The organism is Paenibacillus puldeungensis (assembly GCF_042678945.1).
GTDB lineage: Bacteria > Bacillota > Bacilli > Paenibacillales > Paenibacillaceae > Fontibacillus > Fontibacillus puldeungensis.
Window position 1 is genome coordinate 1 of the sequence record NZ_JBHTLM010000008.1, and the last position, 56,819, is coordinate 56,819.

The following is a 56,819-nucleotide window of genomic DNA, read 5'->3' on the forward strand; positions in this document are numbered from 1 at the left end:
CCTGCACCAACTTTCGCCGGTACCGAGTCAAGTCGCGTAAATCCCGAATATGCTCCGGCGGTATCATACTTCCTTTAATCAAGCCGCACCGGTGCAAACTTGCCAACCATTGCGCATCCTTCATATCCGTCTTGCGTCCAGGCATGTTCTTCACATGACGGGCGTTAGCTACGACTAGTTCGCAGGTCGACTCCAATACATTCCAAATGGGCTTCCATAACACCCCGGTACTTTCCATGACGACTTCCTTGCATTCGTGGTCGGCCAACCAGTCCTGCAGTTTACATAATTCTTTGGTTGTGGTCCCAAATTCCGCAAAGATGGGGATTGGTTTTTTGTCGAGCGCTCCTTTGAACAAACAGGCTACGACTGTTTCCTGATGAACGTCCAACCCACAACAATTTTCTCGTATGGCATCCATGATCTCAACCTGCTTTCTCGTCATCTGACAAATCATTGCACCCTCTTTAGTGAATCTTTATACTCGCACTCGGCGTACATTTGGCGGTTCTCGCAGGGTGCAACGGGACGGTTTGTACAACAGGGTTAATCCCCACTAAATGCACCGTCCTCGGATTCGTCAGTTTCAGTATCGACAGGTATTCTTTATTTAGGCTTGTAGGTTTTAAGGTTTAAGTTTTGAAAAACAGGTGCGAGTACACAATTATTTTCATCCGCGGCGGTCGGAATGGCACATTACGGGATTGTTTGTACAGCTATTTTTCCGCCATCTGCCGGGTGGTTAAATTTAAATGCAGAAAGTGCATCTAAATCGGGCTGTTCAGAAGAGTACATCGAAATGATGGCATTTTAGATGTAGGAAATGCAGCTAGATAGGGAAAAACGCGAAATTGGCACTAAATAGATGTACTTTTTGCATTTAGCCTAAGTGTATTCTGGAGATTTACTAACGGAACATTTGTCGGAGGATGTGGCTCCATATAGCAAGTCCTATGCCAACGCCGTAAGGATGACCGCTACGCCATTAAACGTACCATGGATGATCATCGCGGGGAAGATAGAGCCTGTCTTCTCATAGGTCCACGCAAAGACGGCTCCGGTAATGAAATTCACCGGCAGCGTATTATAGGTAGGGATATGGGCAGCCGTAAAAATCGCGGAACTGATCAAAATCCCAGCGGAGACTCCCCAGTTTATGCGCATCCACTTATAAAGAAAGCCGCGATAAAAGATTTCCTCATAAACCGGTGAGACAACTGCCGAGGATACGAAGCCAATCAGAAATGTAACCCAGGTCATGTCCGTTTTTATAGACTTGGTTTTGGCGTTTTCCCATGAAATGTTCAGCAGATCCATCACCGTAAGAATAACCCCACTCGCTACGATTAAAGCTAAGGTCCACATTACAATACGTGTCCAATATCCCCTTGAAAATGCGCGTATCCCGACCTCCTTCCAACCTAAACGATGCGGCTTTATTGCTAAAAAATAAACGGCTAAGGTAAATACGATCGCCATCGCAAGTCCCGTGGAGGTGCCTGCGTATAAGCTGTCCTGGAATCTGCTGAATAGCAAGGCGTGCAGCTGCGTCTCAATAAATATTGGGACGACCACAAACGCGACCAGCAAGAGCAGCAGCAGCTCCTTCCAGGACCATGACATCGTTTTGAAAGCTTCTTTTTTCATCATCATTTAGCAATTCCTCCTATAATTCAGTTATGTTAGAATCAAGTGTAAATGGTGACGTTACGTCACCTGCAAGCTCTAGTTTTAGGAGGACAAAAGTTGACCTATTATTCTACCGGGGAAGTATCAAAGAAACTTAAAATGTCCCTGCGTACGCTGCGCTATTATGACCAGATCGGGTTGGTGGTCCCCTCCGTGAGAGAGGATAACGGCAGACGTTATTATTCGGATGAGGATATGCTGCTCCTTCAGAAAATCGCGTTATTAAAATCTACCTCCATGTCGCTGCAGGATATGAAGAAAATCATTAACCAAGTGACTATTGACAGGGTATTGTCCGTACATAAAGAACAGCTTGAAACTAACATTAAACAGTTAAAGGAAGCTTTACAGCATACCAATACTCTGCTCAATATACTGAAGCTGGATGGAGAGCTTTACTGGGATCAGTTAACTCCGCTAGTACTCGATGAGGAACGCAGCAGAAGTCGAGAGAATGCTAAGAGGCAGTGGGAGTCCTTGTTTAACGAGGAGGAAATTTCGATTCTATCGAAGCAGCTTCCAAAGCTGGAGGACGATCAGGGACAGACGATTAAATGGATCGATTTGGTCAAACGGATCGAGTGTTGTTTGGAGGATGGGAAAACTCCGAGTTCGAAGGAAGGCCAGTTAATCGCGGAGGATATTCAGCTGCTCACGAGGGAAACGTTTGGAGACCACCCCGAGATGGTTGAAAAGTTTTGGGAGGCTCGAAAATCGGAAACTGCTTCGGTGGCCCTACATCTATATCCGATCAAGAGGGAAGTGCTCACCTTCATCGAGAAGGCCATAGAGCATTTTGAAGAAAGCGATATGTAGAAATGCTGCCATGTTAACCGAAAGGCCAAGAGTGCTACAAAAAAAGGAATAATATACCGATATCCCTTATATACTTTATTCCCATCAGGAGGGCAAAAATGGACATCGTTGAAGCGTTGGTTCTGGCAGCACCCTATTTTAAAAAAATTCACTCTCAGGACATTATGATCGGAGTTACAGATAAAGAGGTATTTCATTATTACGCCCCTAGCAGGACACTCGACCTCGGGCTGGATAAGGGAAGCCCCATTCCCTCGAATGATGCAACACTGATGAATGCCTTGGCCGGACAAAGAACGATTAACCGACTTCCGGCAGAGGTGTACGGAAATCCGGTTATTTCGGCCGGTATACCGATTTATGGTCCGGATCAAACCGTGGTCGGAGCGCTTGCTCTGGCCTATACATTAGAAAACGAAGAGAAGCTTGAGTCACTGACGAAGGAAGTTAACGGAATCACCAATCATTTGGTCGACATGGTTCAGAATGTGGCAGCTCATGCGGAGGAACTGTCAGCGACGACCACCCATATTTTGGATAACACCCGTAAAACCGTAGAGGATTCCCAGGAAGTCAATAAGGTGACCAGTCTTATCCGCGAAATTTCCGAACAGACAAATCTGCTAGGCTTGAACGCTTCTATTGAGGCGGCTCGGGTTGGGGAGCTTGGAGCAGGATTTGGTGTTGTTGCGACAGAGGTCCGCAAGCTGGCGGTAAACTCGAAAGAAGCGACGCATGACATCGAGAAATCCCTGAGCACTGTTCAGCTGTCCATCAAACAGATGGAAAGAGAGATCCAATCGATTGCGGAATCTTCTACGGTGCAGGCAGAGCTTGTCACTGAATTTAGCGATGTGATTGAAAGACTGAATAAGGCTAGCAATGAAATGGCTGTATTCATTCAATCCTTCACGAGATGAGCAGATGAACATCTAACATTATGAATATTATAGAAAGGCTCCTCGGCGAGAGGAGCCTTTCTATTTGGGAAAGAACCGGCATTACATTCCCGGCATGCCAGCCATGCCGCCGATGATTAAAGGATTGACCATTCCGAAAATCATAGCCACGTGAGCTACCACGAGAAAGCCGCTGACGAAGAGAAAGTGCAGCTTCATCTTTCCTTCCTCAGTTTGCTTCCGGCCAATCAGGCCAAGCTCGAGGAGGGCAAGAGGGAGCAGGAAGAAGACGCCGCCTAGGTAGAAGGATACCGCAACTACGTCCACCCAGGTGTGCCATCCGCCATTTACGGTTAGCGGAACAAAGGCGGTTGGGAACAGGTACAGGAAGATCCCTGTAAAGTAGAAGCCTGCCAAGATGCTGCAAATTTTATTGAAGGTTCTTAGGCCGCTATGCAGACTTTTGTTAAACAGAATAAAAAACTCTGTGACCGTAATCGTTTCGGCAAAGATTACGGGTATCGCCATGAAAATGATGAGATTCCAAGGCTGATTATCCGCAAGCAAGGACATATAATGCGTCATGCTCATATTGTTTTCCTCCATAAGTGTTTTGTTTTCATGGCTTGATTGTATGCAATAAATATGGAGAAAGTATGTGGTCGGTGAATTTTTCGCGTATCGGTGTGACTGTTCTAGTGAAACGTATATGCGGTGATATATTTGGAAAACCTAAAAAAAGAATATATACGGAAGGAGCAAAGCTAATGGATGCTACTCTTGGAGCAGATGAGGTTGTCCGCCGAATCAAGCAGCTGCAAATGGATGGGAGTTCGATCAGCAAGAAGCAGGTCAAACAGAATGATCCGGAGTTGATGCGTAACGCTTTGTTTTATTTCCCTAGCTGGGAACACGCCGTAAAGAATGCGGAAACTTTGTCGTAGCAATTGAAGGTACTACAGAAAGCCAAGTCGGGTGGGCTGTCCCACGCCGGCTTGGCTTTTTTTGTAAGCAAACAAGTTGTTTATTTTCTTACGCTCGGCCGATATGATGGAGATACCTATCCTTTCAGCAGAGAAAGCCGGGATCCCTATGAAAAAATACATTCCTTTTACCTATAAAATGCTGATTCCTTATCTGATTCTTGTCTTACTCACCGATGTGATTATCGGCTATACCTCGTACACAATGCTTATTAAATCCAGAACAGAGATGGCGGAGTCGAACATCCGAACTGGCATGGAGCAGGCTAGAAACAATATCCGATATCAAATGGACGAGATTCAGCGGATGTCGGATACATTGTTCAGCAGTCTGTCATTTCAACGAGCGCTCCAAACAAAAGGGGAGCCTTATGATATCTATCTAACGATGCTGGATCAGATCGTGCCACAAATTACGGACCCGCTAAAGCTGTTTGGAAATCATATTCGACTGATGCTTTATACGATGAATTCGGACTTGAACATCGTGTCCGGCGATAATCTGGAGGAACCTATCAAGGACAGCGACTATTACATTCTACCTTTTGAAGACATCAAGGATAGCGTCTGGTATAAAGAGTTTAAAGATTCGGAGCGGGATAATATCTGGCTGCAGATCGACACGGACCAGCGCTTGGGAAATATATCGCACATTCGCAGACTGGTTTCGTATAGCGGCAACATGACCGTGATTGGGTATGTCCGCATTACGGCATCGCTGGATGATTTGTTCGGTGACTTCTCCACGTTTCCGGTCGAAGAAGGAATTACGCTGCGCCTGGTCGATACGACGCCGTCAGGAGGCTTATTGTATCAACGGGGGACTGGCAAGCAAGAGAAAGAGCCATCGGAGAATCTCGTTTTGCACGAGCCCATTCCGGGTACGAATTTTATCATCGAAACGACGGTGCCTAAAGCTTATTTGACCAAAGATGCCGGCCGGCTGAAGGAAGTCATCATGGCCGTGTGTGCGATTAGTTTTGTGGGGATGGCTTTCATCGGCTACATCGTGGCCCGTTTGTCCGGAAGGAAGATGTCCCGCATCGTTTACCTGGTGAGATCGTTCCGGGACGGAAACTTCCAGAAGCGAATCCGCTTCTCGGGAAATGATGAATTTGTTCATATAGCCGATGCGTTTAACGACATGGCCACTAATATTCAGGGACTAATTAATAGGGTTTACGTGCAGGGAATTCAGAAGAAGCAGGCGGAGCTCGAGGCGCTCCAGGCACAGATCAATCCTCATTTTCTCTACAATACATTATCAACAATTAGCAGTCTGGCCAATTTGGGTGAGACCGGGAAGGTAACCGATATGGTTCAAGGGCTTTCCCGGTTTTATCGCTTAACCCTGAATCAGGGGAATGTGTTCACCGCGCTGGAAAATGAACTTAAACAGGTAGAGACGTATTTGGATATTCAGAGGGTTAAGTACGCGGGGGCTCTATCGGTTTATTATGATGTGGACCCCGATATCATGCAGGTTCAGGTCATGAAGCTCATTTTACAGCCATTCGTCGAAAACAGCTTCAAGCACGCCTGGTTTGGGGAGACCATCGCAATTTGTATCACGGGAAAACGGCTTGGCGATCAAATTGAGCTTAAAGTGATCGATACCGGGATCGGCATGAGGCCGGAAACAGTAGACCGGTTGTTGGTAGGACCTAGCCAAACCGGCGGATACGGAGTGAAAAATGTAAATGAACGAATCAAGCTCAGATACGGTGAAAAATACGGCATCCACATCGCTAGCATTTTTGGCGGGGGAACGACGGTAAGAATCCTTCTGCCGGTGACTACTGAAGAGAATGACGATGCCGAATAGCTCAATTCGGTGAAATAGTATAGGTTTTCGTTGCAAAGCGCGATGTTCATGGCGGAATTTGGTAAGTATGCTCGTGGTAGGAAGTAATTACACCCGGAGGATGACAAACATGAGTATAAATGTTTTACTGGTTGACGATGAAGCGATTGATCTGGAGTGGCTTCGTCGTAGGGTGCTGGCAAGCGGAATCCATTTTGGTGAAGTGTCTACGGCTAACAATGGATTTAACGCACTGAAGGCGATGGAGCAGGAACGGGTCGACCTTATTTTGTCCGATATCCGCATGCCGATTATGTCGGGCATCGAATTTGCCCGGAACGCCAAGGAAATCAACCCGCAGGTAAAGATCGTGTTTATTAGCGGGCACGAGGATTTTGAATATGCGAAGGAAGCGATAAAGATCAGCGCCTCCGGTTATCTGCTGAAACCGGTAGAGGATCAGGAGCTGCTGAAGATGCTCAGTGAGCTAAGCGACGCCATTGAGCGGGAACGCGACAAGAATCGAACGCTCGCCGAGGCGCTGACGCTTGTAAATGAAGAGCTGCTGCTGCGCTGGTTGAACGATATTTCACCGGAACAGGTAGAAAGTCATATTCGAGGTTTTCTTGATTTACTCCTGAAAAAGGGTACGGCGGTAGCCCTGGTCGAAATTGATGACTTGGAATGGAAAACCGGCGATATGGATGAGGAACAGCGGCGCCGGGAGATTCAGAAGGTGATGTCTTTTGTAAAACAACTTACCATGGAAAAGAAGCTGGGTACGTTCATCACCAATCATCAGACAAGGTTTGTGATTTTATCCGGCGTGACTGAGACCGCTTTTCTGGACATGCTCGAAGAGCTGATTCAAGCTGTTCGGCAGAGCTCACCCTTCTCCCTTACGGTCGGTGTAGGAGGATTCGCCGAGACTGAGGAGCAGCTTCGGGAGTCTTACCGTCAGGCCCAGGCGGCCCTTAGCGCAAAGTGGCTGGTTGGCAAGGATAGATTGATTCGAGAGACACGCGTCTTGTCCTCAGAAAACCGGTCTGCGGAAAGACGTACGGATGAAGCCCTTGAGCGCATGCAAACGGCGATTTTAAACTATGACCTGGTCACGATTGACGATTGTTTGCTTGAACTCTTTTATAAAGGGACTGCGTTACCCCAGAAAAATGACGTTTATGATCTGATTATCCGGATCACCACAAAGCTTCATGCCGATCTACGGGAAATAAACGAAAATCTGTATGAGCTGCTAAAGTGGGATTCGCATCAGCCTGCGCTGCTGTTTCAGTTTGAGACGGTGCACGATATCATATCCTGGCTCAGGAAACGCTTCTTTGAGCTTTCGGAGCTGCTGTATGTGAAGAAGCAAAAGCAAAAGCGCAAGCTCATCCAGGAAATTATGCACTATGTAGAAAACAATCTGGAGCAGAAGATAACACTGAAGGAAGTCGCCGCCCATTTCGACTTTACCCCCAATTATTTGGGCTACCTGTTTAAGGAAGAGACGAACGTTCATTTCAGCGATTATTTGAATGAACTTAAGATGAAGCGCATCTGCGAGCTCCTGACGGACCCGAGGCTGAAAATCTATGAAATCGCGGAAAGGATGGGGTATAAGAATATCATCTATTTTAACCGTCAATTCAAGCAGGCGGTCGGGATGACGCCGGGGGAATATCGCAAATCCAACAAAATCTGATCTGCCTAAGACCTGTGCAGCCTGCTGGAAAGCTGCCAGGTCTTTTATAAACTTTAATTTTTGATCATCGTGGAATTTGTATTAGTTTTAGTTGTTTCGCTGAATCCCCTTACAAAATACTTCTCTTTATACTAAGCATATAGACATTAGACACACAACAAGAGGGGAGTAGAAATGAAATGAAGGGACGCGGCTTTTGGAGCGATGTCAAAAAGTACAAGGTTTTGCTGCTTATGTTGACGCCAGCCGTTCTATTTTTTCTATTATTCGCTTATGTGCCGATGGCGGGAATCGTGTTGGCTTTTAAGCAATTCAACTATACCGGCGGTGTCTTCGGTAGCCCATGGAACGGACTCGATAACTTCCGCTTCTTCTTTGATTCGGGAGATGCCTGGAGGGTCACCAGAAATACGGCTTTATACAATATTGCATTCATCGTCGTCAACAACGTTCTGCAAATTTTTGCAGCGATTCTGTTGTTCGAGGTCGCCGGGAAATGGTTCCGGAAAATCACCCAGACGATGTTGTTTCTCCCGTATTTTATTTCGTGGGTCGTGGTAGGGGCGATCGCCTACAATTTGTTCAACTTCGATTACGGTACGATCAATGTAATCCTGAACGCGATCGGGCTTGAATCAATCGATATTTACAACACAGCTGCCTATTGGCCGGTGATCCTGATCGTTGTTTCGGCCTGGAAAACGCTTGGATATGGGACGATCATGTATTTGGCGGCGATTACGAGCATCGATACGGAAATGTACGAAGCGGCAGAAATCGACGGAGCCAACATCTTTCAGCGGATTCTTAAAATTACCATTCCTAATTTGCTTCCAACCGTAATTATCCTGGTGCTTCTGGCGATCGGTAACATCTTCCGCGGCGACTTTGGGATGTTCTACAACATGGTTGGCAACAACGGTCTATTGTTCTCGTCGACCGACGTCATCGACACCTTCGTATTCCGTTCGCTGACGACTTCCAACGAGATCGGGATGTCTGCGGCAGCCGGCTTCTATCAGTCCATACTCGGTTTTGCGACGATCATGCTTGCCAACTATGCGGTACGTAAATACGACAAGGAACGGGCTTTGTTCTAGAACGCCTTGAGTCTTAAGCAGTTCCAAGTACCGATAGCTGATACGCAAACACGATATGAATTGGGGGTAATTTTCATGAGTACTATGGCTACAAAATATAGCAACCCGGCAGTGGGGCCGGGAACTAAACGGGGCATGCAAGCAGACCGTTTGGCACTGCAAATCATCGGTTACACGGCACTCACCTTGCTTGCGCTGTTTTGTATCTTTCCGTTTCTCCTGGTGATTTCCTCTTCGTTAACGGAGGAGAGCACCATCATTAAGGAGGGGTTTCAGCTGTTCCCGACCGATTTCTCGGTCGAAGCCTACAGCCTCCTGTTCAAATATCCAACGGAGATGCTCAAGGCGTACGGAATCACGATTTCGGTTACGCTGCTTGGCACCTTATCAGGTCTATTCCTGACAGCCATGACCGCTTATGTATTGTCGAGAAAAGATTTTAAATGGCGGAGCCAGTTCTCCTTCTTCTTCTTCTTCACGACATTGTTCAGCGGCGGCCTAGTCCCTTGGTATTTGCTCATTGTGAATTATTTGAACCTGAAGGATACGCTGGTTGTCTTGATTTTGCCGATGCTGATGAACGTGTTCTACATCATCGTGATGAAATCATTTATGAGCAGCATTCCGGAGGCGATTATTGAATCGGCCAAAATTGACGGAGCGGGAGACTTCCAAATCTTTGTCCGGTTTATTCTACCACTTTCGAAGCCGGCCTTGGCAACCATCGGTTTGTTCATAGCCTTGGCATACTGGAACGACTGGTACAACGCGCTCTTGTTCATCTCGAAATCTGATTTGATGCCGTTGCAGTATTACCTGTACCGTCTGCTTGGAAATATGGATGGAATGCGTAAAGCGATGATGGAATCTGGAGCCGTAGTAACCACGGACATTCCTTCGGAAAGCCTGAAGATGGCCATGACGATTGTAGCAACCGGCCCGATCCTGCTCGCCTACCCGTTCATTCAGCGTTATTTTGTTCAAGGACTTACGATTGGTGCTGTGAAAGGATAATCCCGGGGCAACCCGGTTTATCAATATACTTATAAAATTTGAATTTAGGGGGAACTGAATTCATGAAACAGATGAAGAAGAAAGCGGCGTTTTTGCTAGTAATGGTGTTGACTCTGGCCACTCTTCTAAGCGCTTGTGGAGGCGACAAGGCAAATAGCGGCAATGCCGGTACGGAGACAAATAAAAATGCGGCGACTGCCAGTAATGGGCAAGTAGACATGTCCCAGGAAGTGAAGCTCAAAATGCTGCTGGTCGGAGGCAAGCCGGCTGATTATGATGAAGTGTTTGGCGAACTGAATAAGCTGTTGAAGGAGAAAATCAACACGACGGTCGAAGCCGAATTTTTGGATTGGTCCGACTGGACCCAGAAATATCCGCTAAAATTTGCTGCAAACGAAGATTTTGACATCGCTTACACAGCGAACTGGGCTTTTTATAACGATCAAGTGTTAAAAGGCGGCTTTAAAGAGATCACCGACGACATGCTGCAAAAGTATGCGCCAAAAACCTGGGAAGCGATGCCAAAAACTTCTTGGGAGCAAGCAAAAGTTGGCGGCAAGCTGTACATGGTGCCGAACAACAACCAGGAAGTAACCGACAAAGTTGTATTCATTCGCGAGGATCTGCTTAAGAAGTATAACCTTCAGCCGGTGAACAGTCCGGAAACATACGCTGCTTATTTAAAGGCAGTTGGCGCAAACGAGAAGGGCATGAGCGCATTTGGCGCAAAACCGGCCGACGGCTGGAAATGGCATGAGCTGGACCAAATCCTGCTGGAGCAGCAAAACGAATGGAACCTGGTGGATTACAATTTCCCTCTAGCCTACAAATTAGACGATGCGACCGGCAAAGTATTTAACGTTTACGACACGCCGGAATTTAAGCAGTTGATTACGTACTACAAAGATTTGGCTGACAACAAGGCTTGGTCCAAAAATATCGTCAGCAATAAAAATGACGTATGGCAGGATATCAAAGCCGGCAAAGCCAGTTCGTACGCACATAACCTGGGGACGATTTCGACCAATGTAGGCGAATTGCGCCGCGACAAACCGGAGATGGTAGGGGCTATCGCCGATCTTACGCCGGACAAGAAAAAAATCGGGGCGATTTCTACCCAGAACGGTATGGCCATTCACGCGACTTCTAAAAACTTAGAACGCTCGCTGATGCTGATTGACCTGCTGCAAAACGACAAACAAATCCATGACCTGACGATGTACGGGATTTCCGGCAAGCATTACGTACCGGTGGGCGACGATAAGTACAATCCGGGTCCAAACGCCACCAATTACACTGGATTTTCCAACTGGGGCTGGAATTCCTTGCTGAACCGTACCGACGCTTCCTACCCGGAAGAAGGCAATAAAATGCTCGCGGATTGGCAGTCTAAGGTATATCACTTCCCACTAGAAACGTTCGTGTTTGATGACGCGAAAGTGAAGAACGAAGTGGCTAACGTTGGAAACGTCATGCTGCGCTATGCAATTCCGCTCGAATACGGTTTGATCAAAGACCTGGACAAAGGCCAAGCAGATCTGGTGAAACAATTGAAAGCTGCCGGGCTTGATAAGATTCAGCAAGAACTGCAAAGCCAAATCGATGCTTTCCTGGCTGCGCAAGCGAAATAAGTTCGATTCAAAGGAGGGGACGCCCGTCCCCTCCTTTTTGCTATAGGATAGGCCTAGATATCTATAATGGATGAAACGGAGTGAGGATGCGATGACGACAAAATATCCGCCGATCAGCAGCAAGCTGCCGGTGTTTATGCATGGCGCTGACTATAACCCTGAGCAGTGGCTGCATGATCCGAAGGTGTTTGAAGAAGATATTCGCCTCATGAAGCTGGCGCATTGCAATGTTATGTCTGTAGGGATTTTTTCTTGGACCATGCTGGAGCCGGAAGAAGGAGTTTACCGTTTTGAATGGCTGGACCGCGTGCTGGACACCTTTGCCAAGAACGGAATTTATGCTTGGCTTGCGACGCCGAGTGGCGCTCGTCCGGCCTGGATGTCGGAAAAATATCCGGAGGTGCTGCGCGTCGAAGCTAACCGTCAGCGCAACCTCCACGGCTTGCGGCACAACCATTGCTTTACCTCGCCGGTATATCGTGAGAAGGTGCGGCTGATGAATACCGAGCTGGCTGAACGCTACTCGAACCATCCGGCGGTTGTCGGCTGGCACGTATCCAACGAATATGGCGGAGAGTGTCACTGCGATTACTGCCAGGAGGCTTTTCGCGAGTGGCTGAAGCGCAAGTACGGAACGCTCGACGCGCTCAATCAAGCCTGGTGGACCACATTTTGGAGCCATACGTATACCTCCTGGTCCCAGGTCGAATCGCCGGCCCCGCATGGTGAAATGATGGTCCATGGGCAAAATCTCGACTGGCGACGTTTTGTATCCGACCAGACGATCGATTTTTACAAGCATGAAATACAGCCTTTGAAGTTGGCCAATCCAGATCTGCCGTGCACGGTAAACATGATGGATCTGTTCTATGGCCTGGATTACCGTGAATTTGCCAAGGAGGTAGACGTCATTTCCTGGGATGCTTACCCTACTTGGCATGAAGCGGCATCGGAAGGGAACATCGCTTCCTGGTTCGCCTTTAACCATGATCTGTTCCGTTCGCTCAAGAAGAAGCCGTTTATGCTGATGGAGAGCACGCCAAGCCTTACCAACTGGCAGCCGGTCAGCAAGCTGAAGCGTCCGGGAATGCACCGACTATCTTCGCTGCAAGCTGTGGCGCACGGGTCCGATACGGTGCAATATTTTCAGTGGCGGAAAAGCCGCGGGTCAAGCGAGAAGTTCCATGGTGCGGTGATCGATCATGCAGGTCATGAGCATACCCGGGTATTCAGTGATGTCGCCGAGCTGGGGCAGACGTTATCCGGGCTGACTGAGGTGGTAGGGACTACCGTTCCGGCCGAGACCGCGATCCTGTTTGATTGGGATAACCGCTGGGCGATTAATGATGCCCAAGGACCGCGGAACAAGGAACTTCATTATGAACAAACTGTGGTACAGCAGTACCGCGCGCTGTGGGAGCTGGGCGTACCTACCGATATCATCGGTTCGTTTGATGATTTCTCCGGCTACAAGCTGCTTGTCGTACCGATGGCTTATCTGCTTCGGGAGGAAACCGGACGAAAGATCGAGCAATTCGTAAAGGACGGCGGGACCTTGCTCACAACCTATTGGTCTGGCATCGTGAATGAGAACGACCTCTGTCATCTAGGCGGGTTCCCGGGACCTCTGCGGAAAACGCTAGGGATCTGGGCCGAGGAAATTGATGGGCTTCATGACCATGACCAGAACGCATTGATTATGCAGAGCGGTCATGAGCTCGGCATAGCGGGCACGTTCGCCATTCATGAGCTGTGCGAGCATATTCATACCGAAGGCGCGAGAGTGCTAGGGGTTTATGAGCATGATTTTTACGCCGGGAAGCCGGCATTTACCGTGAACCAATTCGGGCAGGGCAAGGCGTACTACTTGGCGGCTCGGGTGAGCGACCCGGCATTTTATGAGGCACTGTACGGCAAGCTGGTTGAAGAGGCGGGGGTACATCGTGCACTCGATACCGTGCTTCCGACAGGTGTAACGGCGCAGATTCGTACGGATGGAGTTCATGATTACGTATTTGTGCAAAACTTCTCCGGACAGGCGGCGAAAGTCGAGCTGGATCAGCAAAGCTATGTCAACGCAGAAACTGGAGATCCAGTTTCGGGGCTTCTGGAGCTGCCGGTGAATGGGATTGTTATTCTGAAGCGCAAAGGACTGTAACGGTTAACATAGAAGGATAGGTTGGGCCCTGTTTCTACGCGAAAGCGAAAGGAGCAGGGCCCATACTGGCTAGAACAAAATTTATACCGTAGAACTTACTAAATGCATTTTGTGCAGTTAAACAACGTCCTATTGGTAACTTTGAACCGGAAATAGCTGCACTATTTACATTAACTCTTATTCGTAATAAATGCATAGAATTAATACTCTCTAAAATTGAATATAACTTTACAAGCGAGGAGGATTATATCCTTGCTTTTTTATTTATTGACGATTTATCGATGGTGCGGTAACGTTAATCCATGTGCTTCTCCTCTTGTTGAGAGTAATGGACAACGTGCCTACTTCTCTGCAATAGGAGAATTTTTATAACTCTGCGATACAGCTTTCTTATTCCATAAACAGTTAATTTTATCTTGTTGAATTTTAGTGTACAATTTTATGCAACGCTAGTGCATAGAAATGTATAATATTTATTACGGCCTAAACGAGGGTGGGAAAGTAACTGTTACACAGAAAATAAATGATAATCACTTGAAGTTATCAAGAAGGGGAGGACATATGAAAGCAACCAAGATCTCATTTTTTCTACTATCGCTGCTCCTCCTGGTGGCCGGATTATCCGGTTGGACGGGGAACGCTGCTGCGGAATCCGGTTCAGACAAAACGTACGTCATTGCTACCGACACTACGTTTGCTCCGTTTGAATTTCAGGATGTAAACGGCAATTTCGTCGGTATCGACATGGAGCTGATGGAGGCCATTGCCAAGGATCAGAATTTTAAGTACGTCATTAAACCGCTAGGGTTTAACGCAGCCGTTCAGGCGCTGGAAGCGAACCAGGTGGACGGCGTCATCGCAGGGATGAGCATCACCGACGAGCGGAAGCAAAAATTCGATTTTTCAGAAGCTTATTTCCAGTCCGGCGTAGTTATGGGCGTGAGCGAAAAGAATGACACGATCAAAAGCTACGAGGATTTAAAAGGGGAAAAGGTTGCCGTAAAAACCGGGACGGAAGGCTACAGCTTCGCCGAATCAATCTCGTCCAAATATGGGTTCACGATCGTCCCGTTCGACGATTCCTCCCAGATGTACGACGACGTTAAAACCGGGAACTCGGTCGCCTGCTTTGAAGATTATCCTGTACTGGCCTATGGGGTCACCCAGAATAACGGGCTGAAGATTGTGACCGATAAGGAAGAAGGCGCCTCATACGGCTTTGCGGTAACCAAAGGGAAAAACCAAGAGCTTTTGGCCAAGTTTAACGCTGGATTAGCCAACCTGCATTCCAATGGTGAATATGACCGCATTCGTGAAAAATATCTCGGCGAAGCAGGGCAGCCTGAAAAACAACTTAGCCGCTGGGAGCTCATTCAAAAGTCGCTTCCCGCTCTATTTACAGGGCTCGGCAAGACGCTGATGTACACGATTGTTTCGTTGATTTTTGCCTTCATTTTAGGACTTGTTTTTGGGTTTATGAAAGTGGGACGGAATCGCTTCTTGAGGGGCGTTGCGACGGTGTTCGTCGATGTCTTTCGCGGCATTCCGCTAATCGTTCTGGCCTTCTTCATCTACTTCGGTATTCCGCAGGCCCTGGGCTTTAAGATGCCGTTGTTCCTGGCTGCCATTCTGACGCTCAGCTTGAATGCGGGAGCTTATATCACGGAAATTATCCGTGGCGGGATTCAGTCGATTGACCGCGGCCAAATGGAAGCCGCTCGTTCGCTTGGCCTGCCTTACCGCAAAGCGATGATGAAGATTGTCATCCCGCAAGCGATACGCGTCATGATTCCAGCCTTTATCAACCAGTTGGTCATTACGCTCAAGGATACATCGATTCTGTCGGCCATCGGTCTCGTCGAGCTGACGCAATCCGGTAAAATTATTATCGCCAGAACGTTCGCCTCGTTTGATATCTGGCTGGTCGTTGCCATCATGTATTTAGTTGTCATTACGGTGTTAACGAAGATTTCCGGCTATCTGGAGGGGAGGGTGCGTCGTGGGTAAAATTCGGGTTAAAGGATTGAAGAAAAACTATGGCACCCAACAGGTGCTGAAAGGAATTGACTTGGAGGTTCAGGAAGGAGAGGTCGTCTGCATGATCGGCCCTTCCGGCTCGGGGAAAAGCACGTTTTTGCGTTGCATTAACCGGCTGGAGGAAATTACGGCGGGACAAGTGATCGTCGATGACCGGGATCTGAATGATCCTAAGACGGACATCAACAAAGCACGCGAAAATATCGGGATGGTGTTCCAGCATTTCAACCTGTTCCCGCATTTCAATGTGCTGAAAAATATTATGTTTGCCCCGATGGAGCTCGGCAAAATGAAGGAGGGCGAGGCGCGCAGCACAGCGCTGCGTCTTCTGGATCGGGTAGGCTTGTCGGATAAAGCCGAGGCCTTCCCAAGCCAGCTGTCAGGTGGGCAGAAGCAACGGGTAGCCATCGCCCGGGCCCTTGCGATGAATCCCGACGTCATGCTGTTCGACGAACCGACCTCGGCGCTCGATCCCGAAATGGTCGGCGAAGTGCTTGGCGTCATGAAGGACCTGGCTCGCGAGGGAATGACGATGGTCATCGTCACGCATGAGATGGGCTTCGCCCGCGAGGTTGCGGACCGGGTCATCTTTATGGACGGCGGTTATATCGTAGAAGAGGGAACGCCGGAGGAAGTCTTTGGCAATCCTAAGAACGAGCGGACGATCAACTTTTTGGAAAAAGTGCTTTAAACCATACACTAGATATCAATACCATAGCAGCGGCGCATCAGGACTCTATTCAGACCTGGTTCGCCGTTGTTTTTATTTTCAGCGTTGCTGAAAAAAGTACATTTGAAAAGGGGAGGAGCCCCCTCGCTTGCCCGGTATGGGCCATTTTATCGGCAGGTTTTAGCAGGAAAACTTCCCGTTATTTTTGGTGAAAAAGGTAGATTGGGCTTAATTAACTGGAAAATCTCCCGTTAATTTTTCTAATATCGACTGTATTGGGGGAAATGCATCATATTAACAGGAGGATTTCCCTCTAATTTTTTCTAATCGGTCATCCGTGGTTAATTAGCGTGAGAATTTCCCTCTAAATTTCTCTTCAATTGGCTATCCGTTCAATTCGCGGGAGGTTGCATTATCGGAATGTGTCTGACAGCAGAGCCATATACTTCATTGGCACTTAAATACATGGGACGGAAAATAGGACGAAAGTAGACCTAAAATTATCCGACAGGATAGCAGGAACGAAATAACTTGCAGGGAATTATTAGAAGACCATAAAATAAAAGTAAGATGTTACCGCGACGGTGAAGGGGTTTTAACGTGCAATGAAAATCATTTATATTCTGATGTTCCTGTCTCTATGGTCACTAGGACTCTTTTTCCTATTTCACAGAACTAGAGGCAATATCTGGATTGCGCTGACGATATTGCTCGGTGGTTCGGCAAGCTATGCCTTCGCGATGCATCTGTCTATCATGCCGCACTTCGTTCATGCGCAGTGGCTCCCTGTCTCCATTAGTCATTTGCTATACCTGTCTACGGTAGTGGCGATGAACATCTACTTTTATGTACTTCCCACTGTATTTGCCATGGGAGGACTATGGCTTAATGACCACATGTCCTTGCGCCTAAAGTGGAACATATCGGGGGTGCTGCTGCTCGGGGCGGGAGCTCTGCTCACCGGCCACCTGTTGAATGAGTCCTTGAACTCCTTTGAGGTGGACCGTTTTCGTTTGTGGGATGGCTTGTACATCGCCTTGGGCTGCTTCTTCTATTATCTGGCGTATGCCCGTGAGCGCAATCCTTCACTTCGTCATCGAAGAAGACGCACTCTCCTGTTTCCGATGGTGATGCTGTGGGCTTATACCAGCGATTATGTGGGCTTTGAGAGGCTTAAGCTCGGCTGGTGGAGCTTCGAGTTGAAGAGCAACGGAATGTGGGAAGCCAACTTTATCGTTATATTAGGCACCGTGGCGATCATACTGTTCTATACAATCCGCTACGGATTTCTAGGTATTAAGCTGAGGATCGAACGCGAGCGGATTGACTACTCCATTCGGACGTTAACGATGGGCGTGTCCATTCTGAACCATTCGATCAAAAATGAAATTCAGAAAATCGACTATTTGGCCGAAAAAAGCAGGAAACAGCTGCAGGCGGGACATTCCGACAAAGCGTTTCGGACGATAGAACAGGTCCACTCCTTAACCGCTCACCTGCTGAACATGGTCAATCGCATCAAGGAGAAGGCGGAGGATATCGTCCTGGACGAGGGGGACTATGATATCCGTACATTGATCGATTCCGTCGTGCAGTCCGCCAGTACACTGGTTGAGAACAAGCCGGTCATTCTAACCGCACGGTATGAAGCAGAGGGACGCCTGGTATGCGATGCTGTTCATGTACGCGAAACGCTGTCGAACATGATCCGCAATGCGCTGGATGCGATGCCTTCGAGTGGCGGGAAAATTACGCTGCGAACGATGGCCACACGCAAGGAATTCCGCATCGAAATCAAGGATAACGGGGTCGGGATTCCGCAAGAGTATCTATCCAAAATATTTGAACCTTTTTTTACCACGAAAAAAAATGCGCTGAACTACGGTCTTGGGTTGTCCTACTGCACCAGCGTCATTACGAAGCATGGAGGCAGCTTGTCGGCGGACAGCGAACCGGGCATCGGAACGACGTTCGTGCTTCATTTTCCGGCCTTCAGGTTCAGAGCCAGCGCGCATAACATCAAGCTGACAAGGGAGCGCCACAGTCTGGACCACCTTAATCCATCTTGAAATTAGTCAATTTATTCTTAATGCTGCGAAGCTGGGTTTTGATCGTATTTGTTGATTTGTGGAGGTGCTCCGAGATTTCCCGTTTACTGAGTCCGGTTTTACGGAGGTCGAACACCTCACGCTCCATCGGCGTAAGCTCCATCAACTGCATCTCGTTGCGCATAATTTGGGCAGCATCGGAATGAATCGAGGAGCGTCCGTGCTGCGCTTCGCGAATAGCCTGCAAGATGTCTTCATAGCTGGATTTGTTTATATAATTTAAAGCCCCGAGGCGAAATGATTTCATGATGACTTCAGCTTCTGTAATCGAGGTTAACATGATGATCTTCACCGGCTTCAGATTGGGGAGACGCAAAATTTTCTCTACCGCCTCAAGTCCGTCCAGATTGTTCCCCGTTAAGTTAATATCCATCAGGATCACATCAATGTCCCGCTGGGAAGCGGCTTCGATCGCTTCCTCTTTCGTTGCGGCTACCGCAACAACTTCTATATCAGGCTCATCGGCCAAATCCGAACTAATATGATCCCGCCAGAATGGATCGTCCTCCACCAGCATAATACGGATCAACTCCATCCTTCAGCCTCCTCTTACAGATGTTTACAGTCAAGTCCAGTATATCAAATCTATCACTCATTGCGATAGGATGAATTCACTTCACCCCCCAGGTGAAAAAAATTCATCCTATTCGCGTTTTACGACCCCATCTATAATCCGAAATGCGGCCAAAAAATAGTTTGGCTTGACGATGAGACGGAAGCGAGGGATTCAATTCTAAGTTTAAGTTGTCTTGGTTGCTATGGTTTTGGAAGGTCGGCCGGAAGGAGTGGGTTTAATGTTTTTGGCCGAAGAGGTCAGCGGTTTGACGGAGATGATTATGACAAAATTTCCCGGGGTGACGGTTCACCGTTTCAAGGGCCCTGCGGAGCCTGCGGCGGGGGAGTTTATCGTCGAACTTAAGCAGGAAATTCGAAGAAGCGATTCGCGCAGCCACACCTTGGCGGAACGGCAGTATACGATCAGTTTCTTTGCAAATCATGCGGAAGAAGCGGTTCTTTCCATGGAAGCGCTAAGCCGCTACATCATGAATGAAATAACGGAAATAGGCAGTGTTCCCTCCGAAGGGGGCATGGCACTCCGGGCGGCTTCGTTTGCCATTGCCTCTTTGGAACAACTGGAGGGCGGATTGATGAAATGCGTCGGTACCGTTCTGATTAATTCACGGGAATCGGTGTCTCTCAAACCACACGAGAAAATAGGCAGAATTGAAATACGTACGATCAATCATTGAAAGGTGGCATGTAAACATGGGTGGAACTTGGGATCCAATCAGCTTGCCGGTACGTCCGGGGCTGTACATTAATTTTGTCGAGGCCGCAGCGGCCCAAATCAAGGGCGGAGCGCGCGGAACGGTAGCGCTGCCGTTATTTCAGTACAAGAACGCAGCGCCAAAGAGCTTTTTCACGATTGAAAAAGTAAAGGAAGCAGTTGATTTGTTCGGCGAGGAACATATCGATCCGATTCGGCTTGTGCTGCTGGGCGGTGCCAAAGAGGTACTCGTATATACGGTTCCTGTACCGGCGGAAGGTAAGGAACTGAGCACAGCGGATTATACCGCGATTCGGGACGTATACAGCACCCGTCAATTTAATGTATTCGTCTACCCGAGCGAGGTTCCGGCCGCAGAGCAAAAAGCAGCGATGGCTTGGTGCGTAGACAACCGCGAGGATGAGGGAAAACACTTCATTACTGTGTTTGGCGGTACGGCAGAAGAGGACCTTGATCCGGCCAAAGGGAACGCGCGAAGCGTCTCTGTGAAGGACGATTACACGGTCAACCTCATCACGGGGATAACTGTCGACGGAGCAACCTACAGCTCGGCTAAATTCGCGCCATATGTGGCGGGCCTGATCGCGGGAACCGGCATCAACAAGTCGGTGACTTACACGCCGGTATCCGCGAATGATGTGACTAAACGCTTGAAGAATAGCGAAGTTAACGCCGCGCTGGAGAAAGGCTCTCTGGTGCTGGTGCATGACGGAGAGAAAGTCAAAGTGGAGCAGGGCCTCGTGACCAGCGGGAAAAAGATCCGCGCCATGCGCGCGCGCCAAGCCATTTCTACGGATATTGCCAAGGCGGCGGCGGATTCCTACATCGGCAAGCTGGATAACAACGCTGACGGGCAAGCCGCGCTGATTTCGGCGGTGAAGGCTTATCTGGAGCGTTTGCAGCTGAACAACGTATTAACGGATATCGCCGTGACGCTCGACCCGGACCGCAAGTCCGAAAGAGATGAGGTTTACCTGCTGATCAGCTTTACGGAAGTCGATAGCATGGAACGGATTTTCCTGACCGTGAAGGTATAAATTCGCAGTCATCAATATTTTCTAGGAGGGGTTTTAAGTGCTGGATTCAACCCGCGTTATCAATGGAACTTTTGGATATGTATATCACGATGGGAAATGGCTGACGAACGTGAAATCGGCGGAAGCCAACGTAGAAATCACCAAGGAGGAAATCAAACGCTCCGGTACCCGCTGGACAGCGCATAAAGTGACAGGCCTTAACGGATCGGGAACGATTACAGGGTACAAGGTGACCTCTGAATTCGTGGAATTGATCGGGCAAATCGCTGAGGACAGCAAAGGGACATTCACGACGGAATTGATCCTGAAGCTGGAGGACCCGGAATCTTACGGGGCTTATCGAGTACGCCTCAAGGGTGTTACTTTTGACAAGATTCCGCTCATGCATTTTGAAGTCGGCTCGATCGTGGAGGAGGAGCTTCCGTTTAATTTTACCGGTTATGAACTGCTCGATAAACTGGTAGCGGAAGAAAGCTAGCCTTCTTCAGAAACGGCATGAACCCGGTATGCAAAAGGCGGTTTCTTCCGGGTTCCATGTCTTTTCTATCGCAGACAGGGCGTACATTTATATTTTTCAAATACGAGGAGATGAATGACGATGGCAATCACCACCGATAACCGACAAAGCAATGTTTTGCAGGCGCTGCTCAGCGCAGAAAGTAAACCGAAAAAAGATGTTCCGATGAAGCGGCTGGGCGTTGATTTTCAAATTCAGGCGCTCGACGGCAAAACCATCAACAAAATTCAGGAGCAATGCACACATTACACCGGCAAAGGCTCAAAGCGCGAAAAAGTAATGGACGAAGAGCAGTTCGGAGCGCTCGTCATTCAAAAGGCCTGCCTCATTCCCGATTGGTCCGCGAAGGAATTGATCGAAAAATACGGAACGCCGACGGAAGCGATTTTAGGTCTGTTGCTGGCCGGAGAAATCGCCAAGCTGTCTGCGGAAATTTTGGAAATCAGCGGCTTCGACAGCGATGAAGAAGACATAAAAAACTGATTAAAGCGGGCGGTGAAGCTTTCCTGGTGCATCTTATTTTTCAGCGCCATCATATTCCTCCGGATGAAGTATACAACAAGGACGAGAAGGTGAAGCGATTTATGTACGCTTCGATGATGCTCCAGCTGGAAGAGGAAGAAAAGGTGCGCAAGGAGCAGGAAAGGGCTGCCCGCAGGATGAGGTCTTAAGTTTGCCCGCAGGGGGTGGTGATTAGAAATGGATGTGAACAGCAGTGTTGCAGAGCTAGAGAAATTGTCGGCCCGCATACAAAAAGTGAAGGCCGATCTCACCAAGCTCGCCAAGGGCTCCATTCAGGCCATTGGGCTGCAACTGGAGTTCAAAATGACCAGTAAGAAAACGATAAAACAGCATTTTGACAATAAAGCCGCGGAAATTCGCAAAGAAACCCAGAAGGCTGCTAGGCTGGCGGCGGAGCAGGCAAGAGCTGTGGAAGAAGCCGCCGAAAAGGCAACGATGGCTTACCTGTCCACAGCCAAGGGGAAGAAAGCCAAGCAAAGTCTTAGGAAAATGCAGGCGGCCAAGGAAGCGCGGGAGCAAGCGGCAGAAGCGGTGAGGGCTGCAAAAGTGGCAGCCATTCAAACCGAAGCGGCGCAGAAGCGAGTCGGGCAGGGCAGCATTCGCTGGCGAATCCGGCAAAGGTTTGAGGAACCCGGGAGCAAGCTGGCAAGCGCGTATAAACGGATCAGACATCCGCTTGGCAATTTGGGCAAGGAACCTCTTCAGTACTGGTGGCTTAAGCCAAATGCTCCTGCCAAAGGCGGGGGCGCGAAAGCGGGAGGTACAGCCGCAGCTACCAGCCCCAGGGACCGGATCGCCAGCATCGCCAGCACGGCGGGGAATTGGCTCTCATCTCTCAAGGATCAATCTTTGGAAGCGGCCAAAACGTTCGATGCGGCATTTTCCGTGCTGCGCTCCACTTCAGGAGCTTCCGGACCGGATATGGAGAAGCTGCTCGGTTCCTTCCGCGCCGTGGGTCGGCAGGTACCGAACAACTTGAACGAAGTCGGAAAGGCGCTCGGAATTTTGAGCCGGGACACGACCCTGACGGGTGATAAGCTGGAGAAAATGACGCAGCTCGTGCTAACCGCCTCAAGAATAACCGGTTCCGATAGTGCCCAGGCTGCCGAATCCGCTGCAAGGGCCTTGACGGTATGGGGATATTCCGCCGAGGACGGAGCCAAGACAATGGATAAATTTTTTGCGGCGAGTCGGGCAGGGAAGGTCAATATGGGGGATCTCATGAAGAGAATGTCCCAGTTTGGTGTTCCTATGCGGCAAATGGGCCTCGGGTTTGAGCAGTCCATTGTGCTTATGGCGAAGTGGCAGAAGGAAGGGATCAATCCGATGGAGGATGCCCTGAAGAAAAAGCTGCCGGACGGGGGCTTTGCAGCGGTTGCTGAGGAAATCAAAAAAGCCGGCACATCCACCGAGGCCGCTAAAAAAGCGATGGAGTACTTCGGACCATTGGTGGGTGGAGATTTGGTTACAGCATTGCAGGGAGGAAAAGTCGAGTTTAACAACATGCTCAGTGCCATGAACCAGTCGAAGGACGGGATCATGAATCATGCCCAGGCGGCTCAGAGCTTCGGCGATCGCTTTGACGCGCTTAAGAACCGGATCACCATCGCCCTTGCGCCATTGGGAGAAGCTTTGCTCCCGTTCGGCGAAGGGATGGTTGCCGTTATCGAGTTCATTATGGAGTACGCGGACATTATGGGAGCAGCTCTTATAGGGATGAGCGCCGTGTTAATCGCGATCTTTGCTCCGGCGCTATGGGCATCTGTTACTGCACTCTGGGCCTCGGCCATGGCGGCATGGGCGCTTGTCCTTCCATTTTTACCGATTATCGCGATTGTAGCCTTGGTGGGGGCTGCCTTTGCCCTGCTGGCTTATCTGGTGAAATACCATATGGATGACATCCAAAATATTATTAACTTGATTACGGAAGGAATCGCGACTGCATTTAAGTTTGTCTCGGACTTAATTACTAACATTTTTAATGCCGCTTTGGATTATGTCGTTGGAAAATTGAATCAAGTTAAAGCGTTTATTAACAGTTTTTTAGGCGGCAGCAACCAAGCGTCCGTTAGCTTGAACACGAATACCACAAGTCAGGTTACGGCAAACGGCGGCCCGCCAACGAGCAAATACCACGGCCTTGATTACGTTCCCTACGACGGGATGATGGCCCGGCTGCATAAGGGGGAACGCATTATGCCAGCCAGCGAGAACAGGGAATTTTCCCAAGGCGGCGCTTCAGGGGCCATCTCGATTACCGGCAATACGTTCAACGTCCGCCAAGAGTCAGACATCGACGCGATCGCCAGAGCTTTGGCCCGTGAAATTAAAGCGGCGGGAGGGTTGATGGCCTAATGACGTCGCTGGAATTTTGGCTCAAGACGGTAGATGAGAAAGAGTGGCTGCAGCTCCCGGTCAATCCGGAGCAAATATCGGTCAAAACCTCGCATGGCTACGAAGACGTGCAGGTGACCCAACTTGGCGAGTATACCGTGATCGGGGAAGAGAAGCTGAAAGAATATTCGTTTTCTTCCTTTTTTCCGCGCGACTATCATCCCGGCTATTGCGAGTATGAGGATTTGCTCGAACCGTGGGCTGTTGTGGAAACAATCGAAACCTGGATGAAAAAGCGCAAGCCTGTTCGCCTGGATATCACCGGTTCTCCGATCAAAGGGCTCGTGACGATCCGTTCCTTCCAATACAGCGAGCGAGCCGGAAACCCGGGAGACGTATTTTTTGAGCTGGAGCTTAAGGAATACAAGGAAGTGCAGTTTCGCCAGGTCGAGACCTCGGGGTCGGGCAAGGCGATGGTCATTACAGGAGAGCACCGTCCCGACATGAAGGAGCCACCCGCTTTTTCCATCGTGGTCCCTCGGGATACGCTTTGGAAAATTGCGCAGCGCACACTTGGCAACGGCGACAGATGGAAGGAAATTTATGCAGCCAACCAGGCGGTGATCGGTAAAAATCCGAACCATATCGTTCCCGGCCAGAAGCTGGTGATTCCTTCATGAACTGGAGCGTGACTTATAAAGATGCAAAGCAAAACGTGTTCCTTGACCCGATCGTTAAATCGATCAATTGGTCCGGGGACATCAAGCAAGCGGCCCGCAAACTCGTCGTCGAACTGTCCAACACGGGCGACCTTCGCGACCTGTACATGTTGTTCGAGAAGGGCGCGGAACTCCGGCTCATTCTGAATGAGAAGCAGGAGCTCTTCCGCGGCGTATTGTTTGCGGATCAGATCAATTCCCAAGGTCAAATGACGTTAACGGCCTACGACGAGAACATTTATTTAACCAAAAGCAAGGATACGAAAATATTTCGCAATCAGTCGGCATCGGCAATCATCAAGCGACTGTGCAATGAATTCTCCATCAACGTCGGTGAAATCCACGATACGGGATATGTTATTCCAAAAATGGTGTTCCGCGACAAAACGCTGTTCGAAATGATGATCATGGCGCTCACCGAAACGCAAAAGCAAAACGGGCAGCACTTTTTGATTACTTCCAAGGAAGGCAAGCTGCAGCTGCTGGCACGGAAAGAGCAAAAGGGCAAATGGGTGCTGGAAAATGGGGTCAATCTGCTGGACGCCAGCTACTCCCAATCGATTGAAGAAACCAAGACGCAGATCAAAGTCGTCGGCGAGGATGCCAAGAAGAAGGAAATTTCCGTCAGCGTCAAGGATGGGGAGCTTACTCAGCGTTATGGCGTCATGCAGCATTTGGAGAAGCCGGATCAGAACATGACCAAGTCTCAAATGGACCAGAGGGCGAAGCAGCTGCTGAAGGATTTGGGTACGATCGATGATCAGGCCCGAATCGAATGTCTAGGTATTCCCGATGTGATTTCGGGCTCCTGCGTATACGTCAAGGAATCGGTGACAGGAATTCTCGGCGGGTTTTATATATCGGCCGATGAGCATCGGTTCGAGAATGGAAGCCATACGATGTCGGTAACCTTATCGGCTACGGATGATATTCCGAAGATGGACTATAAGGAAGAGAAGGGGCGCTAAACAATGATACGTATTGAAGGTTCCGGAGCAAGTCAACTCGTGCAGTTGATCCGCGAGCTGGGATACAACTCGGAGGTTACGATGGAGCTGGCTACGGTTACGGCCGCGCCGCCCGAGTTGAAAATCAAGGTAGATCATATGAATCTCGAGCTGGAAAAGGATGACCTAATCGTTGCCCAGTCGCTCACGAAGCATAAGCGGAAGATCAATATGAAGAGCGAAGGGAAAACGAAAATTTCCGCAATGAACGTTAACCCAAAGGTTCCTCCGTTTAAGTTTGATCCGGGCGCTGTGTTCGTGGGGCAAGGGACGATATCCTTTACTGGGCTGACGGTGGACTCTGCCGACCAGACCATTAATGAAGCTGAGCTTGAATTCCTCGATGAACTGAAGGAAGGCGACCGCGTCATGGTTGTCGGAATCAATCAGGGTCAAACCTACATGATTCTCGACCGGGTGGTGACGTACTAATGCCTTTGTCCCCATTGCGAAGCCGGGAGGAGCGCTTTGAGGAAATAAAGCCGCTTCCGCTTCCTTCACGGACTTATTACCTTGACTTCGAGACAGGCCAAGTCGTCGAAAAGATCATCGACGGGAAAGAAGCGATCAAGCAATTTATCCGCAAAGCGATTCAGACGGCTCGTTACAGGTTTTTGATCTACAACAGCCAATACGGCTGTGAAATCGAAACCTTACTCGGTCAGGACATTTCGCCCCAGCTTTTGAATAGCGAAGTCAAAAGAGTGATTGTCGAAGCGTTGCGGGAAGATGATCGCATTCAGGGGGTAGAGCAATTTCAAATTATCCGTGAAAGCGACAAACTGTTCGTTGCGTTTACGGTACAGACCACCAAAGGGATTATCGAGCAGGAGGTGACGATTTAATCGTGTTTGAAAATCAGACGAAAGAGGCGATCCTGGAGCGAATGCGAAAGGCATCGCCGGAGGGCATCGACACCCGGCAGGGCTCCATCACTTTCGATCTGCTCTCGCCTGCAGCGATCGAGCTTGCCCATGCCTATATTCAATTGAACAACGTGCTGAAGTTCGGTTTTGCAAGTTCGGAGCAGCCCTCGGAATTTCTGGATTTGCGGGCAGCGGAATTCGGAGTTACCCGGCGCCCGAGCAGGAAAGCGGTGGGGGAGGTCGTTTTTACGGGTGACGATGACACGATCATTCCTAAAGGGACCTCCGTTTCTACAGATGAGGAAGAAGCGATCGTTTTTGTGACCACCGAGGAGGCTGTCATCAAGCAGAAAACAGCCAAAGTCAAGGCGGAAGCTGCCGTCGGCGGAATTCGGGGAAATGTGGATGCCGGGCGGATCAAGCTCATTATGGGCAACTTATCCGGTGTAATTTCCGTAACCAATCCGGTAGAGTTTACAAACGGGATGGAAACGGAATCCGACGAGTCGCTTCTGGGCCGATATTTTGACCGAGTCCGAAGACCTGCCACGAGCGGGAATATCTGGCACTACCGCCAATGGGCTTTAGAAGTGGCCGGTGTGGGGGATGTAAAAGTGTTTCCGACATGGAAGGGGGGCGGCACGGTCAAGCTTTCGATTTTGTCCGAAGATAAGCGGAGGCCTAAGGATGACATTATTTTGGATGTGGTGAATGCGGTAAAAGAACGTCGTCCTGTTGGGGCAGATGTTACCGTCAGTCCTGCGGAGGAAGTAAGCATCAACGTATCCGCTCGCTTGACGCTGGCTCCCAGCGCCTCGTTAGAAGAAATCAAGGCACTATTCAAAAATAAATTGGACGATTTTTTAGCCAGTATCGCCTTTAAAACGACGACCGTTTCCTACAACCGCATTTTTGGTCTCCTGCTGGACATAGAGCAAATTGCAGACTTTCAGGAATTGACCATGAACGGAGTGAAGGGAAATCTAAAAATCAAAGAAGACGAGGTAGCGGTAGCCGGGGCGGTGAATTTCATTGTCTAGCAAATTATTTGAGCTGGTGCGCGATATCGAAAGGGATTTGCCTGATTATTTGCCCAAGTATTATGATCTTGATGATTATGAAAGTAAGCCTAGTATCGCTGGGAATTTGATCAATCAGGAAAAGAAAGAGCTTATCGAGCTGAATCTGCAAGTTTTGGACGTTCTCAAGCAGTTTTTCATTGAATACGCTACCTGGGGACTTGCGAGATGGGAGAGCATCTGCGGCATTGTCGTCGACGAAAACAAGCCGTATGACCAGCGGCGTTCCGTGATTAAATCAAAGCTCAGAGGAGCAGGAACGGTAACGCTTGAGGTCATCAAAAATGTGGCTGATTCCTTTCAAAATGGAGAAATCAAAGTAGAGGAAAATTTTGCGAATTATCAGGTCGTCATCACGTTTATCGGCAAGCGGGGAATCCCGGCGAATGAGTTGGATATGCGCAGCGTCCTTCGCGAAATCATCCCTGCGCATCTTGAATTAGTGTTTAAATACACTTATTTGATTTGGGATGAGCTGGATGCAGCCAATTTGACCTGGGATAAATTGGATGCCCTGAACATGTCGTGGGATCAACTGGAAGTTTGGAAGCCTACCAAGTCTTAGAAGGGAGAGAAGATAGATGCCGAAACCACTGCCAACCGGGCTGAAAACGTTTGAGCCTTCGGATACGGTCCGAAGAACGGCCCAGAATGAAAATATAGAAGCAACTGATGCGCTTTTCCATGAATCCAGCGGGCATCATCATACGGGTAAGCCTGGAGACGCACCGCAAATCGGCAAGGATGGCATTGCCGGCGAAGCGGTTACGGCTGAGAAAATCGCCCAAAGCAGCATAGTCAGGAGGCATTTGCGTACCGGTCAGCTCAGTATAAATATTGCCAAGAATAAAGCGGTAACTGTTAGTGGAGGAGAGGTTGGCGGTGTACCAACCGCACCTTATTATGATTATTGGGGGGACAGAAACTACTGGTTGTTATTTGCTTCTTACGCTCCACTCCCTCAATCCATCACGATCAACCTGGAAAGAGAATATTACGATTTAGAGGGATTGAGTTTCGAAACTGCCGATGGACAGTACCCTTCCGAATTTTTTGTAGAGACCACAAGAGACGGCAAGACTTGGAAAAGGGTATATACTTTCATATCAACTGAAATTCCTCCCCTTGTGCAAAGACACTATTTTCAGCAGCTTGAAAGTGCAACTCATGTTCGAATAACGATCACTAAGGCCTCTGATCCGTACGCGAATGTTTTTTTGACACGCATTAGCGTTTACTCATCAAGGATATCTGGTTCGGAAGAGGAAGCCTTAAGCGACCGTAAAACTTGGGGCATAGTTGCAAGAACCCAAGGGTTAATGATTATGCCGATGGGAAGTATCATCGACTATGGTTTGGCTTCAGGAGGAAGCATCCGAATAAACGATCACATTCTCATTATGAATCCTGCTTCGGGAACTTATTTTTATGTTGAAGCTGGAACTTACGTCTTAACGGATTGGAGTTATTTATATGTTGACATTCCCCTTTATTTCGGTGACAAACAGATCATTAAGCCGCAAGTCAAGGTTTGGGACAATAATGTGGAAAAACCCCGGCTCTATGACCACCCGCACCGGATTGTTTTAGCGCAACGATGCGGGAAAGTCTTTTTTAACTCGGCTTTAACCTCAAACGTTGCCAGTTTTTCACCGAATGCAGATAAGGTGAACGGAATTCAATTTATGATGAATAATGGAAGTTTGCAATACAACGATGGATCGGGGTGGAAAGGCGTGGGGATTAAAAGCGTACAGCGCGGGGCAACGAATATATCTTACTTTTATCCGAACGGAAACGGGTCGCTCGTTAGGGATGTTACGATTAATCCGGTGAATCCGGCAAAGTCGTTCGTGAATTTCTCCACCTCCGGGCTATCTCATTGGTTTCAAACCTCTCCGATGATGGACGGATCGGTTTGTGGAAGGCTGGTTGGCAACAATACCGTCCGGTTTAATTTCTACGATGGTTTTTATGAAGCTTATGCGGAGATTGCCTGGGAGGTGATTGAATTTGCCTAAGTATTATGCGCAGTTGGATGAAGAAATGCGGGTATTCACAGTCAGTGAATTGGCTGGAGAGGTTGATTCTCCGGACATGATCCCTATTACCGAGGAGCAGTACCGGGATGGACGATTGCTATTAACACGGTATGTCGATGGACAATTTCAGGGCTGCTTCGCCAGTATGGAGTCGGATAAATCGTCGATTCAACCGGATGGGGAAGATGTAGTTACGGTGAAGGTATTCATAACCGACTGGCAGGGAGAGGTCATTAACGATTTCAATGATGAGGTGACGCTCGAACTGAACGGCATGCGACAGACGATTAAAGCATTGAACGGGATCGCGGAAATTACGATCAGTAGTGAAGAGCTTGGGGAATTTAAGTTAAAGACCGTAGGACTCGACCGAAACGCAGAGCTAAAGGTGGTGGTTGTCGATGGCGACTAAGAAACCTTTGTCCAAAGGGACGGCCCATTTCCATATCCCGGCGGACCCGCTTCGCCTGAAAGCCGAGGAAATCAAGGACCGCCACAGCAAACGGGGCGTTGCGAGTCTTAAATCCAAGGAAGTGACGCTGGAAATGCTGTATGAGTTGTTAGGTGATATTTTGGACCAGCAAGCAATCTTGGCGACGCGACTGGACAGCTTCGTCAAGGAAAAGCGTTAGTACAACTTCGGGTATTATATCCGGCATATTCGCCTCTATGCTAAGCCATCCATATCCTTTAAGGATCTGTGGATGGCTTATTGACATTTTATCAGTTTAGAACTAAACTGATGGTGTGAGAATGATCACAGTAAATGAGGTGATGGCTGGCATGAGCGATATGTACAAAAAGGATAAGGAGCAGGACCAGGACAAACGGCTTGGTCTGTTGATATGGTTCCGACTTTCCCGCATTTATAACCAAAGCCTTCGCGCGACGAATCAGCATTTGAAGGCGTGGAACCTGACGCCCGCCCAGTTTGATGTTCTGGCCCAGATTGGCACCTTTGCCGGTCTGACTCAGCAGGAGTTGGCCGAGAAGCTGTTTGTGACAAAGGGAAATATCACTCAGCTGCTTGCCAAGATGGAAGAGCTGGGCTTGATCCGGCGCGAGCAGGAGTGGAAGAAGAAATGTTTGTTTTTAACTGAGCAGGGGCAAGCGCTTTTTGACGAGGTAGTTTCTAAGCAGGAAAGCTTTCAGGCCTCGCATTTTGCAGGATTAAACCGGGAAGAGAAGAAACAGCTTCTCTCACTGCTCCGGAAAGCGCAAAAGCACGGATCATGAATCATTTTGGAGGGATATAATATGCAATTTAAAGGGATACATCACGTTTCAGCGCTCACCGCTTCGGCTGCGCGGAACTTTGATTTTTACACAAAAGTGATGGGGCTACGGCTCATTAAAAAAACGGTGAATCAGGATGACGTTTCCGTATATCATCTTTTTTATGGCGATGAGAAAGGGAATCCAGGGACAGAGCTGACGTTCTTCGAGATTCCGATGGCCGGGCGCAACCGGGACGGGAACAACAGCATTTCGGCGCTATCGCTTCGTGTTCCGAGTGACCGGGCTTTGGAATATTGGCGGGAACGCTTGGATGAGTTTAAGGTGGAACGCGAGGAGATTATAGAGCGGGCTGGAAGGGCTACACTGGCGTTTCGCGATTTTGAGGGGCAGCGTCTGATATTGGTTTCGGACGAACACAACGCGGGCGTAGCGGGAGGTCACCCTTGGGCAAAGAGCCCGGTCCCTGCGGAATACGCCATCTTAGGTCTTGGACCGGTCAGCCTCACCGTACCCGCGGCAGACGCAACCATTGCATTATTGACAGATATCATGGGCTTCCGCCGCAAAGGACAATATGCGTCTTCCGTGGAGGGGCAGCCGGATATCGTGGTCTATGAAACGGGCGAAGGCGGCACGGGAGCAGAAGTGCATGTCGAAGAGAGAACCGACCTGTCGCGTGAGCGTTTAGGGCGGGGTGGTGTGCATCATGTTGCCTTCCGCGTAGAAAATGAAGAAGAGCTACGCGCCTGGATCAACAAAGTGAAGGAGGCCGGATTTTCAAACTCCGGATTTGTCGACCGCTTCTATTTCCGGTCCCTGTACTTCCGCGAACCGAACGGCATTCTATTCGAAGTCGCTACCGATGGTCCCGGCTTTGATACGGACGAGGATCTTGAGCATCTGGGCGAGTCGCTGGCGCTTCCACCGTTTCTGGAGCCAAAACGTCAGCAAATCGAAGCTAATTTGAAGCCGCTTGATACGGTGCAATAAGCAAACCCTCCACTATAACACCAGACTTTTGATGTATGCTATGTATGGGAAAAAGACTGGAGTTGGTTTGGTACTATGAACACCTATAAAACTGCGGAAATTGCACACCGCATCGGAATTCATCCCAATACGGTGAGGCTTTACGAGGAACTCGGACTTATTCCAAGGGCTAAACGGGCATCGAACGGCTACCGTGTTTTCACCGATTTTCATCTGGAGCAAATCAAGTTTGCCAGAACGGCCATGGAAGTTGAAATTATTCAAAGCGGCCTGCGTAGGAAGGCGATTGAGATCATTAAGAGCTCCACTGCCGGCGACTTTGACAGAGCCTTGGCTCTGACAAACGATTACTTGCTGCAAATTGAAAAAGAGATAACCAGTGCGGAAGAAGCTATCTCCATCGTGGAGCGGTTGCTGTCGGGGAGGGAACTGGAGTTGCAGCCGAAAGCGAAAGCAGATCAGCTTTGCTTAACCCGACAAGAAACGGCAGACCGACTGCAAATCACTATGGATGCTTTAAGAAATTGGGAAATGAACGGGCTGCTGACGGTGAAACGCAAGCAAAACGGGTATCGCGTATATACCGCTGAGGACCTTCAAAGGCTGATCGTCATCCGATCACTGCGCTCCGCCAATTATTCCCTGGCCGCGATTTTACGGATGCTTCGCGCGCTCTACAGCGACCCTGAGGCTAACCTGCGAGAGGTGATTGATACGCCGGGAGAAGACGACGATATCGTATCCGTATGCGACAAGCTTCTTACCTCCTTGCAGGCGGCTGAAACAAACGCCCTTCAAATGCTCGTTCAATTGGGACAGATGAAAAAACGGTTCGGGTCGAACCCTACACTTTAACACCAGACTTTAGGTCTGGTGTTATTCTTTGGATACACCAAAGAAGAGGAGGGTTTTACCAGGATGGAAGCAACCATCGAAGTAACGCAGCTTAGCAAGTCCTATGCCGGGGTCGCGGCAGTCGAAAATGTCGATATTTCCATCGGCCGTGGCGAGGTGTTCGGCTTGCTTGGAGCCAATGGCGCTGGAAAGAGCACGTTGATTGAATGTATTTTAGGCACCAAAAGGCAGGACCAAGGGACGGTAACGATTTTGGGCATGAATCCGCAGACAAATCGTAAAAGCTTGTTTGAGCGAGTCGGCGTGCAATTTCAAGAATCCGGTTACCAGGATAAAATTACGGTAGGCGAGCTCTGCGAGGTGACGCAATCGCTGTACAGGAACTCATTAGACTACAACGCATTACTGAAGCAATTCGGCCTTTTGGATAAGTTGAAAAGCCCGGTAAACGAGCTTTCAGGAGGGCAAAAGCAGCGTTTGTTCATTGTCCTCGCGTTAGTACCGGATCCTGAGGTTGTATTTTTGGACGAGCTGACCACAGGACTAGATCCCAAAGCAAGGCGGGACGTATGGAAAAGCCTTTCCGAACTGAAAGCAAAAGGGTTGACCATATTTTTGGTCTCTCATTTTATGGACGAGGTGGAGATGCTTTGCGATAAAATCTGCATCTTAAAGCAGGGGAGAAGTATTTTTTACGGAACCGTACAAGAGGCGATCGCAGCCAGTCCCTATGAAAAATTCGAGGATGCCTATCTCTGGTACACGAACGAGGAGGAACAAGACGATGCACGCATTTAGCAAGCTGTTCAAAACCGAATTCAAATTGTCCCTGCGCGGGATGGATATGTTTATTTTTGCCATTTGCATGCCCGTTGTGATGGTAATCATTCTTGGCGTCATTTTCGGAAGCAAGCCAGCATTTGAGGGTGCGAATTACACGTTTCTTGAGCAATCGTTCGGAGCAGTTGCGACGATCGCTATCTGTGCAGGCGGCGTTATGGGACTCCCTTTAGTCGTATCCGATTACCGGCATCGAAAAATACTCAAACGTTTCAAGGTAACGCCTACCAGCCCGGTTCTCATTTTAGCGGTGCAGGTGGTAAACTATGCGCTTTATTCTATAGTCTCGCTGATCCTTGTTTATGCGACAGCTGCCGCTTTCTTCGGCTATCAATTAAACGGTTCCTGGCTTCGGTTTTTGGGCGGATACTTCCTGGTCATGTTGACGATGTTCAGCATCGGACTCTTGGTAGGCGGACTCGCCCCAAATAGCAAGGCCGCAGGAATCTACGCCAGCCTGCTGTACTTCCCCATGCTTATTTTCTCAGGAGCTACACTGCCGTACGAGATCATGCCTGTGGGTCTGCAAAAAGCAGCCGATCTACTGCCGCTGACCCAAGGCATTAAGCTGCTAAAGGCGGCTTCGCTTGGCCTGCCAAGCGACAGCGTCTTGCTTCCTGTCATTGTTATGATCGCCCTTGCGGTTATCTGTATCGGCGTCTCTGTACGCTTTTTCAGGTGGGAGTAACCGGTAGTTCACGCCACTTAGTGCCGAGGACAGGAGGGATGTAGTTGTTCATCTGATCTACCAGGTCTTGCGGGTTGGTAGCTACGAGGAGAAGCTGCATATTGGACTCTCTCATAAAGCCTTCATACACGGTGTTCTGCAGCAAGGACACGAGGGGGTCGAAAAAACCAGCCACATTAAGAGCCCCAATTGGCTTGTTATGGATCCCAAGCTGCGCCCAGCTAAGCGTCTCAAACAGCTCCTCGTACGTCCCGATCCCTCCCGGCAAGGCGATAAAACCGTCCGCTAAATCAGCCATCGTTTTTTTTCTTTCATGCATATCACGAACCTCGATGAAACGGGTGAGCCGTTCATGGACCAATTCTGTCGGGAAAAGACCTCTCGGCATAACTCCGGTGACTTTACCGCCGTTATCTAGGATATGATAGGCCATGGCCCCCATTAATCCCAACTTCGAACCTCCATATATCAACTCAATTTCGTGTTGTAGGAAGACTTGTCCCAGCCGGATGGCCAGTTCCTTATATTCCGGCCGATTTCCTGGATTGGAGCCGGAATATACACATATTTTTTTCATGACTCGAACCTCCCCAAAATGAACTAAAACGAAGCTATTGACGATAACCTGCACGATTATTATGATAGGGAAAGTGATATAAGTAAAATATGGATTTGTGATAGGAGATATACTGAAAATTTATATGTATATTAATTTAGAGCACTATAGAATTTTTTATATTACGGCAAAATCGGGAAGCTTCTCCAAGGCGGCGGCGGAACTGTTCACCTCGCAGCCTGCGATCAGCCAGTCTATTAAACAGCTTGAGGACAAGCTCGGAGGGCAGCTATTTTACAGGAATGCAAGAGGAGTTACTCTTACTGTAGAGGGGGAGGTCCTGTTTAAATACATCGAGCAGGGCTATGGGCTGATGCTGACTGCTGAACGAAAGTTTGCAGAATTAAAGCAAATGAATGCGGGGCAATTACGGATTTCCGTTTGTACCGCCGTATGCAAATATGACTTGCTGGAGTCAATTTGCGAGTACAATCGGATGTATCCAGGCATCAAGATTAACGTAAAAGATCAATCGAGCCCGGAAATAGCCAGACTATTAAGTGTTGGGGAAATCGACATCGGGATATTGAATGTCCGCAATCTGGATGAAAGCAGTATGGATGTCGTAAAAAACATCCAAATTCAGGATTGTTTTGTGGCGGGAACAGGGTATGAGCAGCTTAATGAGAATCCGATAAGTGTTCAGCAGCTTGCGGACAATTATCCGCTGATCATGCTGCAGCAAGGCGGCAGTACTAGAGAGTATATCGAGGAGTATTTCCGCTCCCATGAAGTCCGGCTCTCCCCCCAAATCGAATTGAGCCATTTGGATTTAATTGTGGAGTTTGCCATAAAAGGCATGGGAATCGCCTGCGTTACCAAGGACTATGTACAAAAGGAGCTGCGGGAAGGGCGGCTTTTTGAAGTGCCGACAAGTGAGCCGATTCCGGTGAGAAATCTCGCGGTGGTGACCAAAAAAGGCATGCCTGTTTCGACTGCCGCCCAAAGGTTTATTGATCTTTTTTGCAGTGCGTAACTGTTATGACAGTTTTACTTTTACAGCTTATATCGATCGGTAAATCTTTCTTTCGCCAGCTTCGAGTATTTCTGGACGAAGTTTGATTTTGCCGCGGTATAGCCGTCGCGATCATGCTCATATTTTCCGAGCAGATGTAGCTTTAGCTCCCCGTATTCAGCAGCGATGTCGGGGTGGACCATGAGGTAATCTCTAAAATAGAGTTCATCCCAATCGCCTATATTTCGTACGTGTAGATGGAACACTTTATCCGCAAAGCCATTCGGCGTGTAGCCTTTATTGAACACCAGATTTAGAGCAGGTTCAGTATGTTCAGACATCAGAATCCAGCCATTGTTCGCCAATGTATGTTTTAGGTTCAATATGCTGCAGCCTTCATGTACCTCCAATAAAATGTCTACCGTCGGCTTGGCGATCAGGTTTTTGACGGCTGTGCTCCCAATATGATTCATTCGAACGATATCTTCGGAATGGAGGCAGGCTTGAAGCTTTAGCTGCTCCTCCAAATACCACTCACTATAGGCAGGGTTATGCTCTTTCAAAATAATGGGGAACAGCTCCCATAGCTCCTCTAAAGTCATTTCCGATAACGGCTTTGGCACCTTTGGCACGATCCTCTCTCCTTAAAATGGTTGGTCCGAAAGCGACCGGGCGTTACTGGCCGCCTAGATACATATTACATATCGCTCTCGCTTCGGACATAACCCGCTCGCGAAGCTCTGCAGGCTCAAGCACCTCTATCTCCGGACCGCAAGCGAGAATTAACTCGCATGCCGATTCCAGCGTTTGAAATTCCATGTCCGCACGTACAAAGCCGTTGCCACCCGCATCCGGCTCAGCACGAAGCACCTTGGCATAACGCTCTCGTTGGAGTCGCCTTAGCCGGGATTCTGTGATTCTAACCTGTGCTGGATAGCGGGGAAGACGGGATTTGAAGCTGACGGTCGATTGCTCCCAATACTCGGCCAGATTGAACCCCTCCGGACGCTCAAACGGTTCCTCCAAAAGCCGTGCTTCCTCCAATTTCGAAATGCGATAGGTCCGAAGCTCCCCATTTCGCTCTGCCGCCACATACCAAACGTTGCGCTTGGCAATGAGTCCGAGCGGATTTATGATGCGTTCCGCCACCTCATGATCCTTTTTGTAGCGGATCCAAAGCTTTCGCTGCGTCCATACGGCCTCCTGCACGAGGGAAAGCCAGGGGAAAGTCTCCTCTGATGCGTGCCACCCGGCCCCATCGATATGTATTCGCTGACGAATCAATTCCGCGTCCTGGCGAATTGCAGCGGGAGAGGCGGCAAGCAGTTTTTGATAGGCCGATTGAAAATGCTCCTGAATCCCCAGGTCGCCCAGCAGACCGCTGTGATGAGTAAGCAACAGAGAAATAACCTCCTCCTTGCGCATCCCGGTCAAGTTTGTTCGATAGCTCTCCGCTAGCGCCCAGCCGCCCTGTGATCCCCGCTCCGCGTAGACCGGAATGCCGGCCGTGCTTAAGGCCTCCAAATCTCTTGTTATGGTCCTTTCAGATACCTCAAGCTGCTCCGCCAGATGGCGGGTGCTCATCTTTCCCTGATTTTGCAGGAGCAGCAATATAGATAACAGCCGATCCGCTCGCACCTAATGGCCATCCCCTAACTTTGGAGTTTGTCTATCTTTATTCTACCACAGATATAAGACAATAGATGTCATATATAGGTTGATAAAATGAATATGAAATGATCAAAACCATCCAAAATACGTTTGTGAGAAGGAGGCGCTATGATGAATAAGCAGGAGGAATTAAAGTCGTTACAGGGAAAAATCGCCGTTGTAGCAGGCGCAACCCGGGGGGCTGGCCGTGGTATCGCGGTCATGCTGGGGGAAGCCGGGGCGACGGTATACTGTACCGGGCGAAGTGTGCGGGGAGAGGCTTCAGATCTCGGACGTACGGAGACGATTGAGGAGACGGCGGAAATGGTTACGGCGCACGGCGGGGTAGGTATTTCTGTACGTACCGATCATACTTCACCGGAGCAGGTAGAGGCACTGTTTGAACGAGTCAAGCAGGAGCAGGATGGCCGTCTCGACATTCTCGTGAATGACATTTGGGGCGGGGAACGGCTGACACATTGGGGAACTCCGTTCTGGGAGCAGCCGCTAAGCGATGCACTGCTGATGCAGGAACGCGCGGTGAAAACACATCTGATAACGAGCTATTATGCTGCGCCGCTCATGGTGAAGCGCGGGACAGGACTGATCATCGAGATCACGGATGGTTCTACGTACAGCTATAGAGATAACTTATATTACAGTCTGGCAAAAATAGCTCCGATCCACCTGGCCACCGGCATGGCCGAGGAGCTCCGCCCGCATCACGTGACCGTTGTGGCCGTAACTCCGGGATTTCTGCGCTCCGAGCAGATGCTGGAGCACTTCGGAGTGGAGGAGCACAACTGGCGGGACGCCATTGTGCAGGAGCCACATTACAGCGAATCAGAGACGCCGTATTTCGTCGGCCGGGCGGTTGCGGCATTGGCCGCCGACCCCAAGGTGAGCGAAAAGTCCGGACAGGCGCTCACCAGTTGGGATTTATCGGACGAATACGGCTTTACTGACATTGACGGCCGCAGGCCGCATTGGGGAAATTACGCGCGAGAGCAGGGATTGCCGGTTCGGTGATGTTTGAGCTGGGTAACCAGGGTAGAGTGATTGGGTAGAGTAGAGTGGATTAGAAAAAGAAAGATTGGGATAGAGCAGAGTAAGCAGGTTAGAGTAGGAGTAGGCTGGTTAGGAGTAGAGTGAGCAGGATGGAGTAGAGTGAAGTAGATTAAGTAAGTTAGAGTAAAGTAGGACGAAGTTGAAGTAGAGTATAGTAGGTGGAGCGGAGTGCTCCGTATGTGTATTGGCTAGAGTTGATGAGAAGTATAGGACGGGGCACGGTGTACCATAAATCGGTATAAATGTGGTCGCCTAAATTCTAACGAATCTGAGCATCGCTATTTTGCCTAAATCGGCCAATTATTGACTCTAACGAATCCCAGAAACCTTATTTGGTATAAAAACAGCAGAATTGCCCCATTTTGAGACAAATAAGACGTGCTGGATTCGTTAGAGTACAAATTTCCGCATTTTGCATCAAATAAGGCTTACTGGATTCCTTAGCCGCCGAGCTGAAGTATGCGCCACGGCACGTCGGCGCACCGAGTTCATGAGCTGCCACGATCGGGCACATCAGAACTGCCGCCACCACGATTGCAGCCGCACTCGTACCCGGTCAACCACGATCCCGCGCAACAGCCAAACTGGCATAGTGGCCCTGCCGCTGATCCACGCCGGCCTGCCCTGCCCCGCCTCCGCGTTAATACCGGGCCTGTTCCGGGCTTCCGCCAGTGTTGCGCTCGAAGGCAACGATCCAGTCGCCTTGAATTGCGGCGTAACCGGTGTCTCCCTCCACTACGAGGCCATACAAATTTTTGACATCAAGATATTCTTGGCGTTCTCCGTTATCGAATTCGAGTGTGATGTAGTAGTACGTACGCGAAGATGTGGAGTTCATGTGGTTGTCTGAGTTCATGTGGCTATGTTGGTGAACATCCATCCGCTTGGATACGACCTTGGCAAAACGGCTATCACGCGGGGAGTTGGCATTTTTCATATAACGCGCGCCACTTCCAACCATTTTCACAATGATGATAACGAGCACAACAATGAATAAAATTGGAAATAACGTGCTAATAAGCTCAAACATCCCACCTCCGCTACCAATAGAGTACGGGGAACTAAATCCATTCATTTCAAAAACAGCCTCCTTTGCCGAATCGAACATCACTGTTTTTTATGTGCGAAGTAACCACCTAGTCAGCATGATGATCTTCCTAATTTACGAAGAAAATGGGATGTATGTTTCATTTTATCACGAACAGCCTCATAAGCCGCATAGATTGTGAATGAATATGATTTGTGCTAAACTGGAATAAATATGAAAAGAACGGAGGGTTCCCTGTGTTGTACATTAAATTCCGTTTTACCACTTTGCGCGGCTAATTGAATAGTGCTCAAAGGCTCTGCACCTGTGCGGAGCAAACGGGATAGGTGTGCTATGATAAAGGGAACTTCACCTTTTTCACAAAGGTAACTTTAGAATAGAATATGCCTTACGTGACTGCCTTTGCGGGACAGATTTGTTACCGCGGAAGGCTTCATTTTTGCGGTCCAATGCCGCTTTCCGTTTGCATATAGACACAGGTGTGATGCCTGTGTTTTTTATTTTTCTTATAAAGGGAGGCAGGCAACATTATGGAACAACTCATACAAAAAGCGATCCTGGTCGGCGTGAATCTGAACCATCAGGACGATTTCGATTATTCAATGGAAGAACTGGCGAATTTGGCGGAGGCTTGCGACATTGAAGTCGTTGGGGTGCTCACGCAAAACTTGGTTAAGGTGAATACCTCACATTATATTGGTACGGGCAAAATATCGGAGGTCATGGCGCTGCTGGAGGCGAATGACGGAAATCTGGTCATTTTTAACGATGAGCTGTCCCCGTCGCAAATTCGTAATCTAGAGTCGGATCTGCAGTGCAAGGTGATCGACCGGACTGTGCTCATCCTCGATATATTCGACCAGCGGGCCAAGACCCGGGAAGCGCAGCTTCAAGTAGAGGTAGCCCTACTGAAATATATGCTGCCGCGCTTGATCGGTCTGCGCGAATCGCTGGGCCGCCAAAGCGGCGGCGTCGGCACGAAGAACCGCGGCGCCGGGGAAACTCGGCTTGAACTGGATCGCCGGCGGATTGAGGAGAAGATTACCGCGCTCAGCAAAGAGCTTGAGCAGGTTGTCGCTCATCGACAGACTCAGCGGAAGCAGCGCAAGAAGAACGATGTTCCCGTCGTATCCTTGGTAGGCTACACGAATGCTGGGAAATCCACGATCATGAACGCCATGATGGAGATGTTCAATCCGTCCCAAGAGAAGCTGGTGCTCGAGAAGGATATGCTGTTTGCCACACTGGAAACGTCGGTGCGGAATATTTCGCTTCAGGACCATAAATCATTTTTGCTGACCGATACGGTCGGTTTTGTCAGCAAGCTGCCGCATCATCTGATCAAAGCGTTTCGCTCTACGTTGGAGGAAGTGGCGGAAGCCGATTTGCTCATTCATGTGGTCGATTTTTCGAACCCGGAGTATGAACGTCACATAGAGATCACCAACCAAACGCTAAAAGAGATCGGAATAACCGATATCCCGACGCTATATGCGTACAACAAATCCGATCTTACGGACCACGTAATCCCTGAGGTGCAAGGCGATATCGTTTACATGGCCGCTAAGCCTCGAATCGGGATGAATGAACTGGTTGAGCAAATCCGCTCGCGGATCTTTAAAGATTACATTCGCTGCCAGATGATTATTCCGTATGACCAAGGCAGCTTGGTATCTTACTTCAACCAGCATGCCAACATTCTGGAAACCAGCTATGAGGCGGAAGGGACGAAGCTGGATTTGGAGTGCAGGCTGAGCGACTATGGGAAATACGAGGAGTACGTAATCGACCTGGCGAAATAAACAATCGAACAAAATATAAAATTTTGATATTTTATTTCGAAAAGGTATTGTCGAATATCCGGGTAAGGCGTAAAATAGCCCTCGACACAGGATATTCAAAAAGGAGATTATTTAATATGTCCGATATGTTGGTTAAGTTATATGATCTGCCTCCATTGGAGTCGGTGGAGCAATTCGAAGCACGCACCGGGGTCACGATTCGCAGAGCGATCGCTCCGGAAAAGCACGTGGTCACAAAGTGGATTGGTGAGCATTTCAGCCCGTTCTGGGTAAGCGAAGCCGAGGTGGCTTTTGCCCATGCGCCGATTACGTGCATCATTGCTACTGAAAATGGCAAGATGCTCGGGTTCGCCTGCTATGATACGACGACCAAAGGCTTTTTTGGTCCTACCGGGGTAGATGAGAAGGAGCGCGGAAGAGGAGTCGGCAAAATGCTGCTGATGCATACGCTATATCTGATGCGCCAGGACGGTTACGGGTATGCGGTCATCGGCAGTGCAGGACCTAAGGATTTTTATGCCAAAGCTGTTGGAGCGGTCGTGATCGAGGGCTCGGAGCCCGGTATTTATAAAGGGATGCTGCGTTAAAATAGCATAATGCTATAAAGAAATAAGCCGATTCCCATTGGGGAACGGCTTATTCCTTTTTTGAACTTTAGCACGGAATGAAGATGAAGTGGGGGACATGCTCCGCACTTTCAGACCTTGCAGACGATCAGCAAAAGAGTAATATGGCGAGTGAAAGATGGGTGTCGGCCGAAATGGGCTGACCTCCGCTTACTCTTACGGTAGCAACTACCGTTACATTAGAACTTGCTGTTATCGCAGGAACTACTTTTACATATAGGGCTTACTCTTGCCATAGAACTTACCGCTACCATTGGGACTTACAAACTAAATGTATTTTCTACAGTTAAATCCCGCATATTTGGAACCTTTGAGCATTTAAGTGCAGAAAGTGCAGCTAAAATCAGCAAAACGAACCTGCCAAGGCAAATTGCATCATTTTAGATGTACGAAATGCAACTAAAAATCCAAAATCGATCTCCCCTGAAAATACGCCTAAAGATCGGTGAGATGTTGAAAAAGCTGCAGGGAGCAAGGAGTAGAGCAGAAGAGAGAATGGGTATGGGGTGAAACCCCATACCCATTCCTCCCATGCCTCCAATATAGAAGTCTAACAAGCTACAGCGCCGGCAATATGACGGTGAAGGCCGCGCCTTTTCCAGGCTCGCTGCTGACGGAGATTTGGCCCCCGTGAGCTTCAACAATCGATTTGGATATCGCGAGACCTAACCCGGCTCCGCCTTGCTTGCGCGTACGCGATGCGTCGCTGCGGTAGAAGCGCTCAAATACGTGCGGCAGATGCTCTTCAGCAATCCCTTGACCGTTATCCTGTACCTGAAGCAGAGCTAATCCCGGCTCGGCGGATAACGTTATGGTGATTTGGCCCTGCTGTGGGTCGGTATGCTGTACAGCATTATGGAACAGATTGAGTACCACTTGCTTGATTTTATCGCAATCGCACATGACTCGAAGGTTTCTGCTCAAAGCAAATTCCACCTCGCGTTCTCCTGCTAGGATGCGGAGGTGCGGCTCCATATCCTCAATAAGAACATCCAGGGATGCCTCGGTACGCTGGACTACTGGAGCACGATCCAATTTAGCCAGCGTCAGCAAATCCTCGACCAGCTTCTTCATGCGCTTGGATTCGCCGAGCATGCTGTTCAAAGCGGTATGGAGCTGCTCCGGCCGGTTTACGGCTCCGCGCAGAAGCACCTCAAGAAAACCGTGTATGGAGGTAAGCGGAGTACGAAGCTCATGCGAGGCGTCTGCCACGAAACGGCGCATTTGCTCCTTCGCCTCGCGTTCGGTTTCAAATGCATCCTCCAGTCGTTCCATCATTCCGTTAAACGAGACGCCTAGCCGATCGATTTCCGTTTGTCCGGTCACTGCCGGAAAGCGGTTATTCAGGTTGCCCGCATTGGTATCCTCGACGGTTGTCACCATTTGATTCAGCGGATTCAGGGTGCGGCGCAGTACCGGTAAATAGAGCGCCAGTCCACCGGCTAAGGCAAGCAGTGACAGAAAAACAAAGGTCAATAACTGACGCAGAACAATGTCATGTAGCCTTTCCGTGTAAGTTCCCATTTGCACCACCCATGAAGCCCCTCCCATTTCCCCAGGATTGCCGACGGCACGGAAGACAACTAGCTGTTCGTTCCCAGCCTTATCCTCCACAACGCGGTAGTCGTCCGGCCCTAGCTTACCAGTATCATTTTTGAATAGAGCCTTATAGTGTTCCTGTGCAAGCTGCGGTGCAGGGACACCGGATGCGCCGGTAATATCGAGAAAGCTCAGATCGGAGCCCACAATCGCCAGTGAGGAATCCGGAAGGAACAGCATCGGGGGACGCTGAGCGTTGTCATTGCCGTTGTTTGGTTTGCTGGCATCGCGACCCGAAAAAGGATTGTTCACACCTCCAGCATCATGTCCAGGACCAGCCCGGTTGAACAGATCCTTGAGTGGGCCTCTCATTTGAGAGATCATCGTCTGCGCTTCGTTCCGGTACAGAAAGTCTTTCATCAATACGTACTGAAAGGCTCCGATCAGCAGCAGCAGTGCCGCCAGGATATATAAGGAACGCGATAACAACTGATAACGGAGCGAGCTCGGAATGAAGAGGCTGCGAAGCCTCTGCAGCACTTTTTTACCCATAAAAGAAAGGCTTATCTTCATCTTCATGGTAAATCAACGCGGTAGCCCGCGCCCCGAAGCGTTCGGATCAACCGATGCTCCTTATCGTTCAGTTTTTCGCGAAGCGAGCGAATGTACACTTCTACGATGTTTTCCTCACCGCCAAAATCATAGCCCCAAACCTTATCTAAAATCGTTGTTTTACTGAGTACGATACCGTGGTTGATAATCAAATATTTGAGTAGCTCATATTCGGTGGGGGAGAGCTCCAGAACTTGCTCCAAATAAATGATTTCCTTCCTCCGGTCGTCCAAGCGGAACGGGCCCATAACAACCTCGCCGAACAGCGCAGGAAACTGATTGCGAAGGCGTGCTCCAATCCGGGCCAGCAGCTCCTCGAAGCTGAACGGCTTCACGACGTAGTCGTCGGCCCCGATCGTGAGTCCCTTCACCCGGTCATCGACCTCGTCCTTGGCGGTAAGCATGATAATCGCGACGTTCTCGCCGTTTTTTCGCAGCATGCGGCAGACCTCCCAGCCATCCATCCCGGGCATCATAACATCCAGGACAACGACATGCGGCTGAAATTCAGCTGCAAGGCTCACGGCGGTCATACCGTCCCCGGCAGACCGTACTTCATAGCCTTCATTGGCGAGACCTAGCTCCAGAAACTGTACGATATGCGGTTCATCGTCGACCAGTAATATTTTTGCACCTTTGACGTTATTCATATGATGATAGCCTCCCTAAGTTACATCCGATCCATGTATTAATTATCGCTTTGTCGGCTGAGTGTAAGCTGAATGACGCCTGAGCACCGACTGAAACTGCAGTACAGCTCGTCTCTTCTGATCGTAACCGGATTACTTGGGGAAGTAAATTAAGTTTTACGAGAGCTGCCATGTCGTTCCAGCTACTCTTGATTGCAAATCTGATTACCGCTATACTTTTCTCATGAAAGTTTAATAAAGGGGAGTAAAGACATGGATAAAGTACTGATTTTTGGACATAAAAATCCCGATACGGACACGATCTGCTCTGCGCTTGCGTATGCAGATTTGAAATCGCAGCTGGGCTGGAACGTTGAGCCGGTTCGGCTTGGAAATGTGAACGGAGAAACGAGCTTTGCGCTCAAACGGTTCGGCTTTGAAGCCCCGCGGCTGGTAGAGTCGGTTTCCGGTGAAGTGAAGGAAGTTATCCTGGTCGACCATAACGAACGTCAACAAAGCGCCTCCGATATCGATAAGGTTCAAGTGTTGGAAGTTATCGACCATCATCGGATCGCGAATTTTGAAACGAGCGGACCGCTGTTTTATCGCGCTGAGCCGGTCGGCTGCACAGCAACGATTTTGAAAAAATTGTACAAAGAGAACGGAATCAGCATCCCTGCAAACGTGGCCGGATTGATGCTGTCTGCGATCATATCGGATTCACTGTTGTTCAAATCGCCAACCTGCACAGAGCAGGACGTTGCCGCCGCCCGCGAGCTAGCTGAAATTGCCGGGGTGAATGCGGAAGAATACGGACTGGATATGCTGAAAGCCGGTGCGGATTTGAGCGACAAGACGATCGAGCAGCTGATCTCCCTGGACGCCAAAGAGTTCGAAATGGGCGGTTCCAAGGTGGAAATCGCACAAGTGAACGCGGTGGACGTGAACGATGTGCTGGCTCGCCAACCAGAGATCGAGACGGCATTGAATAAAATCATTGAGAGCAAGGGACTCGATCTGTTCCTGCTTGTAGTCACGGACATTTTGAACAGCGATTCGGTAGGGCTCGCTTTGGGTAAAGGGGCAAGTGCCGTAGAAGAAGCATATAACGTGAAGCTGTCCGACAACAAAGCACTGCTAAAAGGCGTTGTATCCCGTAAAAAGCAAGTCGTTCCGGTTCTTACGGACATTTTCAACAAACGCTAATTCTGCATTACATAGCAATTAATAAAAGCCTTGATGAAGCAGGGAGCCACCCCGCTTGCATCAAGGCTTTTTGCTGTAATCATAAGCTTATGAAGGTTCGGTCGAAGGCTCCATATTTGTATTTGCTGCAGGAGCCGGCTTCTTATATTTGAAAATCGGCACCAGAATGGCTGCGCCAATCAGCATGACCAGGCCGGATGCAGCATAAATCCCGACCAGCGGAAACAATTTTTTGAGTACGCCGGCAAAAGACATCATAATGACCATCATGCCCATGAACATCGGGCTGAGCACTCCGTTGACCCTTCCGACAAAAGACTGCTCCGTCCACTGCAATATGAGCGTATTGATGCCGATTTGAATGCAAGGCATCGTTAGCCCGTTCAGAAATTGAAGCGTCAGCGTCAGCGGTACGCTGTGGGAGAAGCCCATCCCTGCAATGCACAAGGCGCTGATCGTCATCCCGAATGCCAGCAGCATTTGCGGGGAAATTTTTTTGGCGAGTGTCATGACGGCGGCTCCGCCGATTAACATGGCAACGCCGTTCACCATCAGCAGAAATTGCAAAAATTCTTTGCTTTTGCCTAAATTTTCAGTGACCACGTACAACCCGAGCGTTTGGATCGTCCCGATGGAAAATCCGGCTATAGCAAAGGTTGCCCCCAGCACTCTCAGCACCGGGCTGCGCCACACGTATTTGAAGCCGTCCGCCAGCTCTTGACGGATGTTCGTTTTAGGCTTTTCGCTTTTGTCCTCCACCACATCAGCAGGCAGTCTAAACAAGGTGATCGCGGATAGGAGGAAGGCTACACCCATCACAGCGATGGAGACGTATATACCAAACTGATGATAGGAGAAGATGCCCAGCGAAGGCCCTAAAATCATAAAGATCGCCATGAGGGACTGAAACATCGCCATGCCCTGCTGTACTTTGTCGGGATGGACATGCTGCTTGAACAGCTTCATAACAGACGGCTGTGAAAATTGCGATAGAATGGCGGAAATAAAAGTTGCAAAATAAACCGCCTGCCACGATTCATAAATTAGCGTCAATAATACGGCAAAGACGGAGACGGCGGACAGAAAGTCGCACCAGATCATCGTTTTTTTCGGCTTCCAGCGGTCGGCAAAAGCCCCGCCGATGAAGGAAAATACAAAAATCGGAGCAAATTCGACGACCGATATTAAGGATACGGCTAACGGATCATTATTGGTCTTATCGGTGACAAACATCAGAATAGCGAAGTTTCTTACCCAGATCCCGATCTGCAGAAAAATGTTGGAGATCAGGACCGTCTGATAGAACTTGTTGCGAAACAGACTGGTCGATGCAGGTGAAGCATGAGCCTCATTTGACATAATTACCACCTCAGGTATGATTTTCTCTCTCTTGACAGATCTATCCCATCCTAAAAGAATACTTTATTTGAACTCTCATTAGAAGGGTAAAAAACAATTATAGCCATGAATTACAGCATCTTAAAACGTTCAAGCTGATCCCAAAGCCCTTCCTCACGTAAAATTTCTCGTTGCTTGGGGCCGATCAGGTCAAAGTGGGGAAACGGGGAACGATGATGGATATACTTTGGGTCCAAATCATGCTCAAGGCACCACGCAGTAAGCCGCCCCAGATCGGAGCAGCCTACCTTGGTCACTGTTTTTATTCCCGGAAAACGCGGCTCAAGCCAAAAATGAGTCAAGTAGGCGATTTTACCTTGGGCCACGGCCCGTTTCCAGGCGTTTAGTTCTTCTCTCGTTACCCCGAATGCCAATGTCATCGCCCCCTTATCGTATGCTCAGTTAGTTATGGATACCTCTCCACAGGAAAGAAATGATGGACTCGGCCGCTTCCTCCGTGGTTTCGAATAGTTTAGTCCGGCCCGTATACTGGCGTTCTCCGATTCTTAGCATGGACACAAAAATATGTGCCGCCAGGTTAGGGTCGCTGCACACGATTTCATGCTGCCTGGCCGCCTCCTCAAACCCTTTGCAAAGCGTTTGGTATAGGGCATCCTCTTGATGGATGAGCTGATTTTGCTGCTCCTCCGATAAATGCTGCTTTATTTTCCCAAACATATCATCCATATGAATCTGAGGTACCTTTAAATAGTTCACCGATATTTTTAGCAGCCGCTCCTGAAAAGATCCCGGTCCTTGCAAAATATGCTCGATCCGTTCATTCACCCGAGTGAGGACACCGACGATTGAGGCCACGAAAAGATCGGTTTTGGTCGGAAAATAGTAATAAACAGTCGCCTTTGTGACACCGCTATGGTCGGCAACCTGGTTCATGGATACGTTCTCAAAGCCTTTCTCCATAAACAGTACGGAGGCCGAGTGCAATATTAGATCAGACGTACTGATGCTGTCCTGCTGCTGGATTGGACGTCCTAAGGGTCTTTTAGTTGGAATGTCCATGCGATCACCTCAAATCTTGTACTGACGAAACATTATACCATAAGCTTTTTATCGGAACATCATTTGAAAAAACAATGATTGATAATTAACTGTCCGGTATATATAATTAACTACGGCGTATCTTTTATTTGAAGTTTTAAAATTTGTGATGGAGACGGAGATGAAACGAATGAAGGATACCTTTCTTGGTAAACTGGCTCGTTTGGTAGCTGGGCAGAAAACAAAGTGGATCACTTTAGCAGTCTGGATATTGCTGGCTGGTACGTTAAGTGCCATATGGCCTAGCGTTAACGAAATGGAGAAGAACAATGCCGCCAATCTGGACAATAATCAGCCTTCGGTTGTCGCTGACAAGCTGGCGAATAAACAATTTCCTAATGATGGGGGAGTTCCGGCATTACTCGTCTGGAACAGGGAAAAAGGACTGACAGATGATGATTTCAGCAACCTTGCTAAGCTGACGACCTATTTCACAGAGCACCCGGTAAAGGGGCAAGAGCTTGTACCTCCGCTTCAGAGCATGCCGCTTCCGGCGCTCAAGCAGCAGACGTCCAAAGATGGAACAGCGTTTGTCCTACCGTTTTTCTTCAATAAGGGAACGGAAACTGTTGTGATGAAATCCGGTGTAGAAGAAGTTCAGAAACAGGCAAAGAAAATTTTTGGTGCCGATCCGTTTGCAGCCAAACTGGGGAGCGATAACATAACGGCTAGGGTTTCCGGCCCGGCGGGGATTTCGATTGACGCGAACGGCTTGTTCTCCAATGCCGATGTCTCTTTGATGATTGCGACCGTTGCCATTGTTTTGGTGCTTTTGCTGCTTATTTACCGCTCTCCGATTTTGGCAATTATTCCTCTGATTGCGGTCGGATTCGCTTTTGGGGTGACGGGTCCCATCTTGGGGAAAATGGCGGAGCAAGACTGGATCACCGTCGATTCTCAAGCAATTTCGATCATGACGGTGCTGCTGTTTGGGGCCGGTACAGATTACTGCTTGTTCCTAATCTCGCGCTTCCGGCAGTTGTTAAAGCAAGAGAAGGATAAAGCGAAGGCATTAGCCAGTTCTGTAAAGGATGCCTCCGGCGCAATCGCCATGAGCGGCTTTACCGTTGTTATTGCTTTGCTTGTGCTGCTTTTGGCTCGTTACGGCTCCGTACACCGGTTTGCCGTTCCGTTTAGCTTGTCAATTCTCGTCATGGGTCTGGCGAGCTTAACGTTGGTGCCGGCGCTGCTGGCGATCCTGGGACGTGCATCGTTCTTCCCGGTTATTCCACGGACGCCGGAAATGGAAGCCGAACGAGCCAAGCGCAAAGGAAAGAAACCGGCGGTTCACGCGAACAAACCGGTTGGAGGCTGGATTGGCCGTACCGTAACGAAGCGGCCCTGGGTTATTTTTATCGTCACCACGCTGCTTTTAGGGGGCCTGGCCGCAAATTCCCTACGGATTCAGTATACCGTTGATCTGCTATCCTCATTCCCGGAGGATATGCCTTCACGGGAAGGATTTTCGGTCATCGCTGACAAGTTCACCCCTGGTGAATTGGCTCCGGTCAAGGTGATGCTGGATACGCAAGGAAAATCAGTAGATCTCAAGGGGACATTCGGCAGTCTGCCTTACATTAGCAAAGTTTCCGAGCCGATTGCCGGAAAAGACGATGCCAACATTTACGCCGTCGATCTTCAGTTTAATGTGAACCCCTATTCCAATGAGGCTATGACCCACATTCCTGAGCTGCGCGAAGCCGCGGAAAAGCTACTTGGAGATAAGGGTGTTTCCGAACCTAGCGATCGTGTATGGATTAGCGGTCAGACAGCGACGCAGTATGATACCGAAGCAAGCTATGACCGGGATACACGGGTCATTATACCTGTCGTGATTGGCCTGATTGCACTTCTTTTGCTAGTATATTTGCGGTCTGTGGTCGCTATGGTATATCTGATTTTGACGGTAGTTCTTTCGTATTTCTCAGCGCTGGGTCTAGGCTGGATCGTCATTCATGACATTATGGGAACTACGGCGATTCAGGGCCTTATTCCGCTGTATGCGTTTGTTTTCCTTGTCGCCTTGGGCGAGGACTACAACATATTCCTAATCTCCAGCATCTGGAGAAAGCGCAATGAGATGCCGCTTAAGGATGCCATTCGGGAAGGTGTAACCGAAACCGGGGGCGTGATCACTTCGGCCGGTCTTATTTTGGCGGGAACGTTCGCTGTCCTGGCCACTCTCCCGATTCAAGTCCTGGTGCAGTTTGGGATCGTCGCTGCAATCGGTGTTCTGCTGGATACGTTTCTGGTACGCCCGTTCCTGGTTCCAGCTATAACCATGCTGTTGGGTAAGGCGGCTTTTTGGCCGGATGTTGCTTGGATAAAGTCGAAGAAAGCAAACAAGGCCGAGAATATCTAACTGAAGAAAGGCGCGAGTTTGTTCAACTTTAGATAAGACGGTTCTATCCATCTTCTGGATAGGGCCGTTTTTACTTTTTACGAGTTACATAATCCCTCAGGGCAGGCTGCAAAATACAGGGACGGAGGAACAAAGCAGACATTACGGAACTGGGGGGAAATAAGGATGGTAAAATCACAAGCTGGTGAGGAAGAAAAGGGGACGCTAAGGTGGTGGCAGCTATCATTGCTCGGGGTAGCATCGACGATCGGCACGGGGTATTTTCTCGGATCGGGATTAGGTATCCGTATCGCGGGACCAGCGATTTTGATCGCTTTTGTGTTGGCCGCAGTCGGTACTTATATGGTGTTTGAGGTGTTGGCGAAAATGACAGCTGACCGGCCGGAACAAGGTTCTTTTCGTTCCTACGCGAAGCGGGCGTTTGGGCGTTGGGCCGGTTTTAGCAGCGGGTGGGTATATTGGTGCTCCGAGGTACTCATTATGGGCAGCCAATTAACGGCATTATCATTATTTACTCGCTTTTGGTTCCCCGGGATTCCAATGTGGATTTTTGCCATTGGCTATGCGGTGCTCGGACTCGGGGTTATTTTACTGGGCAACCGGGCGTTTGATTCGATGGAAAATGTGTTATCCGTCATCAAGATTGCGGCGATATTCATGTTTTTAGGTGTTGCCGGGGCTGCATTAATGGGCTTCATTCCCGGAGGGGGAAGACGACCGCCAGTATTTCCTCACACCACAGATACGTTTTTCCCGACGGGATACCGTGGACTTTGGTCCGGTATGATCTTTGCCTTTTACGCCTTCGGTGGTATTGAGGTCATGGGGATGATGGCGGTTCGGCTGCGTGAACCGAAGGATGCGCCAAAAGCAGGGACGATTATGCTGCTTCTGCTATCCATCGTCTATGTATTGTCAATTGGGTTGGCTATTACGATGGTTGCCTGGTCGGCGTTTGACCCCAAACAAAGTCCATTCATAACGGCGCTGGGCAAGTATCCGCTCCCGTTCATTCCTCACGTTTTTAACGGGGTGCTCATCGTCGCTGGCTTTTCCACCATGGTAGCGTCGCTTTATGCTGTAACAACGATGCTGGTTACGCTCGCCAAGGACAAGGATGCACCGCCGCTATTCGCCAGAAAGGTTTGGGGGAAGCGTCCTTTGTTTTCGATTGGCCTTACAGCGGCAGGATTAGCTGCTTCTATCATTTTATCGTTTGTTATGCCGGGGCGGATTTATGAGTATATTACAACGTCTGCCGGGCTGCTGCTGTTGTACAACTGGTTCTTTATCTTGGTCACGTCCGGCAAGCTGCTGAAGCTAACGGCGTTTGGCCAAGTCAAACGATGGGCCGGAATGGTATTGATATTACTGGCCGTTACTGGAACCTTGTTTCATGCCACGAGTCGCCCCGGTTTTTGGGGAAGTCTGATTTTTGTTGGTATCATCGGCATCGTGACGCTCATTTTACAGTTTGCCGTATGGAAACGCAGCAAGAAGCATGTTGCGCGCGGGATTCGGCGCAAAACGTTTGTGCTGATCCGTCCGAAGGGGACAACATAAAGCTAAAGCTGGGCTGCAAGCAGTAGCGCTGCCTCGTAGCCGAAATATAGGGCAAAGCCGATCAGGGAGATCCCGGATAAAACCGAAATCCAGACGAGAATCCGCTCTGTCAGCAGCTTGCGGAACACGCTGGCGAAGCCGGCCATGGTTACATCCCAGAGCACTAATCCCGAAATGACTCCAGAGCTGTGAACGATCAAGTCCTGTGTTCCGGCAGAGGCAGCCTGAGCGAGAACGGAGCCGTAGATGCCGAGCCAGAAAAGAATGGAAAGCGGATTTGTCACCGACATGATGAAGCCGGTAAGAAAGGATTTCATGAGCGGTTCCCCGCCACGCATATCGCTGAGGGTAACCTTGCCGGCCTGTTTGATGCTATCGATACCGGTATACATTAAGATGAAGAAGCCGAACAACCATAGAAAAGTTTTCATAAACGGGGTATTTAAAAAGTGGACGACGCCAAAGTAAACGAGCAGCATGTACAAAATGTCGGCGACAACGGCACCAATTCCGACAAGCCAGGCGTGCATGAAGCCGCCGCGTATGCCTTTGTCAAGCTGGGCGGCGTTCACTGGACCAATCGGTGCCGAAAGGGATAAACCTAAGAGTAAATAGCTAAAGAAACTGTTCATGAACTGACCTCCAAACCACTAAAATTACGGTTTGTACATCCTATTCACGGGTAGCTGCTTGTACGACAGTAAAAATTCAGTTGAAAAACCTCTTGCAAAACTAATAGCATTAGTTTATTTTAAAACTAAAGGTATTAGTTTTTTTGCGAAAGAGGCGATAATGATGAGAATGATAAAGAACGGAAAATTATATCAATTGTCTTTTATGCCAAGAATTTTCCCCGTAAATTGCTACTTGGTTGAGGAAAATGAGAGTGTAACGCTGATTGATGCCGCCTTACCATACAGCATGGAAGGGATAATTAGAGCAGTTAAGGATATAGGAAAACCCCTAACACGGATCGTATTGACTCATGTGCATGATGATCATGTGGGGGCATTGGATGCTTTAAAAGCAAAATACCCGGAAATTCCGGTGTATGTCTCCGCCCGAGATGCTCGCTTAATGAGCGGCGATATGTCGCTGGATCCGGGAGAGCCGCAATCGGCGATACGTGGCGGCGTTCCTAAGTCGCTTAAAACCCGTGCAGATATCAAGTTTACCGATGGGGAACGCATTGGCTCACTGCTCGCGATTGCTTCACCGGGGCATACTCCGGGATCGTTTTCTTTCCTGGATACGCGAAGCCAGTCAATCATTGTCGGGGATGCTTTCCAGGTTCGCGGTGGTATTGCGGTTAGCGGTACGGTTCGTCCGTTTTTCCCTTTCCCGGCTATGGCGACATGGAGTAAGGAAACGGCTCTGGCCAGTGCCCGCAGATTGGCGGAGCTCAAACCTTCGTTACTGGCGGTTGGACACGGTAAGCTGCTGGAGAAGCCGCAAGCGGCAATGGATCGGGCCATTCAGGCGGCGGAACGGTCTTTAAATCTTGGGGGAACTGCCAAGTTCGAATCCGGACGGGAGGGAAAGGGGCATGTCACCAAGAATCGGCCTTGATAGTCAGGATGTTCTGCTCGCAGCCGTCGAAGTAGCGGACAACGAAGGAACGGGAGCGGTTTCTATGTCCTCGGTAGCCCGTAAGCTGGGGATCCGACCGCCCTCTTTATACAATCATGTCAGTGGTCTGGAGGAGATTCGGACCATGCTAGCCGTATATGCCTTGAACCAGCTATATGATCGAATCCAAGCTGAAGCCGGATCCATAATTGGGGAAAAGGCTCTCCGTATATTTGCGTTTACGTACCTCAACTTTGCCAGTGAACATCCCGGCCTGTACGAAGCGATCCAAATCCCGCCCCGTCCTGATGATGTTCCGCTTCAGGAAGCCGGCCAGCGGTTTATCGATTTAATTTTACATTATCTCAGCAGCTACAAGCTTACCGAGGAAGAAGCGCTGCATACCGTTCGAGGTATCCGCAGCCTGATTCACGGTTTTGCTTCTTTGAAGCGGCAGGGCGGATTTGGCCTACCACTCGAGGTGCAGGACAGCCTGCAGTTTAATCTGGATCTCATTCTGGAAGGGCTGGAGCGGGTGTCCCATTTTGTCTAACACCTTCAATGTTCTGCGCATCAATTGACAACAATTTTAGGTCTATGATACTTTAGGCTTGAACTTAAGAGGTATGATAGAAACCGAGGTGAACGGTAATGGGGAAGAAGAAAGGGCGTCCTGCTCCCAGTAACTCTACGAATTTAACGGATAAACCGGCGACGCTGAAAGATATGTTGGGTGACGAGACGATCACCAAGCTCAAGGCTTGGGGCGACGAACTTAAGAAAAATGAGGAGCAGCGTAAGGAACAGGAGCAAATCAAGGCGGAGGAAGCTCGCCTTGCCGAGCGGAAGCGTCTCGCTAACGACTTTGAGCATTTGCTGAATACGAGCGAGATGGACTGGCATAAGTATAAATAATAGCGCTAAGCAGATATATGAATTACCACTTTATAAATTTTGCAGGAAAACCCCCCGTTATTTTTGGTGAAAAGGGGAGATTGGGCTTAATTAACTGGAAAACCTCCCGCTAATTTTACTAATATCGGCTGTATTGGGGGGCATGCATCATATTAGCAGGAGAATTTCCCTCTAATTTCTTCTAATCGGTCATCCGTGATCAATTAGCGTGAGGATTTCCTGCTAAATTCTAGGCAAGAGTGAAATTCAAATATGACCAATCGCAAAATAAAGACGCCGATGAGGCGTTTTTATTTTCATAATGAGGTGAGCTTATGGATCATGTATGGTTGTGGGTTTTATTCTTTGGAATGATCGTGGTGCTGGGGATGTTTAACCGTAAATTCAAATATTCGACCAGACTTCACGACACCTGCGAAGATCTGAGCAATCTGGCGGAACGTACCCGGCGTGGACGGACAACGAAGCAGGATTTGAAGCGATGGGACGCAGCGATTCAGCAGCTTCAGAAGCACCCTAGCGAATTTAATAAACTGGATCAGGAAATCGGGCTGAAACAAGCCTACGTACACTACTTGGAGCAGCACTACCCGGAGGACGAACGGCTGCCGAAGCTTCGCGAGGAAGCGGCATTCCGCAAAGATACGATCTGGGGCATCAAAATGAAATCCTAACTTTGACAGGTGGCGAAAGATTTGATACGATCGGTTGGTCCAAAACTTTTGACATTTTGGTGGTGCTCTTGAACAATAAGATCAAGCAGTTCCGCAAGCGGCTTGGGCTGACACAGAACCAGCTGGCCGCGGAATGCGGCGTAGCGAGACAGACGATCAATTGCGTGGAAAACAGCAAATACGATCCAACGCTGGAGCTCGCTTTTAAGCTCGCGCAAATATTGCAGACGAAGGTGGATGAACTGTTTATTTATGAGTAAATTCAACAATGACTATATCATTACGATGGATGATATTGTAAGAGAAGGGGATCCTATTCTCAGAGTCGTGACAGAGCCTGTTAGCATGCCTCCGAGTCAGGAAGACCGTGAAGAGATGGCGGCGATGCTGCGCTTTTTAAGATACAGCCAAGATCCGGAGATGTCTAAGAAGTACAAGCTGCGTGCAGGCGTTGGTTTATCGGCCAATCAAGTTGGTTTGAACAAGCGGATGTTTGCCGCTCTGCTCACAGACGACCAGGGGAACGAAAAGGAATATGCCATGTACAATCCGAAAATCGTCAGCTATTCCGTATCGATGACCTACCTGCCGGAGAGTGAAGGGTGTCTATCAGTGGATCGGGCGGTGCAAGGTTTTGTACCGCGGTACGAGAAAGTCAAAATCCTTACTTATGATGAGCAGGGCAATGAACGAAAGCTGCGCTTCAAAGGCTTTGACGCGATCGTGATGCAGCATGAAATGGACCATTTGAACGGCATTATGTTTTTTGATCACATCAACAAAGAGCATCCGTTTAAGCTGCCGAGCGGCGTACAAATTTCGAGCCTGTATTAGTTTAGTAGGTCATCATCTCACCAATTGAAACGGAGGAGTCAACTTGTCTACGAATTC

The 56,819-nt window shown here is 49.1% G+C and carries 59 protein-coding genes; 45 read left to right on the forward strand and 14 right to left on the reverse strand.

Features of this window, described 5'->3' with window-relative positions; translation table 11 throughout:
- Both ACFQ3W_RS12345 and ACFQ3W_RS12350 read right to left on the reverse strand, forming a co-directional pair.
- A partial coding sequence (locus ACFQ3W_RS12345; protein WP_379319533.1) for an IS110 family transposase occupies nt 1–445 on the reverse strand: 445 nt, incomplete at its 3' end.
- 506 nt (nt 446–951) lie between these two features.
- Nucleotides 952–1,653, reverse strand: a complete 702-nt coding sequence (locus ACFQ3W_RS12350; RefSeq protein ID WP_379319534.1) for a CPBP family intramembrane glutamic endopeptidase — start codon at nt 1,651–1,653, stop codon at nt 952–954.
- A gap of 93 nt (nt 1,654–1,746) precedes the next feature.
- Here ACFQ3W_RS12350 and ACFQ3W_RS12355 point away from each other — a divergent pair, with 93 nt between their 5' ends.
- Nucleotides 1,747–2,505 carry a MerR family transcriptional regulator gene (locus ACFQ3W_RS12355; RefSeq protein WP_379319535.1) on the forward strand — a complete coding sequence of 253 codons (759 nt, stop codon included), beginning with the start codon at nt 1,747–1,749 and terminating at the stop codon, nt 2,503–2,505.
- A 98-nt stretch (nt 2,506–2,603) separates the two neighbouring features.
- Nucleotides 2,604–3,425 carry a methyl-accepting chemotaxis protein gene (locus tag ACFQ3W_RS12360; RefSeq protein WP_379319536.1) on the forward strand — a complete coding sequence of 274 codons (822 nt, stop codon included), beginning with the start codon at nt 2,604–2,606 and terminating at the stop codon, nt 3,423–3,425.
- Between the two features lie 81 nt (nt 3,426–3,506).
- Here ACFQ3W_RS12360 and ACFQ3W_RS12365 read toward each other — a convergent pair whose 3' ends face one another.
- Nucleotides 3,507–3,995: a DUF6803 family protein gene (locus ACFQ3W_RS12365; protein WP_379319537.1), complete on the reverse strand. Its 489-nt coding sequence runs from the start codon at nt 3,993–3,995 to the stop codon at nt 3,507–3,509.
- 176 nt (nt 3,996–4,171) lie between these two features.
- On the opposite strand from ACFQ3W_RS12365, the gene ACFQ3W_RS12370 reads away from it, so the two are divergent.
- The 10 genes from ACFQ3W_RS12370 to ACFQ3W_RS12415 all read left to right on the forward strand — a co-directional run bounded on the left by ACFQ3W_RS12370 (nt 4,172) and on the right by ACFQ3W_RS12415 (nt 18,575).
- Nucleotides 4,172–4,348: a hypothetical protein gene (locus tag ACFQ3W_RS12370; protein WP_379319538.1), complete on the forward strand. Its 177-nt coding sequence runs from the start codon at nt 4,172–4,174 to the stop codon at nt 4,346–4,348.
- A gap of 148 nt (nt 4,349–4,496) precedes the next feature.
- On the forward strand, nt 4,497–6,212 hold the full coding sequence (locus ACFQ3W_RS12375) for a sensor histidine kinase (protein ID WP_379319539.1): 1,716 nt from the start codon (nt 4,497–4,499) through the stop codon (nt 6,210–6,212).
- 109 nt (nt 6,213–6,321) lie between these two features.
- Nucleotides 6,322–7,896 (forward strand): response regulator, encoded by a 1,575-nt coding sequence (locus ACFQ3W_RS12380; RefSeq protein ID WP_379319540.1) that lies wholly within the window; start codon nt 6,322–6,324, stop codon nt 7,894–7,896.
- A 179-nt stretch (nt 7,897–8,075) separates the two neighbouring features.
- Entirely contained in the window at nt 8,076–8,996 is a 921-nt protein-coding gene (locus ACFQ3W_RS12385) for an ABC transporter permease (RefSeq protein WP_379319541.1), read from the forward strand.
- Between the two features lie 84 nt (nt 8,997–9,080).
- Nucleotides 9,081–10,010, forward strand: coding sequence for a carbohydrate ABC transporter permease (locus ACFQ3W_RS12390; RefSeq protein WP_379319750.1), 930 nt, complete (start codon nt 9,081–9,083; stop codon nt 10,008–10,010).
- 62 nt (nt 10,011–10,072) lie between these two features.
- Nucleotides 10,073–11,641, forward strand: coding sequence for a DUF3502 domain-containing protein (locus tag ACFQ3W_RS12395; RefSeq protein ID WP_379319542.1), 1,569 nt, complete (start codon nt 10,073–10,075; stop codon nt 11,639–11,641).
- A 91-nt stretch (nt 11,642–11,732) separates the two neighbouring features.
- Nucleotides 11,733–13,799 (forward strand): beta-galactosidase, encoded by a 2,067-nt coding sequence (locus tag ACFQ3W_RS12400; RefSeq protein ID WP_379319543.1) that lies wholly within the window; start codon nt 11,733–11,735, stop codon nt 13,797–13,799.
- Nucleotides 13,800–14,360: 561 nt separating this feature from the next.
- On the forward strand, nt 14,361–15,806 hold the full coding sequence (locus tag ACFQ3W_RS12405) for an amino acid ABC transporter substrate-binding protein/permease (protein WP_379319544.1): 1,446 nt from the start codon (nt 14,361–14,363) through the stop codon (nt 15,804–15,806).
- Complete coding sequence (locus tag ACFQ3W_RS12410) at nt 15,799–16,527, forward strand: amino acid ABC transporter ATP-binding protein (RefSeq protein ID WP_379319545.1); 729 nt, start codon at nt 15,799–15,801, stop codon at nt 16,525–16,527. The genes ACFQ3W_RS12405 and ACFQ3W_RS12410 overlap by 8 nt, the downstream gene beginning before the upstream one ends.
- Before the next feature lie 584 nt (nt 16,528–17,111).
- The gene (locus tag ACFQ3W_RS12415; protein WP_379319546.1) at nt 17,112–18,575 is read left to right on the forward strand and encodes a sensor histidine kinase; all 1,464 of its coding nucleotides are present in this window, start codon (nt 17,112–17,114) and stop codon (nt 18,573–18,575) included.
- Here the strand turns inward: ACFQ3W_RS12415 and ACFQ3W_RS12420 are convergent.
- Nucleotides 18,562–19,149, reverse strand: a complete 588-nt coding sequence (locus ACFQ3W_RS12420; RefSeq protein WP_379319547.1) for a response regulator — start codon at nt 19,147–19,149, stop codon at nt 18,562–18,564. The genes ACFQ3W_RS12415 and ACFQ3W_RS12420 overlap by 14 nt on opposite strands.
- A gap of 259 nt (nt 19,150–19,408) precedes the next feature.
- Here ACFQ3W_RS12420 and ACFQ3W_RS12425 point away from each other — a divergent pair, with 259 nt between their 5' ends.
- The 20 genes from ACFQ3W_RS12425 (at nt 19,409) to ACFQ3W_RS12520 (ending at nt 34,637) form a co-directional block, all read left to right on the forward strand.
- Nucleotides 19,409–19,864 carry a hypothetical protein gene (locus ACFQ3W_RS12425; RefSeq protein WP_379319548.1) on the forward strand — a complete coding sequence of 152 codons (456 nt, stop codon included), beginning with the start codon at nt 19,409–19,411 and terminating at the stop codon, nt 19,862–19,864.
- Nucleotides 19,865–19,880: 16 nt separating this feature from the next.
- Nucleotides 19,881–20,939, forward strand: a complete 1,059-nt coding sequence (locus ACFQ3W_RS12430; protein WP_379319549.1) for a phage tail sheath subtilisin-like domain-containing protein — start codon at nt 19,881–19,883, stop codon at nt 20,937–20,939.
- Nucleotides 20,940–20,976: 37 nt separating this feature from the next.
- Complete coding sequence (locus ACFQ3W_RS12435; RefSeq protein WP_379319550.1) at nt 20,977–21,417, forward strand: phage tail tube protein; 441 nt, start codon at nt 20,977–20,979, stop codon at nt 21,415–21,417.
- Nucleotides 21,418–21,537: 120 nt separating this feature from the next.
- A complete protein-coding gene (locus ACFQ3W_RS12440; protein ID WP_379319551.1) occupies nt 21,538–21,939 on the forward strand; it encodes a phage tail assembly chaperone in 402 nt (133 codons plus the stop codon).
- 26 nt (nt 21,940–21,965) lie between these two features.
- Nucleotides 21,966–22,127, forward strand: a complete 162-nt coding sequence (locus ACFQ3W_RS12445; RefSeq protein WP_379319552.1) for a hypothetical protein — start codon at nt 21,966–21,968, stop codon at nt 22,125–22,127.
- A 28-nt stretch (nt 22,128–22,155) separates the two neighbouring features.
- The gene (locus ACFQ3W_RS12450) at nt 22,156–24,333 is read left to right on the forward strand and encodes a phage tail tape measure protein (RefSeq protein ID WP_379319553.1); all 2,178 of its coding nucleotides are present in this window, start codon (nt 22,156–22,158) and stop codon (nt 24,331–24,333) included.
- Nucleotides 24,333–24,992, forward strand: coding sequence for a LysM peptidoglycan-binding domain-containing protein (locus ACFQ3W_RS12455; protein WP_379319554.1), 660 nt, complete (start codon nt 24,333–24,335; stop codon nt 24,990–24,992). The genes ACFQ3W_RS12450 and ACFQ3W_RS12455 overlap by 1 nt, the downstream gene beginning before the upstream one ends.
- Nucleotides 24,989–25,999 (forward strand): XkdQ/YqbQ family protein, encoded by a 1,011-nt coding sequence (locus ACFQ3W_RS12460; protein WP_379319555.1) that lies wholly within the window; start codon nt 24,989–24,991, stop codon nt 25,997–25,999. Before ACFQ3W_RS12455 ends, ACFQ3W_RS12460 begins: the two co-directional genes overlap by 4 nt.
- 3 nt (nt 26,000–26,002) lie before the next feature.
- Nucleotides 26,003–26,470 carry a DUF2577 family protein gene (locus tag ACFQ3W_RS12465; RefSeq protein WP_379319556.1) on the forward strand — a complete coding sequence of 156 codons (468 nt, stop codon included), beginning with the start codon at nt 26,003–26,005 and terminating at the stop codon, nt 26,468–26,470.
- Nucleotides 26,470–26,883 (forward strand): DUF2634 domain-containing protein, encoded by a 414-nt coding sequence (locus tag ACFQ3W_RS12470; protein ID WP_379319557.1) that lies wholly within the window; start codon nt 26,470–26,472, stop codon nt 26,881–26,883. The genes ACFQ3W_RS12465 and ACFQ3W_RS12470 overlap by 1 nt, the downstream gene beginning before the upstream one ends.
- Before the next feature lie 2 nt (nt 26,884–26,885).
- A complete protein-coding gene (locus ACFQ3W_RS12475; RefSeq protein WP_379319558.1) occupies nt 26,886–27,944 on the forward strand; it encodes a baseplate J/gp47 family protein in 1,059 nt (352 codons plus the stop codon).
- Complete coding sequence (locus ACFQ3W_RS12480) at nt 27,937–28,548, forward strand: putative phage tail protein (protein ID WP_379319559.1); 612 nt, start codon at nt 27,937–27,939, stop codon at nt 28,546–28,548. Before ACFQ3W_RS12475 ends, ACFQ3W_RS12480 begins: the two co-directional genes overlap by 8 nt.
- A 16-nt stretch (nt 28,549–28,564) precedes the next feature.
- Nucleotides 28,565–30,004 (forward strand): hypothetical protein, encoded by a 1,440-nt coding sequence (locus tag ACFQ3W_RS12485; RefSeq protein ID WP_379319560.1) that lies wholly within the window; start codon nt 28,565–28,567, stop codon nt 30,002–30,004.
- A complete protein-coding gene (locus tag ACFQ3W_RS12490) occupies nt 29,997–30,437 on the forward strand; it encodes a hypothetical protein (protein WP_379319561.1) in 441 nt (146 codons plus the stop codon). The genes ACFQ3W_RS12485 and ACFQ3W_RS12490 overlap by 8 nt, the downstream gene beginning before the upstream one ends.
- Nucleotides 30,427–30,657: a hypothetical protein gene (locus tag ACFQ3W_RS12495; protein ID WP_379319562.1), complete on the forward strand. Its 231-nt coding sequence runs from the start codon at nt 30,427–30,429 to the stop codon at nt 30,655–30,657. The genes ACFQ3W_RS12490 and ACFQ3W_RS12495 overlap by 11 nt, the downstream gene beginning before the upstream one ends.
- Before the next feature lie 160 nt (nt 30,658–30,817).
- Nucleotides 30,818–31,261, forward strand: a complete 444-nt coding sequence (locus ACFQ3W_RS12500) for a MarR family winged helix-turn-helix transcriptional regulator (protein WP_379319751.1) — start codon at nt 30,818–30,820, stop codon at nt 31,259–31,261.
- A gap of 21 nt (nt 31,262–31,282) precedes the next feature.
- Nucleotides 31,283–32,254: a ring-cleaving dioxygenase gene (locus ACFQ3W_RS12505; RefSeq protein WP_379319563.1), complete on the forward strand. Its 972-nt coding sequence runs from the start codon at nt 31,283–31,285 to the stop codon at nt 32,252–32,254.
- Between the two features lie 75 nt (nt 32,255–32,329).
- Nucleotides 32,330–33,109 carry a MerR family transcriptional regulator gene (locus tag ACFQ3W_RS12510; protein ID WP_379319564.1) on the forward strand — a complete coding sequence of 260 codons (780 nt, stop codon included), beginning with the start codon at nt 32,330–32,332 and terminating at the stop codon, nt 33,107–33,109.
- A 63-nt stretch (nt 33,110–33,172) separates the two neighbouring features.
- Entirely contained in the window at nt 33,173–33,907 is a 735-nt protein-coding gene (locus ACFQ3W_RS12515) for an ABC transporter ATP-binding protein (RefSeq protein ID WP_379319565.1), read from the forward strand.
- On the forward strand, nt 33,894–34,637 hold the full coding sequence (locus ACFQ3W_RS12520) for an ABC transporter permease (RefSeq protein WP_379319566.1): 744 nt from the start codon (nt 33,894–33,896) through the stop codon (nt 34,635–34,637). The genes ACFQ3W_RS12515 and ACFQ3W_RS12520 overlap by 14 nt, the downstream gene beginning before the upstream one ends.
- Here ACFQ3W_RS12520 and ACFQ3W_RS12525 read toward each other — a convergent pair.
- The gene (locus tag ACFQ3W_RS12525) at nt 34,624–35,214 is read right to left on the reverse strand and encodes an LOG family protein (protein ID WP_379319567.1); all 591 of its coding nucleotides are present in this window, start codon (nt 35,212–35,214) and stop codon (nt 34,624–34,626) included. The two genes, ACFQ3W_RS12520 and ACFQ3W_RS12525, sit on opposite strands and share 14 nt — an antisense overlap.
- A gap of 97 nt (nt 35,215–35,311) precedes the next feature.
- Here ACFQ3W_RS12525 and ACFQ3W_RS12530 point away from each other — a divergent pair, with 97 nt between their 5' ends.
- A complete protein-coding gene (locus ACFQ3W_RS12530) occupies nt 35,312–36,229 on the forward strand; it encodes a LysR family transcriptional regulator (RefSeq protein WP_379319568.1) in 918 nt (305 codons plus the stop codon).
- 20 nt (nt 36,230–36,249) lie between these two features.
- Here the strand turns inward: ACFQ3W_RS12530 and ACFQ3W_RS12535 are convergent, their stop codons facing one another.
- Together ACFQ3W_RS12535 and ACFQ3W_RS12540 are read right to left on the reverse strand one after the other, a co-directional pair.
- Nucleotides 36,250–36,840, reverse strand: a complete 591-nt coding sequence (locus ACFQ3W_RS12535; RefSeq protein ID WP_379319569.1) for a GrpB family protein — start codon at nt 36,838–36,840, stop codon at nt 36,250–36,252.
- A 43-nt stretch (nt 36,841–36,883) separates the two neighbouring features.
- Nucleotides 36,884–37,846, reverse strand: a complete 963-nt coding sequence (locus ACFQ3W_RS12540) for a helix-turn-helix transcriptional regulator (RefSeq protein WP_379319570.1) — start codon at nt 37,844–37,846, stop codon at nt 36,884–36,886.
- A 141-nt stretch (nt 37,847–37,987) separates the two neighbouring features.
- Between ACFQ3W_RS12540 and ACFQ3W_RS12545 the strand changes: the two genes are divergently transcribed.
- Nucleotides 37,988–38,887: an SDR family oxidoreductase gene (locus ACFQ3W_RS12545; protein ID WP_379319571.1), complete on the forward strand. Its 900-nt coding sequence runs from the start codon at nt 37,988–37,990 to the stop codon at nt 38,885–38,887.
- Between the two features lie 679 nt (nt 38,888–39,566).
- Here ACFQ3W_RS12545 and ACFQ3W_RS12550 read toward each other — a convergent pair.
- Nucleotides 39,567–40,001 (reverse strand): DUF2500 domain-containing protein, encoded by a 435-nt coding sequence (locus ACFQ3W_RS12550; RefSeq protein ID WP_379319572.1) that lies wholly within the window; start codon nt 39,999–40,001, stop codon nt 39,567–39,569.
- 503 nt (nt 40,002–40,504) lie between these two features.
- Between ACFQ3W_RS12550 and hflX the strand changes: the two genes are divergently transcribed.
- Together hflX and ACFQ3W_RS12560 are read left to right on the forward strand one after the other, a co-directional pair.
- Nucleotides 40,505–41,776: a GTPase HflX gene (gene hflX / locus ACFQ3W_RS12555; protein WP_379319573.1), complete on the forward strand. Its 1,272-nt coding sequence runs from the start codon at nt 40,505–40,507 to the stop codon at nt 41,774–41,776.
- Between the two features lie 125 nt (nt 41,777–41,901).
- Complete coding sequence (locus ACFQ3W_RS12560) at nt 41,902–42,363, forward strand: GNAT family N-acetyltransferase (protein WP_379319574.1); 462 nt, start codon at nt 41,902–41,904, stop codon at nt 42,361–42,363.
- A gap of 597 nt (nt 42,364–42,960) precedes the next feature.
- Here the strand turns inward: ACFQ3W_RS12560 and ACFQ3W_RS12565 are convergent.
- Together ACFQ3W_RS12565 and ACFQ3W_RS12570 are read right to left on the reverse strand one after the other, a co-directional pair.
- Complete coding sequence (locus tag ACFQ3W_RS12565; protein ID WP_379319752.1) at nt 42,961–44,514, reverse strand: HAMP domain-containing sensor histidine kinase; 1,554 nt, start codon at nt 44,512–44,514, stop codon at nt 42,961–42,963.
- Nucleotides 44,515–44,516: 2 nt separating this feature from the next.
- Entirely contained in the window at nt 44,517–45,203 is a 687-nt protein-coding gene (locus ACFQ3W_RS12570) for a response regulator transcription factor (protein WP_379319575.1), read from the reverse strand.
- Nucleotides 45,204–45,455: 252 nt separating this feature from the next.
- Here ACFQ3W_RS12570 and ACFQ3W_RS12575 point away from each other — a divergent pair, with 252 nt between their 5' ends.
- The gene (locus tag ACFQ3W_RS12575) at nt 45,456–46,388 is read left to right on the forward strand and encodes a manganese-dependent inorganic pyrophosphatase (protein ID WP_379319576.1); all 933 of its coding nucleotides are present in this window, start codon (nt 45,456–45,458) and stop codon (nt 46,386–46,388) included.
- An 87-nt stretch (nt 46,389–46,475) separates the two neighbouring features.
- Here the strand turns inward: ACFQ3W_RS12575 and ACFQ3W_RS12580 are convergent, their stop codons facing one another.
- From ACFQ3W_RS12580 to ACFQ3W_RS12590, 3 genes are all read right to left on the reverse strand, one after another.
- On the reverse strand, nt 46,476–47,747 hold the full coding sequence (locus ACFQ3W_RS12580; protein ID WP_379319577.1) for an MFS transporter: 1,272 nt from the start codon (nt 47,745–47,747) through the stop codon (nt 46,476–46,478).
- 110 nt (nt 47,748–47,857) lie between these two features.
- A complete protein-coding gene (locus ACFQ3W_RS12585; protein WP_379319578.1) occupies nt 47,858–48,160 on the reverse strand; it encodes a hypothetical protein in 303 nt (100 codons plus the stop codon).
- A gap of 28 nt (nt 48,161–48,188) precedes the next feature.
- Nucleotides 48,189–48,806, reverse strand: a complete 618-nt coding sequence (locus tag ACFQ3W_RS12590; protein WP_379319579.1) for a TetR/AcrR family transcriptional regulator — start codon at nt 48,804–48,806, stop codon at nt 48,189–48,191.
- Between the two features lie 169 nt (nt 48,807–48,975).
- On the opposite strand from ACFQ3W_RS12590, the gene ACFQ3W_RS12595 reads away from it, so the two are divergent.
- Nucleotides 48,976–51,207 (forward strand): MMPL family transporter, encoded by a 2,232-nt coding sequence (locus ACFQ3W_RS12595; protein ID WP_379319753.1) that lies wholly within the window; start codon nt 48,976–48,978, stop codon nt 51,205–51,207.
- A gap of 165 nt (nt 51,208–51,372) precedes the next feature.
- On the forward strand, nt 51,373–52,770 hold the full coding sequence (locus ACFQ3W_RS12600) for an amino acid permease (RefSeq protein ID WP_379319580.1): 1,398 nt from the start codon (nt 51,373–51,375) through the stop codon (nt 52,768–52,770).
- A 2-nt stretch (nt 52,771–52,772) separates the two neighbouring features.
- Here the strand turns inward: ACFQ3W_RS12600 and ACFQ3W_RS12605 are convergent, their stop codons facing one another.
- Nucleotides 52,773–53,402, reverse strand: a complete 630-nt coding sequence (locus tag ACFQ3W_RS12605; protein ID WP_379319581.1) for a LysE family transporter — start codon at nt 53,400–53,402, stop codon at nt 52,773–52,775.
- A gap of 163 nt (nt 53,403–53,565) precedes the next feature.
- Here ACFQ3W_RS12605 and ACFQ3W_RS12610 point away from each other — a divergent pair, with 163 nt between their 5' ends.
- The 6 genes from ACFQ3W_RS12610 (at nt 53,566) to def (ending at nt 56,762) form a co-directional block, all read left to right on the forward strand.
- The gene (locus ACFQ3W_RS12610) at nt 53,566–54,339 is read left to right on the forward strand and encodes an MBL fold metallo-hydrolase (RefSeq protein ID WP_379319754.1); all 774 of its coding nucleotides are present in this window, start codon (nt 53,566–53,568) and stop codon (nt 54,337–54,339) included.
- Nucleotides 54,317–54,892: a TetR/AcrR family transcriptional regulator gene (locus ACFQ3W_RS12615; RefSeq protein ID WP_379319582.1), complete on the forward strand. Its 576-nt coding sequence runs from the start codon at nt 54,317–54,319 to the stop codon at nt 54,890–54,892. Before ACFQ3W_RS12610 ends, ACFQ3W_RS12615 begins: the two co-directional genes overlap by 23 nt.
- 98 nt (nt 54,893–54,990) lie before the next feature.
- On the forward strand, nt 54,991–55,254 hold the full coding sequence (locus ACFQ3W_RS12620; protein ID WP_379319583.1) for a YqkE family protein: 264 nt from the start codon (nt 54,991–54,993) through the stop codon (nt 55,252–55,254).
- 314 nt (nt 55,255–55,568) lie between these two features.
- Nucleotides 55,569–55,928 (forward strand): hypothetical protein, encoded by a 360-nt coding sequence (locus ACFQ3W_RS12625; protein WP_379319584.1) that lies wholly within the window; start codon nt 55,569–55,571, stop codon nt 55,926–55,928.
- A gap of 68 nt (nt 55,929–55,996) precedes the next feature.
- Complete coding sequence (locus tag ACFQ3W_RS12630; RefSeq protein WP_379319755.1) at nt 55,997–56,188, forward strand: helix-turn-helix transcriptional regulator; 192 nt, start codon at nt 55,997–55,999, stop codon at nt 56,186–56,188.
- Entirely contained in the window at nt 56,181–56,762 is a 582-nt protein-coding gene (gene def / locus ACFQ3W_RS12635) for a peptide deformylase (protein WP_379319585.1), read from the forward strand. Before ACFQ3W_RS12630 ends, def begins: the two co-directional genes overlap by 8 nt.
- Nucleotides 56,763–56,819: the final 57 nt, after the last annotated feature.

What these genes read in the sequence shown, in the direction of transcription:
- ACFQ3W_RS12405 (WP_379319544.1), top strand. Translation starts at nt 14,361, where the DNA reads ATGAAAGCAACCAAGATCTCATTTTTTCTACTATCGCTGCTCCTCCTG.
- ACFQ3W_RS12455 (WP_379319554.1), top strand. Translation starts at nt 24,333, where the DNA reads ATGACGTCGCTGGAATTTTGGCTCAAGACGGTAGATGAGAAAGAGTGG.
- ACFQ3W_RS12610 (WP_379319754.1), top strand. Translation starts at nt 53,566, where the DNA reads ATGAGAATGATAAAGAACGGAAAATTATATCAATTGTCTTTTATGCCA.
- ACFQ3W_RS12580 (WP_379319577.1), bottom strand. Translation starts at nt 47,747, where the DNA reads ATGTCAAATGAGGCTCATGCTTCACCTGCATCGACCAGTCTGTTTCGC.
- ACFQ3W_RS12525 (WP_379319567.1), bottom strand. Translation starts at nt 35,214, where the DNA reads ATGAAAAAAATATGTGTATATTCCGGCTCCAATCCAGGAAATCGGCCG.
- ACFQ3W_RS12515 (WP_379319565.1), top strand. Translation starts at nt 33,173, where the DNA reads ATGGAAGCAACCATCGAAGTAACGCAGCTTAGCAAGTCCTATGCCGGG.
- ACFQ3W_RS12440 (WP_379319551.1), top strand. Translation starts at nt 21,538, where the DNA reads ATGGCAATCACCACCGATAACCGACAAAGCAATGTTTTGCAGGCGCTG.
- ACFQ3W_RS12370 (WP_379319538.1), top strand. Translation starts at nt 4,172, where the DNA reads ATGGATGCTACTCTTGGAGCAGATGAGGTTGTCCGCCGAATCAAGCAG.
- ACFQ3W_RS12460 (WP_379319555.1), top strand. Translation starts at nt 24,989, where the DNA reads ATGAACTGGAGCGTGACTTATAAAGATGCAAAGCAAAACGTGTTCCTT.
- ACFQ3W_RS12470 (WP_379319557.1), top strand. Translation starts at nt 26,470, where the DNA reads ATGCCTTTGTCCCCATTGCGAAGCCGGGAGGAGCGCTTTGAGGAAATA.
- ACFQ3W_RS12495 (WP_379319562.1), top strand. Translation starts at nt 30,427, where the DNA reads ATGGCGACTAAGAAACCTTTGTCCAAAGGGACGGCCCATTTCCATATC.
- ACFQ3W_RS12545 (WP_379319571.1), top strand. Translation starts at nt 37,988, where the DNA reads ATGATGAATAAGCAGGAGGAATTAAAGTCGTTACAGGGAAAAATCGCC.
- ACFQ3W_RS12420 (WP_379319547.1), bottom strand. Translation starts at nt 19,149, where the DNA reads ATGGAGTTGATCCGTATTATGCTGGTGGAGGACGATCCATTCTGGCGG.
- ACFQ3W_RS12560 (WP_379319574.1), top strand. Translation starts at nt 41,902, where the DNA reads ATGTTGGTTAAGTTATATGATCTGCCTCCATTGGAGTCGGTGGAGCAA.
- ACFQ3W_RS12565 (WP_379319752.1), bottom strand. Translation starts at nt 44,514, where the DNA reads ATGAAGATAAGCCTTTCTTTTATGGGTAAAAAAGTGCTGCAGAGGCTT.
- hflX (WP_379319573.1), top strand. Translation starts at nt 40,505, where the DNA reads ATGGAACAACTCATACAAAAAGCGATCCTGGTCGGCGTGAATCTGAAC.
- ACFQ3W_RS12485 (WP_379319560.1), top strand. Translation starts at nt 28,565, where the DNA reads ATGCCGAAACCACTGCCAACCGGGCTGAAAACGTTTGAGCCTTCGGAT.
- ACFQ3W_RS12505 (WP_379319563.1), top strand. Translation starts at nt 31,283, where the DNA reads ATGCAATTTAAAGGGATACATCACGTTTCAGCGCTCACCGCTTCGGCT.
- ACFQ3W_RS12450 (WP_379319553.1), top strand. Translation starts at nt 22,156, where the DNA reads ATGGATGTGAACAGCAGTGTTGCAGAGCTAGAGAAATTGTCGGCCCGC.
- ACFQ3W_RS12595 (WP_379319753.1), top strand. Translation starts at nt 48,976, where the DNA reads ATGAAGGATACCTTTCTTGGTAAACTGGCTCGTTTGGTAGCTGGGCAG.
- def (WP_379319585.1), top strand. Translation starts at nt 56,181, where the DNA reads ATGAGTAAATTCAACAATGACTATATCATTACGATGGATGATATTGTA.
- ACFQ3W_RS12360 (WP_379319536.1), top strand. Translation starts at nt 2,604, where the DNA reads ATGGACATCGTTGAAGCGTTGGTTCTGGCAGCACCCTATTTTAAAAAA.
- ACFQ3W_RS12510 (WP_379319564.1), top strand. Translation starts at nt 32,330, where the DNA reads ATGAACACCTATAAAACTGCGGAAATTGCACACCGCATCGGAATTCAT.
- ACFQ3W_RS12385 (WP_379319541.1), top strand. Translation starts at nt 8,076, where the DNA reads ATGAAGGGACGCGGCTTTTGGAGCGATGTCAAAAAGTACAAGGTTTTG.
- ACFQ3W_RS12520 (WP_379319566.1), top strand. Translation starts at nt 33,894, where the DNA reads ATGCACGCATTTAGCAAGCTGTTCAAAACCGAATTCAAATTGTCCCTG.
- ACFQ3W_RS12395 (WP_379319542.1), top strand. Translation starts at nt 10,073, where the DNA reads ATGAAACAGATGAAGAAGAAAGCGGCGTTTTTGCTAGTAATGGTGTTG.
- ACFQ3W_RS12575 (WP_379319576.1), top strand. Translation starts at nt 45,456, where the DNA reads ATGGATAAAGTACTGATTTTTGGACATAAAAATCCCGATACGGACACG.
- ACFQ3W_RS12550 (WP_379319572.1), bottom strand. Translation starts at nt 40,001, where the DNA reads ATGAATGGATTTAGTTCCCCGTACTCTATTGGTAGCGGAGGTGGGATG.
- ACFQ3W_RS12600 (WP_379319580.1), top strand. Translation starts at nt 51,373, where the DNA reads ATGGTAAAATCACAAGCTGGTGAGGAAGAAAAGGGGACGCTAAGGTGG.
- ACFQ3W_RS12415 (WP_379319546.1), top strand. Translation starts at nt 17,112, where the DNA reads ATGAAAATCATTTATATTCTGATGTTCCTGTCTCTATGGTCACTAGGA.
- ACFQ3W_RS12625 (WP_379319584.1), top strand. Translation starts at nt 55,569, where the DNA reads ATGGATCATGTATGGTTGTGGGTTTTATTCTTTGGAATGATCGTGGTG.
- ACFQ3W_RS12615 (WP_379319582.1), top strand. Translation starts at nt 54,317, where the DNA reads ATGTCACCAAGAATCGGCCTTGATAGTCAGGATGTTCTGCTCGCAGCC.
- ACFQ3W_RS12350 (WP_379319534.1), bottom strand. Translation starts at nt 1,653, where the DNA reads ATGATGATGAAAAAAGAAGCTTTCAAAACGATGTCATGGTCCTGGAAG.
- ACFQ3W_RS12620 (WP_379319583.1), top strand. Translation starts at nt 54,991, where the DNA reads ATGGGGAAGAAGAAAGGGCGTCCTGCTCCCAGTAACTCTACGAATTTA.
- ACFQ3W_RS12390 (WP_379319750.1), top strand. Translation starts at nt 9,081, where the DNA reads ATGGCTACAAAATATAGCAACCCGGCAGTGGGGCCGGGAACTAAACGG.
- ACFQ3W_RS12605 (WP_379319581.1), bottom strand. Translation starts at nt 53,402, where the DNA reads ATGAACAGTTTCTTTAGCTATTTACTCTTAGGTTTATCCCTTTCGGCA.
- ACFQ3W_RS12375 (WP_379319539.1), top strand. Translation starts at nt 4,497, where the DNA reads ATGAAAAAATACATTCCTTTTACCTATAAAATGCTGATTCCTTATCTG.
- ACFQ3W_RS12365 (WP_379319537.1), bottom strand. Translation starts at nt 3,995, where the DNA reads ATGAGCATGACGCATTATATGTCCTTGCTTGCGGATAATCAGCCTTGG.
- ACFQ3W_RS12425 (WP_379319548.1), top strand. Translation starts at nt 19,409, where the DNA reads ATGTTTTTGGCCGAAGAGGTCAGCGGTTTGACGGAGATGATTATGACA.
- ACFQ3W_RS12465 (WP_379319556.1), top strand. Translation starts at nt 26,003, where the DNA reads ATGATACGTATTGAAGGTTCCGGAGCAAGTCAACTCGTGCAGTTGATC.
- ACFQ3W_RS12570 (WP_379319575.1), bottom strand. Translation starts at nt 45,203, where the DNA reads ATGAATAACGTCAAAGGTGCAAAAATATTACTGGTCGACGATGAACCG.
- ACFQ3W_RS12380 (WP_379319540.1), top strand. Translation starts at nt 6,322, where the DNA reads ATGAGTATAAATGTTTTACTGGTTGACGATGAAGCGATTGATCTGGAG.
- ACFQ3W_RS12400 (WP_379319543.1), top strand. Translation starts at nt 11,733, where the DNA reads ATGACGACAAAATATCCGCCGATCAGCAGCAAGCTGCCGGTGTTTATG.
- ACFQ3W_RS12590 (WP_379319579.1), bottom strand. Translation starts at nt 48,806, where the DNA reads ATGGACATTCCAACTAAAAGACCCTTAGGACGTCCAATCCAGCAGCAG.
- ACFQ3W_RS12500 (WP_379319751.1), top strand. Translation starts at nt 30,818, where the DNA reads ATGTACAAAAAGGATAAGGAGCAGGACCAGGACAAACGGCTTGGTCTG.
- ACFQ3W_RS12430 (WP_379319549.1), top strand. Translation starts at nt 19,881, where the DNA reads ATGGGTGGAACTTGGGATCCAATCAGCTTGCCGGTACGTCCGGGGCTG.